This window comes from Streptomyces sp. NPDC047453, assembly GCF_040643155.1.
GTDB lineage: Bacteria > Actinomycetota > Actinomycetes > Streptomycetales > Streptomycetaceae > Streptomyces.
Genome location: NZ_JBEYTS010000016.1, coordinates 56745 through 114415 on the forward strand (window position 1 = coordinate 56745; position 57671 = coordinate 114415).

At 70.7% G+C, this 57671-nt stretch carries 48 protein-coding genes, 1 other RNA gene and 3 pseudogenes (1 of these 52 only partly in view); 43 read left to right on the forward strand and 9 right to left on the reverse strand.

What is annotated here, in order from left to right; genetic code table 11:
- Positions 1–458: pseudogene (locus tag ABZ818_RS17015) on the forward strand (hypothetical protein); the annotation flags it as partial.
- 120 nt (positions 459–578) lie between these two features.
- Here ABZ818_RS17015 and ABZ818_RS17020 read toward each other — a convergent pair.
- Positions 579–770, reverse strand: coding sequence for a hypothetical protein (locus ABZ818_RS17020; protein WP_361414981.1), 192 nt, complete (start codon positions 768–770; stop codon positions 579–581).
- A gap of 252 nt (positions 771–1022) precedes the next feature.
- On the opposite strand from ABZ818_RS17020, the gene ftsE reads away from it, so the two are divergent.
- The 5 genes from ftsE to ssrA all read left to right on the forward strand — a co-directional run bounded on the left by ftsE (position 1023) and on the right by ssrA (position 4974).
- The gene (ftsE, locus tag ABZ818_RS17025; RefSeq protein WP_361414983.1) at positions 1023–1712 is read left to right on the forward strand and encodes a cell division ATP-binding protein FtsE; all 690 of its coding nucleotides are present in this window, start codon (positions 1023–1025) and stop codon (positions 1710–1712) included.
- A 33-nt stretch (positions 1713–1745) separates the two neighbouring features.
- On the forward strand, positions 1746–2663 hold the full coding sequence (gene ftsX, locus ABZ818_RS17030) for a permease-like cell division protein FtsX (RefSeq protein ID WP_361414985.1): 918 nt from the start codon (positions 1746–1748) through the stop codon (positions 2661–2663).
- 68 nt (positions 2664–2731) lie between these two features.
- Positions 2732–3904, forward strand: coding sequence for a S41 family peptidase (locus ABZ818_RS17035; RefSeq protein ID WP_361414987.1), 1173 nt, complete (start codon positions 2732–2734; stop codon positions 3902–3904).
- Between the two features lie 69 nt (positions 3905–3973).
- Complete coding sequence (gene smpB, locus ABZ818_RS17040; protein ID WP_361414989.1) at positions 3974–4453, forward strand: SsrA-binding protein SmpB; 480 nt, start codon at positions 3974–3976, stop codon at positions 4451–4453.
- 120 nt (positions 4454–4573) lie between these two features.
- Positions 4574–4974, forward strand: a transfer-messenger RNA (tmRNA) gene (ssrA, locus tag ABZ818_RS17045).
- 84 nt (positions 4975–5058) lie between these two features.
- On the opposite strand, the gene ABZ818_RS17050 is transcribed toward ssrA, so the two are convergent.
- Positions 5059–6183 (reverse strand): histidine kinase, encoded by a 1125-nt coding sequence (locus ABZ818_RS17050; protein ID WP_361414991.1) that lies wholly within the window; start codon positions 6181–6183, stop codon positions 5059–5061.
- A gap of 327 nt (positions 6184–6510) precedes the next feature.
- Between ABZ818_RS17050 and ABZ818_RS17055 the strand changes: the two genes are divergently transcribed.
- The 4 genes from ABZ818_RS17055 to ABZ818_RS17070 all read left to right on the forward strand — a co-directional run bounded on the left by ABZ818_RS17055 (position 6511) and on the right by ABZ818_RS17070 (position 14329).
- Positions 6511–12681 carry a DNRLRE domain-containing protein gene (locus tag ABZ818_RS17055; RefSeq protein ID WP_361415145.1) on the forward strand — a complete coding sequence of 2057 codons (6171 nt, stop codon included), beginning with the start codon at positions 6511–6513 and terminating at the stop codon, positions 12679–12681.
- Between the two features lie 477 nt (positions 12682–13158).
- Positions 13159–13761: a response regulator transcription factor gene (locus tag ABZ818_RS17060; protein WP_361414993.1), complete on the forward strand. Its 603-nt coding sequence runs from the start codon at positions 13159–13161 to the stop codon at positions 13759–13761.
- 175 nt (positions 13762–13936) lie between these two features.
- Entirely contained in the window at positions 13937–14143 is a 207-nt protein-coding gene (locus ABZ818_RS17065; protein ID WP_361414995.1) for a hypothetical protein, read from the forward strand.
- Between the two features lie 9 nt (positions 14144–14152).
- Positions 14153–14329, forward strand: coding sequence for a hypothetical protein (locus tag ABZ818_RS17070; RefSeq protein WP_361414997.1), 177 nt, complete (start codon positions 14153–14155; stop codon positions 14327–14329).
- A gap of 43 nt (positions 14330–14372) precedes the next feature.
- On the opposite strand, the gene ABZ818_RS17075 is transcribed toward ABZ818_RS17070, so the two are convergent.
- Positions 14373–14804, reverse strand: coding sequence for an ATP-binding protein (locus ABZ818_RS17075; protein WP_361414999.1), 432 nt, complete (start codon positions 14802–14804; stop codon positions 14373–14375).
- A gap of 135 nt (positions 14805–14939) precedes the next feature.
- Here ABZ818_RS17075 and ABZ818_RS17080 point away from each other — a divergent pair, with 135 nt between their 5' ends.
- Positions 14940–15758 carry a helix-turn-helix transcriptional regulator gene (locus ABZ818_RS17080; RefSeq protein WP_361415001.1) on the forward strand — a complete coding sequence of 273 codons (819 nt, stop codon included), beginning with the start codon at positions 14940–14942 and terminating at the stop codon, positions 15756–15758.
- Positions 15755–15937, forward strand: coding sequence for a DUF397 domain-containing protein (locus tag ABZ818_RS17085; protein ID WP_361415003.1), 183 nt, complete (start codon positions 15755–15757; stop codon positions 15935–15937). Before ABZ818_RS17080 ends, ABZ818_RS17085 begins: the two co-directional genes overlap by 4 nt.
- On the opposite strand, the gene ABZ818_RS17090 is transcribed toward ABZ818_RS17085, so the two are convergent.
- Positions 15908–17170, reverse strand: coding sequence for an MFS transporter (locus ABZ818_RS17090; RefSeq protein ID WP_361415005.1), 1263 nt, complete (start codon positions 17168–17170; stop codon positions 15908–15910). The two genes, ABZ818_RS17085 and ABZ818_RS17090, sit on opposite strands and share 30 nt — an antisense overlap.
- 83 nt (positions 17171–17253) lie before the next feature.
- Here ABZ818_RS17090 and ABZ818_RS17095 point away from each other — a divergent pair, with 83 nt between their 5' ends.
- From ABZ818_RS17095 to ABZ818_RS17165, 15 genes and pseudogenes are all read left to right on the forward strand, one after another.
- Positions 17254–18255, forward strand: coding sequence for a LysR family transcriptional regulator (locus tag ABZ818_RS17095; protein WP_361415007.1), 1002 nt, complete (start codon positions 17254–17256; stop codon positions 18253–18255).
- Between the two features lie 449 nt (positions 18256–18704).
- A complete protein-coding gene (locus tag ABZ818_RS17100; protein WP_361415009.1) occupies positions 18705–19775 on the forward strand; it encodes a hypothetical protein in 1071 nt (356 codons plus the stop codon).
- Positions 19775–21994, forward strand: a complete 2220-nt coding sequence (locus ABZ818_RS17105; protein WP_361415011.1) for a glycosyltransferase — start codon at positions 19775–19777, stop codon at positions 21992–21994. The genes ABZ818_RS17100 and ABZ818_RS17105 overlap by 1 nt, the downstream gene beginning before the upstream one ends.
- Before the next feature lie 110 nt (positions 21995–22104).
- Positions 22105–23322 carry an acyltransferase gene (locus tag ABZ818_RS17110; protein ID WP_361415013.1) on the forward strand — a complete coding sequence of 406 codons (1218 nt, stop codon included), beginning with the start codon at positions 22105–22107 and terminating at the stop codon, positions 23320–23322.
- A 618-nt stretch (positions 23323–23940) separates the two neighbouring features.
- A complete protein-coding gene (locus tag ABZ818_RS17115; RefSeq protein WP_324838204.1) occupies positions 23941–24144 on the forward strand; it encodes an RlpA-like double-psi beta-barrel domain-containing protein in 204 nt (67 codons plus the stop codon).
- 13 nt (positions 24145–24157) lie between these two features.
- On the forward strand, positions 24158–24775 hold the full coding sequence (locus ABZ818_RS17120) for a cell wall protein (RefSeq protein ID WP_361415016.1): 618 nt from the start codon (positions 24158–24160) through the stop codon (positions 24773–24775).
- Positions 24776–24809: 34 nt separating this feature from the next.
- Entirely contained in the window at positions 24810–25712 is a 903-nt protein-coding gene (locus tag ABZ818_RS17125) for a MauE/DoxX family redox-associated membrane protein (protein WP_361415018.1), read from the forward strand.
- Between the two features lie 281 nt (positions 25713–25993).
- Positions 25994–26594 (forward strand): annotated as a pseudogene (locus ABZ818_RS17130) (hypothetical protein).
- 11 nt (positions 26595–26605) lie between these two features.
- Positions 26606–27613, forward strand: a complete 1008-nt coding sequence (locus ABZ818_RS17135) for a hypothetical protein (protein WP_361415019.1) — start codon at positions 26606–26608, stop codon at positions 27611–27613.
- A gap of 197 nt (positions 27614–27810) precedes the next feature.
- Complete coding sequence (locus ABZ818_RS17140) at positions 27811–28404, forward strand: ABATE domain-containing protein (protein WP_361415021.1); 594 nt, start codon at positions 27811–27813, stop codon at positions 28402–28404.
- A 343-nt stretch (positions 28405–28747) separates the two neighbouring features.
- A complete protein-coding gene (locus tag ABZ818_RS17145) occupies positions 28748–29269 on the forward strand; it encodes a sigma-70 family RNA polymerase sigma factor (RefSeq protein ID WP_019056398.1) in 522 nt (173 codons plus the stop codon).
- Between the two features lie 38 nt (positions 29270–29307).
- Positions 29308–30078: a zf-HC2 domain-containing protein gene (locus ABZ818_RS17150; protein WP_361415023.1), complete on the forward strand. Its 771-nt coding sequence runs from the start codon at positions 29308–29310 to the stop codon at positions 30076–30078.
- A 64-nt stretch (positions 30079–30142) separates the two neighbouring features.
- Positions 30143–32464: a UvrD-helicase domain-containing protein gene (locus ABZ818_RS17155; RefSeq protein ID WP_361415025.1), complete on the forward strand. Its 2322-nt coding sequence runs from the start codon at positions 30143–30145 to the stop codon at positions 32462–32464.
- A gap of 377 nt (positions 32465–32841) precedes the next feature.
- Entirely contained in the window at positions 32842–34257 is a 1416-nt protein-coding gene (locus tag ABZ818_RS17160) for an NAD-dependent malic enzyme (protein ID WP_361415027.1), read from the forward strand.
- Between the two features lie 297 nt (positions 34258–34554).
- Positions 34555–34836 (forward strand): HU family DNA-binding protein, encoded by a 282-nt coding sequence (locus ABZ818_RS17165; RefSeq protein ID WP_003990598.1) that lies wholly within the window; start codon positions 34555–34557, stop codon positions 34834–34836.
- 247 nt (positions 34837–35083) lie between these two features.
- Here the strand turns inward: ABZ818_RS17165 and murA are convergent, their stop codons facing one another.
- On the reverse strand, positions 35084–36430 hold the full coding sequence (murA, locus tag ABZ818_RS17170; protein WP_361415029.1) for a UDP-N-acetylglucosamine 1-carboxyvinyltransferase: 1347 nt from the start codon (positions 36428–36430) through the stop codon (positions 35084–35086).
- Between the two features lie 275 nt (positions 36431–36705).
- On the opposite strand from murA, the gene ABZ818_RS17175 reads away from it, so the two are divergent.
- The 13 genes and pseudogenes from ABZ818_RS17175 to ABZ818_RS17235 all read left to right on the forward strand — a co-directional run bounded on the left by ABZ818_RS17175 (position 36706) and on the right by ABZ818_RS17235 (position 52684).
- Positions 36706–37275, forward strand: coding sequence for a YqgE/AlgH family protein (locus ABZ818_RS17175; RefSeq protein ID WP_361415031.1), 570 nt, complete (start codon positions 36706–36708; stop codon positions 37273–37275).
- Positions 37276–37303: 28 nt separating this feature from the next.
- On the forward strand, positions 37304–37585 hold the full coding sequence (locus tag ABZ818_RS17180; RefSeq protein WP_141360526.1) for a DUF3039 domain-containing protein: 282 nt from the start codon (positions 37304–37306) through the stop codon (positions 37583–37585).
- Between the two features lie 141 nt (positions 37586–37726).
- Positions 37727–39382, forward strand: coding sequence for a beta-N-acetylhexosaminidase (locus ABZ818_RS17185; protein WP_361415033.1), 1656 nt, complete (start codon positions 37727–37729; stop codon positions 39380–39382).
- 263 nt (positions 39383–39645) lie between these two features.
- The gene (locus tag ABZ818_RS17190) at positions 39646–40539 is read left to right on the forward strand and encodes an FAD binding domain-containing protein (protein WP_361415035.1); all 894 of its coding nucleotides are present in this window, start codon (positions 39646–39648) and stop codon (positions 40537–40539) included.
- The gene (locus ABZ818_RS17195; RefSeq protein WP_361415037.1) at positions 40536–42737 is read left to right on the forward strand and encodes a 2Fe-2S iron-sulfur cluster-binding protein; all 2202 of its coding nucleotides are present in this window, start codon (positions 40536–40538) and stop codon (positions 42735–42737) included. The genes ABZ818_RS17190 and ABZ818_RS17195 overlap by 4 nt, the downstream gene beginning before the upstream one ends.
- Positions 42734–45037 carry a molybdopterin cofactor-binding domain-containing protein gene (locus ABZ818_RS17200; RefSeq protein ID WP_361415039.1) on the forward strand — a complete coding sequence of 768 codons (2304 nt, stop codon included), beginning with the start codon at positions 42734–42736 and terminating at the stop codon, positions 45035–45037. Before ABZ818_RS17195 ends, ABZ818_RS17200 begins: the two co-directional genes overlap by 4 nt.
- A gap of 351 nt (positions 45038–45388) precedes the next feature.
- A pseudogene (locus ABZ818_RS17205) lies at positions 45389–45817 on the forward strand (SUKH-4 family immunity protein); the annotation flags it as partial.
- Between the two features lie 111 nt (positions 45818–45928).
- Positions 45929–47395, forward strand: coding sequence for an MFS transporter (locus tag ABZ818_RS17210; RefSeq protein WP_361415041.1), 1467 nt, complete (start codon positions 45929–45931; stop codon positions 47393–47395).
- A gap of 40 nt (positions 47396–47435) precedes the next feature.
- Positions 47436–47636 carry a ribbon-helix-helix protein, CopG family gene (locus ABZ818_RS17215; RefSeq protein ID WP_016826066.1) on the forward strand — a complete coding sequence of 67 codons (201 nt, stop codon included), beginning with the start codon at positions 47436–47438 and terminating at the stop codon, positions 47634–47636.
- Positions 47633–48022 carry a type II toxin-antitoxin system death-on-curing family toxin gene (locus ABZ818_RS17220; protein ID WP_361415043.1) on the forward strand — a complete coding sequence of 130 codons (390 nt, stop codon included), beginning with the start codon at positions 47633–47635 and terminating at the stop codon, positions 48020–48022. The genes ABZ818_RS17215 and ABZ818_RS17220 overlap by 4 nt, the downstream gene beginning before the upstream one ends.
- 118 nt (positions 48023–48140) lie before the next feature.
- On the forward strand, positions 48141–49940 hold the full coding sequence (locus ABZ818_RS17225) for a DEAD/DEAH box helicase (protein ID WP_361415045.1): 1800 nt from the start codon (positions 48141–48143) through the stop codon (positions 49938–49940).
- 322 nt (positions 49941–50262) lie between these two features.
- Positions 50263–50904, forward strand: coding sequence for a helix-turn-helix domain-containing protein (locus ABZ818_RS17230; RefSeq protein WP_361415047.1), 642 nt, complete (start codon positions 50263–50265; stop codon positions 50902–50904).
- A 988-nt stretch (positions 50905–51892) separates the two neighbouring features.
- The gene (locus ABZ818_RS17235; protein WP_361415049.1) at positions 51893–52684 is read left to right on the forward strand and encodes a S16 family serine protease; all 792 of its coding nucleotides are present in this window, start codon (positions 51893–51895) and stop codon (positions 52682–52684) included.
- 46 nt (positions 52685–52730) lie between these two features.
- Here ABZ818_RS17235 and ABZ818_RS17240 read toward each other — a convergent pair whose 3' ends face one another.
- From ABZ818_RS17240 to ABZ818_RS17250, 3 genes are all read right to left on the reverse strand, one after another.
- Positions 52731–52913 (reverse strand): hypothetical protein, encoded by a 183-nt coding sequence (locus ABZ818_RS17240; protein WP_361415051.1) that lies wholly within the window; start codon positions 52911–52913, stop codon positions 52731–52733.
- Positions 52914–52924: 11 nt separating this feature from the next.
- The gene (locus ABZ818_RS17245) at positions 52925–53509 is read right to left on the reverse strand and encodes a helix-turn-helix domain-containing protein (RefSeq protein ID WP_361415053.1); all 585 of its coding nucleotides are present in this window, start codon (positions 53507–53509) and stop codon (positions 52925–52927) included.
- A gap of 86 nt (positions 53510–53595) precedes the next feature.
- Positions 53596–54066 (reverse strand): Lrp/AsnC family transcriptional regulator, encoded by a 471-nt coding sequence (locus tag ABZ818_RS17250; RefSeq protein WP_361415055.1) that lies wholly within the window; start codon positions 54064–54066, stop codon positions 53596–53598.
- Positions 54067–54191: 125 nt separating this feature from the next.
- Here ABZ818_RS17250 and hppD point away from each other — a divergent pair, with 125 nt between their 5' ends.
- Positions 54192–55340: a 4-hydroxyphenylpyruvate dioxygenase gene (hppD, locus tag ABZ818_RS17255; RefSeq protein ID WP_361415057.1), complete on the forward strand. Its 1149-nt coding sequence runs from the start codon at positions 54192–54194 to the stop codon at positions 55338–55340.
- A 180-nt stretch (positions 55341–55520) separates the two neighbouring features.
- The gene (locus tag ABZ818_RS17260) at positions 55521–56927 is read left to right on the forward strand and encodes an FAD-linked oxidase C-terminal domain-containing protein (protein ID WP_361415059.1); all 1407 of its coding nucleotides are present in this window, start codon (positions 55521–55523) and stop codon (positions 56925–56927) included.
- Between the two features lie 11 nt (positions 56928–56938).
- Here the strand turns inward: ABZ818_RS17260 and ABZ818_RS17265 are convergent, their stop codons facing one another.
- Complete coding sequence (locus ABZ818_RS17265; RefSeq protein ID WP_361415061.1) at positions 56939–57355, reverse strand: SsgA family sporulation/cell division regulator; 417 nt, start codon at positions 57353–57355, stop codon at positions 56939–56941.
- Positions 57356–57596: 241 nt separating this feature from the next.
- Between ABZ818_RS17265 and ABZ818_RS17270 the strand changes: the two genes are divergently transcribed.
- A protein-coding gene (locus ABZ818_RS17270; RefSeq protein WP_361415063.1) for an RDD family protein crosses the window boundary here: on the forward strand, positions 57597–57671 show its 5' end (the start). It continues 1461 nt past the right edge of the window; 75 of the gene's 1536 nt are visible here — the first part of the coding sequence; it begins with the start codon at positions 57597–57599; its stop codon lies off the right edge, out of view.

Below are 57671 nucleotides of genomic sequence, written 5' to 3' on the forward strand. Positions count from 1 at the left end.
ACGGCGGTGGCAACGAGAACCCCGGCAACCCCGGCGGTGGCAACGAGAACCCCGGCAACCCCGGCGGTGGCAACGAGAACCCCGGCAACCCCGGCGGTGGCAACGAGAACCCCGGCAACCCCGGCGGCGGTAACGAGAACCCCGGCAACCCCGGTGACGGTGACGACAGCCCGGGCAACGCCGGCGGCAACGGTGGCACCAAGGGCGGCGGCAACGGCGGCACCATCCCCAACGGCGGCGGCAACAACACCGTCCCGCAGGAGCAGGGCTCCTCGGCCCTGACCGAGACCGGCTCGGACAGCAACCCGTCCGCGCAGGGCAACGGCCAGGAGCTCGCCGAGACCGGTGCCGCGGAGACCACGTTCCTGCTGGTCGGCGCGGCCACGATGATCGCCGGCGGTATCGGCTTCCGGTTCCTGCCGCGCCTCATGGAGGGCCGCGGCGGCGCCGCTGCCTGAGCGTGGCGACCGGCGTACGCACCGTATGCGGCATCCGGTACGAGGCGTACGCGTGAGTGAATGACCAGGGGCCCGGAGCGGCAAGCTCCGGGCCCCTGCACGTCGTCCTCGGTGTGCGTCCTACACCGTCTGGTGGGCCAGCAGCGCCACCGCGGCGACCAGCACCACCAGCAGTGCGATCAGCGCCGTCGGGTTCAGCCCAGCGAAGAAGTTCTCCTGTTGCAGCCGCTCGCGGTTCGCACGGCACACGGGGCACCGGCCCTCGCTCACGGGCGCCGCGCAGTTCGCGCACACCAGCCGGTCGTACGTCATGCGCTCGCCCTCCTTGCACCGGTTCCACTCTGTCAACGCCCACGCGCGCGCGAACGTTCCCTCCCCACCATGCCAGGTTCGCCGGGACGGCGCGCGGGTCGCTCCACAAGTACGGGCCTTGTACCAACTCCGCGAGAATATGCCCCGTACAAAAACACACAACCCACACGTAACCATGACCGGCGACTGCGCGCCCGTACTCGGTTCGCGTATGGTCACGCTCATCTACCCCCGGCGACACGTGGTGCATCCGTGATCCGATTCGACAATGTCTCCAAGGTCTACCCCAAGCAGACCCGCCCCGCCCTCAGGGACGTCTCCCTGGAAGTGGAGAAGGGCGAGTTCGTGTTCCTCGTGGGGTCCTCCGGCTCCGGAAAGTCCACCTTCCTGCGGCTGATCCTCCGCGAGGAGCGGTGCAGCCACGGCCAGGTGCACGTCCTGGGCAAGGACCTCGCGCGCGTCTCCAACTGGAAGGTCCCGCAGATCCGGCGCCAGCTGGGCACGGTCTTCCAGGACTTCCGCCTCCTGCCCAACAAGACGGTCGCCGAGAACGTCGCCTTCGCTCAGGAGGTCATCGGCAAGTCCAAGGGCGAGATCCGCAAGTCCGTGCCGCAGGTGCTCGACCTCGTCGGGCTCGGCGGCAAGGAGGACCGCAGACCCGGCGAGCTGTCCGGTGGTGAGCAGCAGCGCGTCGCCATCGCGCGCGCCTTCGTCAACCGGCCCAAGCTGCTCATCTGTGACGAGCCCACCGGCAACCTCGACCCGCAGACCTCCGTCGGCATCATGAAGTTGCTCGACCGCATCAACCGGACGGGCACCACCGTGGTGATGGCGACCCACGACCAGAACATCGTGGACCAGATGCGCAAGCGCGTCATCGAGCTGGAGAAGGGCCGTCTCGTCCGAGACCAGGCGCGCGGCGTCTACGGCTACCAGCACTGACCAGTCCACGACGGAAAGGCTTGACCAGACGTCATGCGCGCCCAGTTCGTCCTGTCGGAGATCGGTGTCGGTCTTCGTCGCAATCTGACGATGACCTTCGCCGTCGTCGTGTCCGTCGCCCTGTCGCTCGCCCTGTTCGGCGGGTCGCTCCTGATGAGCGACCAGGTCAACAACATGAAGGGCTACTGGTACGACAAGATCAACGTCTCGATCTACCTCTGCAACAAGAGCAACGCCCAGGGTGACCCCAACTGCGCCAAGGGCGCGGTCACCGAGGACCAGAAGAAGACGATCCTCTCCGACCTGAACAAGATGTCGGTGGTGCAGAAGGTCACCTACGAGTCGCAGGACGAGGCGTACAAGCACTACAAGGAGCAGTTCGGCGACACCCCGCTGGCCAGCACCATCACGCCGGACCAGATGCAGGAGTCGTACCGGATCAAGCTGAAGAACCCGGAGCAGTACAAGGTCATCGCGAGCGCCTTCAACGGGCGTGACGGGGTGCAGTCCGTGCAGGACCAGAAGGGCATCCTGGACAACCTCTTCGGGCTGCTGAACGGCATGAACTGGGCTGCCCGCGCGGTGATGTCGCTGATGCTGGTCGTCGCGCTGATGCTGATCGTCAACACCGTGCGCGTCTCGGCGTTCAGTCGCAGGCGTGAGACCGGGATCATGCGCCTGGTGGGCGCCTCCGGCTTCTACATCCAGGCGCCGTTCATCATGGAGGCGGCGGTCGCCGGGCTGATCGGCGGCGGGGTCGCCTGCGGATTCCTGGTGACCGCGCGGTACTTCATCATCGACCACGGTCTCGCCCTGTCGGAGAAGCTGAATCTGATCAACTTCATCGGCTGGGACGCGGTGCTGACGAAGCTGCCGCTCATCCTCGCGACGAGTGTCCTGATGCCGGCGTTTGCCGCGTTCTTCGCGCTGCGCAAGTACCTGAAGGTGTGACGCACGCCAAAGAGGTCGTACGGTCGAGCAACCGTACGGCCTCGGGGCGTTGTCCTAGACTCACCGCCATGTCGGGCCGTGACCTGTTCCGTCAGCCCCGCCGCGGCCGCGGCGGGGCCGCCCTGACATTGGTCTTCGCGAGCGTGCTGGTGGCGGGCGCGGCGACAGGCTCGCTGCCCGGCCACGACGACGGCAAGTTCCAGGCGAGCGAGGCCGGTTCGGCCGTGCCCGTGGGCCGGCCCGAGGAAGTGACCCGGGCGGCGGCCGAGGCCATGGCCGTCGGCGAGTCCCCCATGCAGGCCGCCGCACGTGCCGTCAGCCGCAGCGGCGACCGCTGGGGCGCCGTCTACTCCCGGGGCGAGTACGAGGAGTTCCAGGAGGCCCTGGACGGCCAGTACACCGGCGTCGGACTGTCGACGCGGCGCCGGCGGGACGGCCGGGTCGAGGTGGCGAAGGTCCGCACGGGCTCGCCCGCGGCGGCCGCCGGTATCCGCCGGGGCGACCGGTTGCGCAGCGTCGACGGCGAGCCGACCGACGGGCTGCCGGTGACCGACGTGGTCGCGCTGCTGCGCGGAGACGCCGACGACGCGCCCGCCGGCACCGCCGTCACCCTCGGCCTGCAACGCGGCAAGCGTGCGTGGACCCAGACGCTGCGCCGGGCCCGCCTGTCGACGGACCCGGTCACGGTACGGCGGCCGACGGGCGGCGTGACCGTCATCAAGATCGCCGCGTTCACGAAGGGCGTGGGCGACAAGGTCCGCACCGCCGTACGCCACTCCCCGGCCGTCGGCGGGATCGTCCTCGACCTGCGCGGCAACTCCGGCGGCCTGGTCACCGAGGCCGTCACCACCGCCTCCGCCTTCCTCGACGGCGGCCTGGTCGCCACCTACGACGTCGACGGCGACCAGCGCGCCCTGCACGCCGGCTCCGGCGGGGACACCACCCGGCCCCTGGTCGTACTCGTCGACGGCGGCACGATGAGCGCGGCCGAACTGCTCACCGGCGCCCTCCAGGACCGCGGCCGCGCGGTCGTCGTGGGCTCGCGGACCTTCGGCAAGGGCTCGGTGCAGATGCCGAGCCGGCTGCCCGACGGCTCGGTCGCCGAACTCACGGTCGGGCACTACCGCACCCCCGGCGGGCACGCCGTGGACGGCCACGGCATCACCCCGGACCTGGACGCCGGGCAGGACGCGCTGCGACGCGCGCAGACGGTTCTGACGGGCCTGGGCGAGGCGTCCTAGTCCGGGCCGGGAACACCCTTTAATACGCTTCCCGCACACCCCCTCCGTAGTGCGAAAATGGGGGGCACTATGGCTAAGGAAAAAGGGCGCAAGCTGATCGCGCAGAACAAGAAGGCGCGGCACGACTACCTCATCATCGACACCTACGAGGCCGGTCTGGTGCTGATGGGGACCGAGGTGAAGTCGCTGCGTCAGGGGCGGGCGTCGCTGGTCGACGGGTTCGTGCAGCTCGACGGGCACGAGGCGTGGCTGCACAACGTGCACGTGCCCGAGTACAGCCAGGGCACCTGGACCAACCACAGCGCCCGCCGCAAGCGGAAGCTGCTGCTGCACCGGGAGGAGATCGACAAGCTGGAGTCGAAGTCCCAGGAGACGGGTCACACGATCATCCCCCTGGCGCTGTACTTCAAGGACGGCCGGGCCAAGGTCGAGATCGCGCTGGCGAAGGGCAAGAAGGAGTACGACAAGCGGCAGACGCTCCGCGAGAAGCAGGACCGCCGTGAGACGGACCGCGCGGTGGCGGCGGCGCGGCGCAGGCAGCGGGCGTAGCGGCAGGTCCGGGACACGGGGAATACGCTGGCACGGACCTGCGTTGGTCACGTACGATGACATCAGCACCGCGAAGCCGGTGCGGATCCCCTCTGCGGAGGGGCTTTGAAAAATCAACATGGGGATGATCGGTTTCGACAGCGGTTGTCGAGGCAGGGGAAGCGTGTCGAGGAAGCGGCCATGATCTCGTAAACCACAGGCCGAAAAAAATAATCGCCAACACCAAGCGCGATTCCTCCCAGCAGGCCTTCGCCCTCGCTGCCTGATCTCAGGTAGCAGAGCGAGCCTCCTACTAAAGGGAGTGTCAGCCCGGGGCTGTTCCCGACCCGGATCCTGGCATCAGCTAGGGGACTAAACCTTGATCCCGGTCACGGGGTGAAGAGGGAAACCAAACAGTGACTGAGCCCGTCGGAGACTTGTCCGCGTGATCTCCGGGGCTGAGAAAAGCGAAGCGGACTGCACACGGAGAAGCCCTGGTTCCGCACCGTTGGACGCGGGTTCGATTCCCGCCATCTCCACGATCGGGAGGCTCCCGAGCCTCCTTCACCCATGTGGGCAAGGCCCCGTCGCTTTCGAGCGGCGGGGCCTTTGTCTTGCGCGCAGCGTCACTCCAGAGGCAGGACGGCTGTCACGGAGAACTCTCGGTCCTCCGGGCCGGCGCGCAGGGTTCCGCCGAGTGCGACGACTCGGCCTCTGAGGCTGACGAGGCCGGTGCCGCGGCCGGGCGCCGGGGTGGAGGGCGGCGGCGATTCGGCGGCGACACCGTCGTTGCGGACGGTCAGCCGGACGTCGTCCGGGCCGGCGCGGAGTTCGATCTCGCAGAACGTGGCACGGCTGTGTTCCAGCAGGTTGCCCACCGACTCGTGGAGCACCGACCGCAGGCACTTCGCCACCGCGTCGTTCACCTCGAGACGCGGCGGCAGCGAGGCGTGAACCCCTAACCCGGAGATGGTCAGCAGTCGCTGCACATGGGCGAACTCGTCGGCCAGCGGGCGGGTCGCCTCTGGGCCACTGATGAGCCGCACGTCTTCCTGTGTCCGCCGGGCCAGCTCGATGACCTCGGTGAGTGCTGCCCGGGCGGATCCGGCGGGTGCGTGCGGCCGCAGGGCGCTCTCCGCCCGCACCACGATGGCCACCAGCGACGAGCCCACCAGATCGTGCAGGTCCTGGCGCATCCGCGCTTGGGCACGCTGCTCGGCGAGCCGGGCCGTCTGCCGCTTGCTGCCGTGCAACCGGGACGACAGCAGGGCGAGATGGACGACGGCGAAGACGGTGCTCGCCGTGATCCCGGTGCTGAGCAGAACCACCAGCGGGCCGCGGTTGCTTTCGATCACGCCCGTGTGGATGAGCAGCGGCCCGCTGGCGACGACCGCCAGGGTGACGGGAACGGAGTTGGCGGGAGGCAGAGTAAGCATCACGGCGCCGGCGAGGAAGCCGAGCAGAGTGAACCACCGGTGGTGGAAGACCACTAAAGGCACGTAGGTGAGCCCGGCCTGCACCAGCAGCAGACCCCACCTCCAGCGGTACGGCAGCCGGTAGGGCGGGGGCGCGTACTGGCCGAGCAGAACGGCGGGCGTCAGAACCAGCACGGTCAGGCCGGCAGCGACAGTGCGCCTGTTGAACGGCGAGGCGGCGATGTCGAGTGCCACCAGCCCGACCGAGCCCAACACCAGTACGGCCAGCGCACCGAAGGCGATCCGCGCTCCGGGTGGAGCCGTCGCGCCGCTCACTGTCCCACTCCGCATCCTTGATCCGCCCCTACCTTGATCATCTTCGGTCAATTATGAACCCGCCCCGGGTGGCACCGGGGCGGCTTGAGCCTGCCGTAGCGCTCTGACCTGCGTCTTCGTTTGCTTCACGAGATCTTCGCAACTTGTGAAGTCTTCACTTCTTCGGCTGCGGCATCCCTGCTTTGATCACGGCTGCCCCATGTCCACGACAACAAAGGGTTACTGAACGTGTCAGAGCGAATACGCCACACCGATGAGTGGGAGGGGTCGGCCGTCGCCTTGCGGAGGCGCAGACGGCTGCTGCCCCGGATCGCGGTCCTGACCGCGATGGTGCTTGCAGCGGAGACGGCGGTAGTGGTCGCCACCACCGGTCAGGCGGTGGCACTCAACCGGGAGAAGACCCAGCAGACGGCCGGTAAGAGTACACCCAAGGGCCCCGATACCGCCGCGGACATCCCCTCCGCGAAGGTCGCGGCCCGGTTGTACGGCAAGCGGGTCGAAGCGCTGTCCGAGCGTACCGAGACCTCGACGACCTGGGTGAACAAGGACGGCTCGCTCACCACGGAACTCAGCGCAGGGCCCGTTCGGTTCACGGACGAGGCGACGGGTCGGTGGCGTGAGGTCGACCTGGACCTGGTCCAGGGCGCTGACGGGTCGGTCGAGCCCAAGGCACACCCGGGCGGACTGCGCCTGTCCGGCAGGTTTGGGACCCCGGCGAAGTCACTGGAAGCCGCTCAGCAGGCCGAAGCCACCGACCTGGTGACCTTGGGCGAGGGCGATCAGCAGATCACCCTGCAGTGGAAGGGCGGGCTGCCGCAGCCGAAGCTGGACGGTACGCGGGCGGAGTACGTCAACGCCGTACCGGGCGCGGACGTGGTCGTGGAGGCCACCCGGACCGGCTTCGAGCAGTTCGTCGAGCTCAAGCAGCGCCCCGAGGCAGGTGAGTACTCCTACACGCTGCCGCTGAAGGCCAAGGGCCTGAAGGCGAAGCAACTGGCCGACGGCAGTGTGCTGTTCACCGACAAGAAGAACAAGAAGCGGGCTGTCATGCCCGCGCCAGTGATGTGGGACGCCGCCGTCGATGAGCGCTCCGGTGAGCACACCCGCAAGGCCAGGGTCGGCCTGAAGGTGGTCCAGAAGGGCGCCTCCGTCGACCTGGTGATCACCCCGGACGCCGACTTCCTCGCCGACCCGGACACCAAGTACCCGGTCACCATCGACCCGTCCACCTCCTCGCTGTCCAACGTCTTCGACACCTACGTACAACAGGGCGAGACCGTCGACTGGTCGGCCGACACCGAGCTGGACTGGGGCAACCCTGGCACGAAGAACGCCGACGGCACCCCGCGCACCGCGCAGACCTTCATCTCCTGGAACACCACACCCGTCCAGGACGCGCTGGTGCTGGACGCGAAGCTGTCGCTGTACAACTTCCACTCGGGCAACACCGACTGCAAGGCGTACCCGTGGGAGGTGTGGTCCTCCCCCGCCGCCTCGACCTCCAGCCGGTGGACCAACCGTCCGACGATGACGGCGAAGAAGGCCACCTCCACCGAGACCCGCGGCAACTCCTCGTGCACCAGCACCCAGCCCAAGGGCTGGATCAACGCCAATGTGACCACGCTGGTGCAGGAGTGGGCCTCGGCCAAGGCCACTCGCGGTCACATGGGCATCCGCGCCACGGACGAGTCGGTCGTGGCGCAGTGGAAGCGGGTCAACTCCGCCAACGCGGCCACGAACCCGCCGAAGCTGGTGGTGAACTACAACTACCGGCCGCGCACCGGCACCAAGCAGGAGGCCGGCCCGCCGTACTTCTCCTACAGCGGCGCCTACGTCGTCAACACCACCACGCCCACTCTGCGGGACACCTTCGTCGATCCCGACGGCGACAAGGTCAACGGGACCTTCCAGATCTACGACAACGCGACCAACACCCAGGTCGGCAGCCCCATCGTGTCGAAGTTCGTGGCATCGGGTCAGCCCGCCTCGGTGTCCGTCCCGGCCGGGCTGCTCGCGGACGGAAAGACGTACAAGTTCCGTACCAGCCCCTACGACGGCACGCATTACAACACCGAGTGGTCGGCGTGGAAGCTTTTCACGGTCGACACCAAGGCCCCCTCTGCCCCGACGAAGATCACCTCGACGGACTACCCCGTCGGTCAGTGGGTGAAGGGCGAGGGCCAGCCGGGCACGTTCACCGTGACCCCGCCCTCCGGCACCGATCACAACTGGCTCGAGTGGTCCCTCGACGGTGTCACCTGGACCAAGGTCACCACCGGCGGATCCAGCGCGAACAAGGCGATCTCCGTCACCCCGCCGAAGAACGGCAGCCACACGCTCCAGGCGCGGGCCGTCGACAAGGCGGACAACAAGTCCGAGGCGCTGGAATACCTCTTCCACGTGGGCTCGGGCGGTTTCGTCCAGCCGTCGGAGGGTGAGCGCACCGCCCGCCGTCTGCCGCTGGTCGCCGAGGCCGAGGCGGGCAAGTACAACGCGGTGTCCTTCTCCTGGCGGCGCTCCGAGGCGGACACCTGGGTGGAGATCCCCACCCGTCACGTGACCTCCGGCGGCAACCCGCTGACCGCCTGGCCCGTCCCGCTGACCAACGGCAAGAACGCCCCGCTGGTCTGGAACACCACCGACACGGTCAACCCGGACGGCACGATCCAGATCAAGGCCGACTTCACCGGCCCGTCCTCCGCCGCCAGCAGCACCGTTCCGCTGACCGTGGTCGTAGACCGCCACGCGGAAGGGGCGGCCACCACCGAGGTGGGCCCCGGCTCGCTCAACCTGCTGACCGGTAACTTCACGCTCTCCGAGACCGACGTGTCGATGTTCGACATGTCTGTGTCGCGCACGGCTGCCTCGCGCACTCCCAACCGTGGCGCGGCGCAGGAGGGCCAGGCCGCGATCTTCGGCAAGGAGTGGGTCGCCGGCACCGTCGCGGAGAGCACCGAGTCCGACTACAGCCACATCCGGCGCGTCTCCGACACCGCCGTCGACGTGGTGATGGAGGAGGGCGACGCCATCCACTTCACCGCGAACGCGGCGAAGAACGGCTGGATACCCGAGCCCGGCTCCGAGGACCTGACCCTCACGGGCAGCCTGACGGGGACCCTGACCCTCACCGACACCGAGGGCACGGTCACCACCTTCACCAAGCCCGATGCGGCGGCCACCACCTGGCAGGTCAGCAGCACCCTCTTTGACGGCCTGGCCAACACCACCACCAAGGTCGTCTCCGAGACCGTGACCGTCGACGGCAAGAAACTGGCCCGCCCCAAGCGGATCATCGCCCCGACCTCGGCGGCCACCACCGCGGCCTGCGAGACGTCCCCGGCGACCAAGGGCTGCAAGGTCCTGGAGTTCGTCTACGCGTCCACGACCACCGCCACCGGCACGCAGACCAACGACCAGTTCGGCGATTTCGCCGACCAGGTCAGCGAGGTCCGCGTCTGGGCCACCAGTCCCGGTGCGTCCGCCGCGACCGCCACCGCCGTGGTCAAGTACCGCTATGACTCCAACGGCAGTCTGCGCCAGCAGTGGGACCCGCGGCTCAGCCAGGCCTCGCAGACCCAGTACGCCTACTGGGGAGGCCGGGTGACCTGGATGCAGCAGCAGAGCCAGCTGCCCTACTCCTTCACCTACGGCAACGCGGGCGCGGGCACGGCTCCGGGCGACGGCATGCTGCTGAAGTCGTCCCGGCAGGCCCTGAAGCAGGGCACCGCGGACACGGTGGAGGGCAACGCGGTCACCAGTGTCGTCTACGGGGTGCCGCTCACCGGCACCAAGGCGCCGTACGGCATGGGCACCGCCGCCGTCGCCGCGTGGGGCCAGTTGGACGCCCCCACGGACGCCACCGCGGTGTTCCCCGCCGACTCGATACCGGCATCCCACGACGGCGTCGACCTCACGTCCGACGGCTACAAGCGTGCCATGGTGACGTATCTGAACGCCTCCGGCCGTACAGTCAACACCGCGAAGCCGGGCGGACACATCACCACCACCGAATACGACCGCTTCGGCAACACCGTCCGCGGACTCACCGCGGGCAACCGCGCGCTGGCGCTCGGAGCCACCGCAGAGGAGAAGGAGCAGCTCACCGACCTGGGCATCATCGGGCGCTCGGCGGCCGAGCGCGCTCACCTGCTGTCCACCACCTCGCTCTACGACGAGCGCGGACTGCGGGAGCTGGAGCAATTCGGTCCCCTCCGCCGGGTCGACCTGACTGAGGACCTCAAGGAAGGCAGCACCTTCCTGGTCGAGGCTGGAACCTCGGTCCCGGCCCGTTCATGGACCGTCAAGGAGTACGACGGGGGTCGCCCGACCGACGGCACGGCAACGGTCAAGGACCAGGTCACCGTCACCGTCACCGGCGCCCGGGTCCGCGACTACTACTCCGTCATGGGCGAGAAGCGGGTCGAGACCACCCAGTACGACTGGGTCAAGGGCCTGGCCAGGTACACCACCAAGGACGCGGGCGGTCTGAACCTCACCACCACGACGGGGTACGACTCCCAGGGCCGGGTCACCGATCAGGTGCTCCCGGGCGGGACGGGCAACGATGCCGCGACCCGTGTCACCGAGTACTGGTCGGCGACCGGCACCGGCTGGTGCAAGGGCCGTCCCGAGTGGGCGGACCAGTTGTGCTGGACCGGTCCCGCCGGTGACATCACCGGCGGCGGCTCGCAGCCGAACAAGCTGGTGAACACCACGACCGAATACGACCGCTGGGGCAACCCGGCCACCGTCACGGACGAGGTCGGCGGGGTGTACCGGACGACCACGAAGACCTATGACGCGGCCGGCCGTGAGATCAAGGCGACGGTTACCGGCGGGCTCGGGCAGGCGGTTCCCGAAACCACCACGGAGTACGACCCGGCCACCGGCGCGGTGACCAAGATGAGCTCGCCGACCGGCGGGACGATCACCAAGGCGTACGACAAGCTCGGCCGTCTGATCTCCTACACCGACGCCGACGGCGGTGTCACCAGGACCGAGTACGACCTGCTCGACCGCCCGGTCAAGGTCACCGACTCCGTCCCGTCCACCCTCACCTACACGTACGACCACGCGGCCGAACCACGTGGCCTGGCCACGAAGACCACCGACTCCGTCGCGGGCGCCTTCTCGGCCACGTACGACGCCGACGGGTCGGTGGACACCGAGAAGCTGCCCGGTGGCTACACCCTGACTGTCACCGAGGACCCCACCGGCTCCACCGCCTCACGGATCTACACCCGTGACAGCGACGGCACGACCGTCTACACCGACAGGGTCAGCGAGTCGGTCCACGGGCAGGTGACCAGCCATCAGGGCTGGTCGAGCCAGACCTACCGCTACGACCGCGCGGGCCGGCTGACCGGTGTCGACGACACGGTCGGCGAGGTCTGCACCCGACGCGCCTACACCTTCGACAAGCGCGCCAACCGCACCTCCCTCACCACGAGCACCGCCGAACTCAGCGCCGCCTGCGCCTCCACCGGAGGCGGTACCACCAACCACACCTACGACAGCGCCGACCGCCTCGTCGACGCCGGCTACACCTACGACGCGTTCGGCCGCACCACCGCGCTGCCGGGCAGCACGATCCGCTACTACGCCAACGACTTGGTCCACCAGCTGACTGCGAACGGCAAGCGCCAGACCTGGGAGCTCGACGCCGGGCTGCGCTTCCGCTCCTGGAAGGTGGAGACGGACAGCGGCGGCACCTGGACACAGACCGAATCGAAGCTCAACCACTACGACGGCGACGGCGACAACCCGCGCTGGATCGTGGAGGACACCGCCACGGGAACTCTGAGCCGCAACGTCACCGCCGCCTCCGGCAACCTCGCGGCCGTGACGTCGAAGACCGGCGACACAGTGCTCCAACTCTCGGCGATCCACGGCGATGTGGCACTCCAGCTCCCGCTGGACCAGGAGCAGGCGCCAGTGGCCCTGGACAGCGACGAGTACGGTAACCCGCGCGAGGGCCAGGCCCCGGCCCGCTACAACTGGCTGGGCGCCAAGCAGCGCTCCACCGAGACCCTCACGGGCCTCACGCTCATGGGCGTGCGTCTCTACAACCCCACCACCGGCCGCTTCCTGTCGGTGGACCCGGTGTACGGGGGCAACCTGAACGCCTACGAGTACGCTCATGCCGACCCGCTCAACCGATTCGACCTGGACGGAAAGGCCAGCTGGTGGAAGCGGGTGAAGCGTAGGGTCAAGCAACATCGCGTAGGGCTCGCCGGGTTCGCCGCAGGATTCGCTTGCACCGCCCTCATCGCAACCGTGGCTCTCGCCGCCGGTTGCGTCTTGGTTGCCGGCGCTGCAGCCGGAATGGCCGCCAAGTGGGCTGGGAACAGGCGATCGTCACGAAGTGCTCTCTTGCGAGCCGGGTATGCAGGCGGAAGCGCGGCAGGCTACGGAGCTTTCGGGGGCACAGCCGCTCGTGCCGCAGCACTTCGTTTTCACAAGTGGTGGAAGCCCACAGGAAAGAGGAGGCGCCGATAATGCCACCTAGCTAAACCTCAGCCGGGCCGGCCTGAAGTTGACCGGAGTCGGCCCGGCTGAGATCGCTTATTGTTCCGGCGATTTCCTGCTCCGGGCTGTGGCAGCTCGGAGCTCAGTCCCCGTGGGAAAAGGTTAAGGGAATGAATACATCGCAGCTGGTGCTTTTCTGGACTCAAGCAGCACTGGGGCTTGACAGTCTGCTGCTCGCACTCTTCCTTCCAGGCGTAGCGCGCAAGAGTCAGGTCCAGGGGTCCAGAGTTCTCTACCTTCTTTCCCTGACGCCTTGGGTGTCGCTACTCGCTCTTTGTGTCTATTTTCGCACCATATTCGACGCTTGGTGACAGGCTTGCCGCGTCGAGGGATGAGTGGAGGGGTGTTGGCGCGGGACGCAATATCGGGGAGGTCATGTGGTCTCCGCGATGATGCCCAGCCGCGTCCACGACCTGTCGCCGCACGCGAGCACGGCATAATTGATCGGTGATCGAAGTGTTGGTGGTCGAGGACCACGCTGTCGTGCGGTCCGGGCTGGTGGCGCTGCTTTCGGGGGAGTTGGGGGTACAGGTGGTCGGCCAGGCTGCCGATGGCGAGGGCGCGCTGGTCGAGACTGAGCGGCTGCGGCCCGATGTGGTTCTCCTTGACATCGACCTGCCTGCCTTGAATGGCATTTCCGTCGCCGCCGCGCTGACCGAACGGCTGCCCGAATGCCGCACCCTGATGCTCACGGCGCTGGACCGGCCCGGGCATCTGGGGCGTGCCATGAGCGCGGGAGCCTCCGGCTATCTCCTCAAGAGCGCGACCCCCGCCGAGACCGCGGACGCGATTCGCCGGGTCGCCGCGGGCGGGCGAGTGATCGACCCGCGGATGCGGGGCGGTCGGGTCGACCAGGCCAGCCCGCTGACCGAGCGGGAAACCGAGGTATTGCGGTTGGCGTCCTCGGGTGCGCATGCTCGCGAGATCGCCGCCGATCTCTTCCTGAGCCTGGGCACGGTCCGCAACCGGCTCTCGTCCGCTGTCGGCAAGCTCCACGCGCGCACCCTCGTCGACGCCGTCCGCATCGCCGAGCGCCACGGCTGGCTGTAGATACGTGAAGATCTCACTTCCCGGCTTCCGTGCCGCGTGATGAGGTCGAGACCGACCGGTCTGCGCGCGTTGCCCGAAGGGCGCGGCGTGGCAGACGTGCACGGGAGTCGGGAGCGACACGGTTTCGATGGCGGGGCGGCTGAGTACGGCAGGGCGAGCAAGGGCGGAGATGGTCGTGGTCCACGCCTTGGCCGTACTGGTGCACGGATCGGCCGTGGCAGGCGCGGTGCTGGGCGGGCCGTGGACGATAGTGTGGTTCCTGCCCGCCATGCTGGGTTCACTAGTGGCGATCTGGTGCGTCCGCCATGGGATCCGACTGGGGACGTCGGCGGGTGCGGCGGTCGAGGACGAGCAGCGCGAAACCGTTGCTGATCAGCAGTGAGCGAAGGCGATGAAGGTAAAACTGTCCGATCTGCTCATCCTCGCAGGCATCGTGGTCGCAGGGGCGGCTCTGGCCTCCCTGCTCGGTGACGGCTTTCTGAGCCAGGCCGTGGGGCTGCTGATCGTCGGCGGAGGCGGAGCCTACCTTGGCACCAGAATCAAGAACCGGAAGACGCCCAGAGGGTGACAGTCGCAGGCCCACACCCACAGGTAACGCATGCGTCGCTGTCCTACGGCGGTGGAGCCTGTAACTCGAACCACACCGTCTTGCCGATGCCGGTCTGGCGGTGTTCCGCGCCCCAGTCGTTCGCCAGTGTCTCCACCAGCGTCAGGCCCCGGCCCGACTCGTCCTCCGGTGATGCCTCCCGGGCCGTCGGCAGCGTGTCGTTCGCGTCCGTGACCGAGATGCGCAGGCGGCCCTCCTCGCTCAGTACGCAGCGCGCCCGGATCTCCCGGCCGGGCGCCTTCGCGTGGCGGTAGGCGTTCGTCATCAGCTCGCTGAGCAGGAGCACCGCCGTCTCCGTCACCTCGTCGGGCAGCTTCCACGACGTTGCCTGTTCGCGCAGGAGCACCCGGGCCCTGCCCACGCTCCGCGCGTCGCGGGCGAAGCGGAACTCGATGTCCTGGGGGAGCGCGGTGGGTGAGCGGTGCGGTGTCGGCATACGGGCTGGTTCCTTGCGTGTGATTCTCCGTCGTTCGGCGGGAAAATGCTGCTGGCCTGTGCCTAGCCTCGGAAGTAGCGGGTCGGGTGCGCAGCGTGGCTGTACACGGTGCGGCGGCGGGAGGCGGGAGGGCGCGTGGCTACGGGGGACTCCCAGCAGGCGCAGCAGAACTGGCGTTACTGCGGTGGGCAGATCAAGTTGTGGCGGGAGGAGGCCCAGGTCACCCGGCAGGCCCTGGCCGAAGAGGCCGGCTACGACTACGAGTACGTCAAGTCGATGGAGTGCGGGCGGCGTCGGCCAACGCTGAGGTTGTTGCAGGTCGCGGATCAACTATGCGGTGCACGAGGCAAGTTGTCGGCCGCGCACGAGTTCTTGAAACCCGAGCCGTTCCCCCAACGTACGCAGCAGTACGTGCTGGTGGAAACCGAGGCCATCACGGTCCAGTGGTACGAGCCCCTGTTGATTCCCGGCCTGCTCCAGACTCCGGAGTATGCGCGAGCGCTGATCAGCAGTAACTGCCCTCCCCTGGACGAGGAGACGGTGGACGAGCGGGTCACGGCACGGCTGAAGCGGCAGGAGAAGCTGACCAGCAAACCGCCCACGCACTTCAGCTTCGTGGTCCACGAGGCCGCGTTGCGCTCGGTCGTCGGCGGTCGGGACTTCATGCGCAACCAGTGCCAGCACCTGCTGGAGGTCGGCAAGCGGCGGCACCTGTCGATCCAGGTACTTCCGTTCTCCACCGCTCCCACGGCGGCGCTCAGTGGGCCGATGGTGCTGGTGGAGACCGCCGATCACGAGCGCTACGCCTTTGTCGACGGGCAGTCGACAGGTGCCCTTTACTCTGACGGAAACAAGCTCAGTACATTGACTCAGCGCTATGGCATGATCCGCATGCAGGCGCTTAGTGTTGAGGAGTCTGCCCAGTTCACCAGGAAGGTGGCGGAGGAGCTGTGAGCGACGAACTGTCATGGTTCAAGTCGAGTTATAGCGACTCCGAAGGCAGTGCCTGCGTCGAAGTCGCCACCTCCCCCCACACCATCCACATCCGTGACTCCAAACTCGGTGTCGACAGCCCGCGCTTCGCGGTGGACGCCGACGCCTGGTCAGAGTTCCTTGCGTACGCCGCCCACTGAGATCAGCAGCGCGACCGCCGCCGCCGTCACCGGGACCGTGTAACCCGCCGTCGCCGAGACGTGCTCGACCATCCAGCCGCCGGTCGCGCTGCCGCAGGCGATGCCGCCGAGCAGGCCGGTGACCGCGAGGGTCATGCCCTCGTTGAGGCGGCCCTCGGGGGAGCGTTGCTGGACCAGGGTCATGTTGGTCACCATGGTGGGCGCCGTGGCCGTACCGGCGACGAGCAGCGCGCCGGACAGCGCGAGCAGCGAACCGGTCAGCGCGGCGGCCAGCAGCGGCAGCGTCATGAGGGCCGTCATCGCCGCCACGCACCACGGCAGTCGCCGTCCGGCCGGGCCCGCCGGTCGCAGGGCCCCGTACACGAGCCCGGCCACGCACGAACCGGCCGCCTGGAGGCCGAGCGCCACGCCCGCCACCGACCGATGGCCCTGCTCGTCCGCGAACGCCACGGTGACGACCTCCATCGCGCCGAACACCGCGCCCATGGCGAGGCAGACGGCGAGCTGGGCCGGCATTCCGGGGGCGCGCAGGGGCGCCCGCGCGGGAGTACGGGGACTCGGCGGCGGCTCGGTCGAGCGCTGGGCGGCGAACACGAGGATGCCGGTCAGCAGGAGTACGGCGCCGACCAGCGTGCCGGCCTCCGGGAAGAACGTCCCGGTGAGGAAGGCCGCGAGGACCGGGCCGAGCATGAAGCACAGCTCGTCCGCGGCCTGTTCGAAGGAGTTGGCGGTGTGCAGGGCCTCGGGGTCGGACTTCAGCAGGTGCGCCCAGCGGGCGCGGGACATGCCGCCGGTGTTGGGGGTGGTCGCGGTGGCGGCATACGCGGCGAACAGAGTCCAGTCGGGGGCGTCGTAGCGCACGCAGAGCAGGAGGGCCACGCTGCCGAGGACCGCGCAGACGGTGGCGGGTACGGCGATCCGGGCCTGTCCGTACCGGTCCACCAGCCGGGCGATCCAGGGTGCGGTCACCGCGGTTGCCGCGAGGCCGGTGGCGGTGACGGCGCCGGCCAGCGCGTACGAGCCGCGCGTACCGGCGATCATGACGACCGCGCTCACGCCGAACATGCCCGACGGCAGCCGGGCTATCAGGTTCCCGGCGGTGAAGGCACGAGTGCCGGAGAGGGTGAACAGGCGGCGGTAGGGGGCGAGCAGGGAGGCACGGCCGTCCGAGGCGGTCGGAGCGGCGGTCGGGGCGGAGGCCGAGGTGGCGGACGGGGCAGGGGTTTTCGGCATGACGTCACCGTCGCCCCTGCGCTGACCTGCGGTCCAACACCTGATCGGGTGCGATTGACGCATCTGCGTTGTAAGTTCGGCCGGTGCCTGCCGAACCCCGACCGCCGTACCTCCCCGCCGAGGGGATCGCCCCCCGCCTGCTGTGCGCCTTCGTCGCCGTCGCCGAGGAACTGCACTTCACGCGCGCCGCCGCGCGGCTGTACGTCGCCCAGCAAGCCCTCAGCCGCGACATCCGGCGGCTGGAACGGGAGTTGGGCGCCGTGCTGTTCGTACGGACCACCCGTCAGGTCACGCTGACCGCCGAGGGCACCCGGCTGCTGCCGTACGCCCGCCGGGTGCTTCAGGCGCAGCGCGCGCTGCTCGACGCCTTCGGTAAGGGCGAGCCGGAGCGGCCGCTGCTCGTCGACGTCAACAGCCCGGGCCTGTTCGGGGAGCGGGTGCTGGACCGGGCGCGTTCCCGTGTCCCACACCTGGAACTGATGACCCGCTTCGAGAGCGGCCTGACCGGTGCCGCCGCCGAGATCCTGGCCGGCCGGCTCGACGCGTCGTTCGGACGGTTCGCCGGGCTCGATCCCGTGGTCCGGCAGGGGCTGCTGCACCAGCCCGTGCGGTACGAGCGGATGGCCGTCATCCTGCCCGAGGGGCACCGGCTCGCGCACCTGGAGCAGGTACCGCTCGACGCCCTGGCGGGGGAGACTGTGTACGCGGGCGCGGGCAATCCCCGCACGCCGGAGTGGACCGACCTCGCGCGTGACCTGTTCGAGGGGCGCGGCATCGGCATCGCACCGCCCGCTCCGCTCGCGATCGGCGTGGCCGAGTTCCGGCGGATCATGGCCAAGCACCGGAACCCGATTCTCGCCGTGGTCGACTTTCCGGCGATGCCCCAGACAGTTCTGCGGCCTCTCGTCGAACCTGTTCCGTTGTCGCCGGTGTCGCTGGTGTGGCGAAAAGGGCTGCTTCATCCAGGATTGGAGGCACTCAGGCGTTCTGCCGCCGAACTGGCGGACGAGGAAGGGTGGTTGCACAGACCGGTGGAGGGGTGGATTCCGGCCATGGACGCGCTCATGATGGGTGCACACATCTGAGACCGATCTCCATGGCATGGCCACATGCGATACATTCGGGGACCCGGGTGCACTGTGATAAGGGGGGCGCTCGGGCCGGGTGGGAGGTCCTGGCCCGACAACAGTACGTAGGCCCGGATTCGTAAGCCCACCTGGAAGTCATGCCCCTGGGGGGGAAGCACGTGCGCGTCGACAAATGGCCAGATCACGCCCAACCGAGCGGATCCGGATCGCTGTCCGGAGCGGGCCGCGAGACGGCCGGGGTCGTGGACCCGGGCGAGTCACCCATAACCGGTGACGCTCTCGACACGGAACCGGAATCAGGCCACCGCTCCGAAGCGGCATCGGAATCCGGTGACCGGGGCGCGTGGCCGGGTGCCGCCGGACGGACGGCCGCCTGGCCGACGGCCGGTCAGGGCGGTGCGCGCAGACGCCCGCAGGGAGCCGGCGGGGGCCGGGGCCCGGGTTCGGTGGAGGGCTCCTGGTTCGACAAGGGCCGCCCCACCGAAACGGCGGCCGCGGCGGAGACCCAGGTGGTGCCCGGGTCGGGGCCGAGGGCGGACACCTGGATGACGGCCGACCCGGAGGCCGCTGCCGAGACGCGGGTGTTGCCCGGATCGGCTGCTGCCGCTGAGACGCAGTTGCTGCCCGGACCCGCGGCCGCGGCGGAGACCCAGGTGCTGCCCGGAGCGTCGAGCGTCGCGGCACCCAGGGCGTCGGCGGGCGCGGGCAACGGCCCCGCCGGCACCGGCCCCCTGCGGGTGAAGGTCGAGGACCCCTGGGAGACCCACGACCCGCACGAGGTCACCGTGCAGCTCGACGCCGTGAGCCTGCGGCCGGGTGGCACCCTCGGGTCGGCCGGCCCCGCCGGCAAGGAGGCCGACCGGCCCGTCTTCGTCGACGAGTCCGGCCGCCGCAGCCGCCGCTTCCGCCGGCTCGGCATGGCCATCGGCCTCGCCTGCGCGGTCTACGCGGTCGTCATCGTCGTCACCCTCATGTCCGGCAACGCCGCCGCGCCCTGGGTCCCGGTCCCGGTCCCGGGCGCCGACGATCAGCCGGCGAGCAAGGTCAAGGAGTCCCCGCGGCCGTCGGATGCCACGAGCCCGTCCCCGGAAACCAGCGTTTCGCCCGAGGCCGCCACCGACCCCTCCGCCCCCACCGCCCCGAGCACCGATGTGAACCCGCCCGCGGGATCCACCGCCGTAACGGGAGCCCCCGTCGTGCCCGGCCGGACGCCCGCCGCGCCGAGCAACCCCGCACCCTCGGTGTCCAGCACGAAGAAGGCCACCCCGGACCGCAGCGTGCCGCCCGCCACCGGAGGCAACGGGTCGACCCCGGACCCGGGCCCGTCGTCGCCCGAGCCGGGCACGAGCGACCCCGGCCAGGGCCCGGACCCTTCCCCGCCCGGCAACTCCGGCGGCAGCGGCGTCACCACCAACAACAACGCCGGGGGAGCCCCCAAGACGAACCCCGTCGCCACCGGCCCGGCCGCCGACCGGCCCGGCGTCACACCCAACCACTCTCCGGAGAACGTCCTCTGATGGCCTCCCGCTCCGACCGTCGCCGCTCTTCCAGCGGCGACGGGCGATCCCAGCGTGCCCCGGCACACGTCAATCTGCGACGCCGCCGGCTGCCCATGCGCTGGGTACTCCCCGTCATGCTGCTGGTCGCCATGACCGCGATGCTGATGCTGCGCGGCTATGTGCACAGCGAGATCCTCGCCGACTACCGCATCAGGCCCGAGGCCGCCTACGACAAGGTGCCCGAGGAGATCCTCGAGGGCGGCCCGGTCATCGACACCCGCAGCGGCAAGGCCGCCAGCCTGAGCGTGCCCAAGCACCGGCTCGTCCTCACCTTCGACGACGGTCCCGACCCCGAGTGGACCCCCAAGGTGCTCGACGTGCTCAAGAAGCACAACGCGCACGGGGTGTTCTTCATCACCGGCACCATGGCCTCGCAGTACCCCGACCTGGTCAAGCGCATCGTGCGCGAGGGACACGAGATCGGGCTGCACACCTTCAACCACCCCGACCTGTCCTACAAGTCCCCCGGCGGCATCGACTGGCAGCTGTCCCAGAACCAGATGGCCCTGGAGGGCGCCGCCGGCATCCGCACGTCACTGTTCCGGCCGCCGTACTCGTCCTTCGCCGACGCGATGGACAACGCGTCCTGGCCGGTCACCAAGTACATCGGCTCCCGCGGCTACCTCACGGTCCTGAACAACACCGACAGTGAGGACTGGCAGAAGCCGGGTGTCGACGAGATCATCCGCAAGGCCTCCCCGAAGCACGGCGACGGCGCCATCGTCCTGATGCACGACTCGGGTGGCGACCGGAGCCAGACCGTCGAGGCGCTCGACAGGTTCCTGCCCGACCTCCAGGCCAAGGGCTACAAGTTCCAGAACCTCACCGAGGCCCTCGGCGCACCCAGCGCGCACACCCCGGTCACCGGTGCCGAGCTGTGGAAGGGCCGGGCCTGGATCTTCCTGGTCCAGGCTTCGGACAAACTCACTGGTGCGCTGGTCGTCGGCCTCGCCGTCATCGGCTCCCTCGTCCTCGCCCGCTTCGGCCTGATGCTGCTGCTCTCCGGGGCGCACGCCCGTCGGGTGCGCAAGAAGAACTTCCGCTGGGGCCCCGACGCGCCGATCACCCAGCCGGTGTCGGTCCTCGTCCCGGCGTACAACGAGGCCAAGTGCATCGAGAACACGGTGCGTTCGCTCGTGGCGAGCGACCATCCGATCGAAGTGCTCGTCATCGACGACGGTTCCAGCGACGGTACGGCTCGCATTGTCGAGAACCTGAACCTGCCGGGCGTGCGGGTCATCCGGCAGCTCAACGCGGGCAAGCCGGCCGCACTCAACCGGGGCCTGGCCAACGCCCGGTACGACATCATCGTGATGATGGACGGCGACACCGTGTTCGAGCCGTCCACGATCCGCGAGCTGGTGCAGCCCTTCGCCGACCCGAAGGTGGGCGCGGTTGCCGGTAACGCGAAGGTGGGGAACAAGGACCTGCTCATCGGGGCCTGGCAGCACATCGAGTACGTGATGGGCTTCAACCTCGACCGCCGCATGTACGACATGCTCGGCTGCATGCCGACGATCCCCGGAGCGGTGGGCGCCTTTCGGCGCAGCGCGCTGGAGCGGGTCGGTGGCATGAGCGAAGACACGCTCGCCGAGGACACCGATGTCACCATGGCGCTGCACCGCGACGGCTGGCGGGTGGTGTACGCGGAGAACGCCCGCGCCTGGACCGAGGCCCCGGAGTCCGTGCAGCAGTTGTGGTCCCAGCGCTACCGCTGGTCGTACGGCACCATGCAGGCGATCTGGAAGCACCGCCGGGCCGTCCTGGAGCGGGGCCCCTCGGGCCGTTTCGGCCGTGTCGGTCTTCCACTCGTCTCCCTGTTCATGGTGGTGGCGCCACTGCTCGCCCCCCTGATCGACGTCTTCCTGCTGTACGGATTGTTGTTCGGCCCTACGGAGAAGACCGTCGGTGCCTGGCTCGGCGTGCTCGCGGTGCAGGCGATCTGCGCCGCGTATGCCTTCCGGCTGGACCGTGAGCGGATGAGCCACCTCATCTCGCTGCCGCTCCAGCAGATCCTCTATCGGCAACTGATGTACGTCGTCCTGCTCCGGTCCTGGATGACGGCGCTCACCGGCGGTCGGCTGCGCTGGCAGAAACTGCGGCGCACGGGCGGAGTGTCCACGCCGCCGACCGGGTCGACCCAGCACCAGCCTGTAGTCGGCGGGAGGACGGTCTGATGTCGAATCCGCCGTTCCCTTCCCGGGCGACGCCTCCACAGTCGCCCTATCTTCCGCCGCATTTCCCGGCGCCGTCCATTCCGGCATCAACTACCCAGGAAGCCCCTCACGTGACCGCACCCACCCTGCCGCGGGGGGCGGACGACACCAACCCGTCGGCGCCGGCGGAGCAGCCCCGGCGCGTCCCCGTCCGCGACCGCTACTTCGACCTGCTACGCGCGGTGGCGCTCTTCCGCGTGGTCTTCTATCACCTGATGGGCTGGGCCTGGCTGCCCGTGGTCTTCCCGTCCATGGGAGTGATGTTCGCACTGGCGGGCAACCTCATGGCCCGCTCCCTCAAGCGCCCGCCCGTGCAGGTCATACGCAGCCGGATGCGCCGTCTGCTGCCGCCGTTGTGGCTGCTTGGCGCGATTGGCGTGAGCGGCATGGTTGTGCAGGGCTGGGGTCCGAACAGCGACGGGCACCCCGGCTGGTGGTGGTTCCACCTCGTGTACTGGATTGTTCCGCTGAGTGACCCGCCGTATGCCGATGGCTTGCACGGGGTCCATGGTGTCCTCGGCGACGACTGGGCGGCGGAACTCGCCGGACCACTGTGGTACATCCGTGCCTACCTTTGGTACGTCCTGCTGTCCCCGTTCCTTCTGAAGGCCCTGCGTTCGCTGCCGTTGGTGACCATTCTCTCGCCGATCGCCCTGGCGGCGGCGTTCGAGTTCAACTACCTCCACCTGCCTGGCGAGCGCTTCCCGTCCGCACTCACCGACTTCAGTACGTTCGGTGCCTGTTGGATCCTGGGCATGGCCCACCAGCAAGGCATTCTGCAACGCATCCCCCGCTACATGGTTCCGTCCGTGGCGCCGGCGATCGCATGCCTGGGCCTGTGGTACGCGCTGACGCACGGTTTCAAGGAGGGCCACGACCTGGATGACATTCCGTTCGCCCAGTCCCTGTGGTCCTTCGCGACAGTGCTGCTGCTTCTCCATGTCAGCCCGTCCTGGTCGGAGTGGCCCCGCTGGCTGCGCCCTTTCGACCGCCTCATCACACTGCTCAACTCCCGTGCGGTGACCATCTACCTCTGGCACAACATCTGCATCCTCATCGCCGCCACCATGTGGGACCAGCTGTGGCGTATCGACGTGATGGAGCTGCACTTCTCCTGGCTTCTGAGCAGTTCGTGGCCGGTCCTCGCCATCACCTGGCTGCTCATCGGCAGTTGCATCATCTGGTTCGGCTGGATGGAGGACGTGGCGGCAAAGCGCAAGCCCCAGTTGTGGCCGGACGGTTCGTCACGCAGCCGGCCCAAGACCCGGCACGGTGCGCACGCCGGATAGAGACGTCCGGGGCCGGCCTCTCGGTGAGAGACCGGCCCCGGCCTTCAGACCGGCGAGAACGTGCGACGGATCGTCACCGGCGGATCAGTCGGCTGGTGGAGCAGAGCAAGGCGATCGAGCCGCCGACGATCTTCGTGAAGATCCTTTGGGGTTGTGGTGGCGGAATCGTCGTGATCTATGGCTGAAAAGTGAGGATCGGGCATCTCTCGGCGGCGCCGGAATTAAAGAACTGAACGTTCACCGCCTTCTGGCCAACGCGCGTAGACGGGCGCATCATGGGGGTGCTTTGTGCGCACAACCCTCGCACTGAAATTGTCATGCACGCGTCATTACTCCGCTCCGACGTGTGCGTGCACGCCCATTCACGCGCGTCATTCAGCGACAAAGGGAGACGGCACGATGGCTTGCGGATCGACCAGCCTATGGGCCGGTGAAACGAGCTGGTTCTGTTGCGGATCCTCCTGGGGTCCGTGCGGCAGCGCAGGTGGCGGCGCCTGCGGCAACTGCCGGTCCAGCGCGAATCACGGCGCCTGGCCCAACGCGTCACAGGCATGCTGGAACATCACCCGGCCCGACCTGTGCGGCGAGAACATCCCCAGACGCGGCTGCGGTGCGGTGATGAACATCAGACACCAGTGCTCCGGCGCCACCGTCTGCATCACGATCACCGACTGCGGACCGCGCACCAAGGACTGGTGCGGCGAGGCCACCTGCTGCAACGGCGCCTGCCGCACCAACCGCGTTCTGGACCTGACCCCGGCCGCCTTCTCGGCGATCGGCAACCTCAGCTCCGGCAAGCTGCCGGTCTACATCTACGAGTGAGGGGGAGTTCGTCATGACGTACCGTCAGAAGGACGACGGCGGCCTGGGCCGGCGCCGCTTCCTCACCACGGCCGCGCTCAGCGGCGCCACCATCGTCGGCGCGTCCGCCCTCGGCGGCTTCGACGCCGACGCGGCCTTCGCCGCCGAGCCGTCGCTCGACCCGGCGATCCCCAAGTCGGCCTTCGTGGAGGGCCGGATCACCGGCATCACCGGCAGTGTCCTGGAGGTCGCGGGATCCTACGGCGACCACGCCCGGGTCCAGATGACCAACGTCACCAGCGTCTGGAAGGTCCGGCCCACCACCGCGGCCGAGATCGAGATCGGGGACGGGCTGTACGCGCGGGGCGTTCCGATGCCGGACGGCACCGTCGCCGCCGACGCGGTGTGGGTGAACATCGTGAACATCGACACCACGATCCGGGGCATCGCGAAGAACCGGGTGCACTTCTCCCACGGGCAGCACGAGATCGTCGGCCACGTCCGTCAGGACACGACGAACGCCTCCTACGCGGGTCGCGCGCTCACCTCGGACCTGTCCCGGCTGCGCATCGGACAGAGCGCCCAGGTGCTAGGGGCCTGGCGGCCGTCCGACAACTCGGTGGACGTCGTCCGTATCTCCGTCGGGCACTGACGGCCGGATCCGAGGAGGAGAAGGGGAGGGAAGGATGCTCTCACTGACAACGGGCCTCGTACCGCTGGTCCTTGCGGGTCTGCTGGGGTGGACCGGTGCGGTCAAGCTCTTCGACCGGGACACCGCGCGCCGGGCACCCAAGACGGCGCTGGCCCGGATGCTGCGCAGCAGCGAGCGGGCGGCGCTGGTGCTGCGCGGCACCGGCGCCGTGGAACTCCTGCTCGCCGCGGGGCTGCTGGCCGTACCGGCGAACCCGGTGCCGGGCGCGGCCACCGCCGTACTCGGGGCCGGGTTCCTCGGCTATCTCGGCTACGGCCGGTCGCTGGCACCGGAGTCGTCCTGCGGCTGTTCCGCCAACGAGAACACCCCGATCACCTGGCGGGCGTTCGCGCGCGCCGCACTGGTGCTCGTGGGCGGCGCGACGGCGGTGGTGGCACACGGGGTCTGGTGGGCCACGCTCACCGAGCGGCCCGGTGGCTCGCTCGTGTTCCTGGCCGTGGCGGTGGCCGTCCTGGTGGCGCTGTCGGTCGATCTCGACCGGTGGTGGCTGCTGCCGCTGCGCCGGCTGAGGCTGCGTGTCTTCGGGCATCCGCTCTTCGGCAGCGAGCCGGGGGACCGTGTGCCGGTCGCCGCCAGTGTCGAACTGCTGGAGAACTCCCTCGCCTGGCAGACCGCGTTCCCGGTGGTCCGGTCGGGTCTGCTGGACCACTGGGAGGAGGACGGCTGGCGGATCCTCCTGTACTCGGGGGTGTACGTCACGCGGGAGAACGCGCGGCCGGTCTCCGTGGTCTTCGCCCTGGACGCCACCGTCGGCCGCGACACCCCCGGCGATCCGGTGGTCCGCGTCAGCTTCATCGACGCGAACACCGGCGAACCACTGGCGGCGGACCTACTGAACGCGGTCCCACCCCGTAGGGCTCTGCCCACACTCGGCTGACGGCCAGGCCCCCCACGGCTCACCGTCCCTGCGCAAGCTCACGCAGGGACGGTGAGCCGTCCGCTTCGTGGTGTGGTCGCGGGTGATCCCGGTAGCGGGTCGGCTGTAGCCCAGTTGGTGAGGAAGCTGTGCGGGAGCGAGGGCTCGCGCTGGTGTGGGTGTGGGTGATCTCGGTAGCGTGTCGGCTGTTTCACCCAACCCACCTGCCCCACCAGGAGCCTGCTGTGACCCGCCGTCCAACCCGCCTGCTCACCACAGCCGTCGCCGGCACGACGGCCGCACTGCTCCTCGCCGGTTGCGGCGGGAGCGACGGCGGCGCCAAAGCCAACGACAAGATCGCGGGCGCGGACACGGACACGGGGACGCCGGCCTCCCCGACTCCGTCCGCGACGGGCGACGGTGCGACCGGAGATCCAGTTGCCGTCGGATCTGACTCTTGTCTTCGAGGACACGAAGACCGGGGACCCGGTGAAGGACGCGGTCCTGGCCGACAGCGCGGAGCGCATGCGTGCCGTGGATGCCGCGATCACGGGAACCGATCCGAAGGGTGAGGCGCTCGCCTACTACAACACGGGCAAGGCCCGCGAAGCCGCCCTGTCCTGGGTCGCCCAGTTCAAGGACGCCGACGCCACTCTCACCGGCCAGGCTCGCTACTACGACCGCAAGGTGACGCTGCGAAGCGGGACATCGGCTGCCCTCATCTTCTGCGCCGACGAGAGCAAGGGCTTCAGCAAGGACAGGAAGACCCAGAAGATCGCCAAGACGCCGGTCACCAAGAACAGTTACGTGCTGTACAACACGAGGCTGGAGAAGAATTCCGACGGCGTCTGGCAGACGTCCCAGATCATCTCGACCAGGGGGGCGGCTCAGTGCCAGCCGTAGCCAGACTCACGGTGTGCGCAACTGTCGCTGGTGTCGCTGTATGGGCCTCCGGGCCGGTCGCTTGGGCCGACTTCGTACCCGGAGGCAAAGGCACAGGGTCCGAGACCCAGGTCCAGGGCGACCAGCATGACCAAAAGATCTCCGCCACCGCCGGTGCCGTCGTCTACGACCGTTCCAAGAACGGGGCGGGGCGGTCCGCCGGGCCCGTGGCTTCTGTCACGGCCTGGACCCCGCCCGCCTGCTACTACGCGCCCAAGTACAGCCCGGACCAGCTCAAGGCGTATCTGGAGCCGATCTGGGAGGCGGAGTCGACGGGGTACGAGTGGGACGCGCAGCAGCGTGACAAGTACGTCAACGGCCATCCCTACAAGGACTTCAACAAGGACAAGGACGGCGAAGGCTACTGGTGGGATTCGTACGTCACCCCCGGCCGCGCAGGCGACCCCGGCGCGCTCGACTGTGACAAGCCCATCTTCTGGGTGGACAAGGGCGCCGCACCTCCGGCGGACACACCGCAGGCCATCACCCCCGCGGTCCTCGCCGAGCTCGCCTACAACGAGATCCGTGTCCCCGGTACCGAGGTGACGCTTGCCCCGGCGGGGGCGACCAAGGTGAATCTGCCGACCTGGGCGTGGCTGGACGGGGCGCGGTTCAGGCCGGTTTCCGTGACGGCTTCCGTGCCGGTGCTGGGGATTTCCGCGACCACCACCGCCGAGCCGGTCTCGTTGAAGATCGATCCCGGTACGGCGGACGCCGAGACCTACCCCGCGTCGGGGGTCTGCGCGATCAACGGTGACCGTATCGGTGAGGCGTACGCCAAGGGGAAGGCCGACCGGACGCCGCCCTGCGGGGTGAAGTACCTGCGGTCGTCCGGCGACGGCTCGTACCGGTTGAGGGCCACCATCACCTGGAAGATCCACTGGACGGGTACCGGCGGTACCCGCGGGGACCTGCCCGAGGGAACCTTCGGCGACACCCAGGACGTCACGGTTCAGGAGATCCAGGCCGTGAACCGCTGAGCCGGAGTCGGACGACCGAAAAATGGGGCCCGTACGGCAACGGGCCCCACCACCCGCGGTGGAGGGCGGCCCCGCGCCGCCCGGGGTCTACCGGTCCGGCCGGTGGGCGGGCACTGTGGGAGGGAACGGATTTCCGGCCTCCGACGATGCCCCGGCGAGGCCTGCCGGCCGGGGTGAGCCTAGGCGGTGACAGGCACATGGCACTGGCTGCGGCCACGGTCCCGTACGAGCTGAGGTTCGATGCCGGGCGGGTCTGCCTGGATCTCCTCTCCACCACCCATCCCGTGGAACGGCTGGACTCCCTCGCGCCGCTGCGCGCGTGGATCACCGGATCGGGGCTGGTTCCGCCCGGCTGCCCGCTGGCGCACGTCGACGCCTCCTGGCTCACGGGGTTCCGGGAACTACGTCGAGATGTAGGGGAGTTGGTGCGCGGATATCTCGCCCAGGAGACCCGGGCGTACGATCTCGCGCTCGCCCGCGTCAACGACATCGCCCGTACGGCGCCGCCGGCACCCCGTGCCGTACGAGGCGAGGACGGCACCCTCGTACGCGAGTTGGCGGGCCCACCCGCGTGCGCGGCCCTGCTCGCGGCCGTCGCCCGGGACGCCGTGGAACTGCTCACCGATCCCGTGGCACGGGCGGGCCTGCGCCAGTGCGAGGGCGACAACTGCCCGATCGTGTACCTGGACACGTCCCGGGGCCGCCGGAGGCGCTGGTGCTCCAGCGAGGTCTGCGGGAACCGCGAACGGGTGGCCCGCCACCGCCGACGTGCTGCCCTCTCACAGCCGTAGAGGGGCAGGGAGCGACAACTCCCCGATCCCATTTGCCGGTTGTGGGCATTCCACGCCGAAGTGATTTCGGTAACACTCTGTTTGGTTTCTGTCGGGGGCGGGAAGCGCTCGCCCTCCCGCTCCTGTGTCGGAAATGTAAAGATCAGGCGGGGGGAATGTGCGCCCATGTCCTCCCTCGTCACGGCACCCCCCAGAAATCCGTCGGCCGGTTTTGAACACGGTGTGCCCGAGATCCGTACCCGTCGGCGAGCGACCGACTGGGGGGAAGCCCCGGACACCGGAGGTGGGCGTGCGCAAGGATGCGGCCGTGGCCAATGAACGTGGATCGAGGGCCCGACATCGCATGTCCCAGTCCTCGGAACCTGATGAGGAGTTGATGCGTGCGCTCTATCGCGAGCACGCCGGACCTCTCCTCGCGTATGTCCTGCGGTTGGTGGCCGGAGACCGGCAGCGTGCCGAGGACGTGGTCCAGGAGACGCTCATCCGTGCCTGGAAGAACGCCGGTCAGCTCAATCGAGCCACCGGTTCGGTACGCCCCTGGCTGGTGACGGTCGCCCGGCGCATCGTCATCGACGGCCACCGCAGCCGGCAGGCCCGGCCGCAGGAGGTCGATCCGTCGCCGCTGGAGGTCATCCCCGCGGAGGACGAGATCGACAAGGCGCTGTGGCTGATGACGCTGTCGGACGCGCTCGACGACCTGACCCCGGCCCACCGGGAGGTGCTCGTCGAGACGTACTTCAAAGGGCGTACCGTCAATGAGGCGGCCGAGACACTGGGCATACCCAGCGGCACCGTCCGCTCGCGGGTGTTCTACGCCCTGCGGTCGATGAAGCTGGCACTGGAGGAGCGGGGGGTGACGGCGTGATGAGCGTGTACGGGGGATTCGGAACGGGTGGTGCGGGTATGTCTGGGGCCATGCAGGGAACCCCGGCTCCGAACGAGCACGAGACCGTCGGCGCCTACGCCCTCGGGATTCTCGACGACGCCGAGGCAACCGCTTTCGAGGCGCACCTCGCCACCTGCGAGTGGTGCGCCCAGCAACTCGACGAACTCGCCGGGATGGAGCCGATGCTGGCCGCGCTCGCGGACCTGCCGGGCTCCGGCGCACCCGCGGTCGGCGAGTCCCTTTCGGCCAAGCCCAGCCCGCGCCTGGTGGAGAAGCTCGTCGACGAGGTCGCCGAGCGCCGCGCCCAGAAGCGCCGGCGCGGCTTCTACATGGTCGCGGCGGCGGCAGCGCTGATCATCGGCGGCCCGCTGACCGCGGTCGCGGTGAGCGGCTCGGACGGCGGCGGCAACACCGCGGTGGCCGCGAGCCCCGCGAAGTCCGCCTTCGAGTCGATGCCCGACAAGGTCACGGCGACGGACCCGTCGACGAACGTCACCGCGACGGTCGCCGTCGAGAAGAAGGACTGGGGCACGAACGCCGTTCTCGAGCTGAACAACGTCACCGGCCCGCAGAAGTGCTCGCTCATCGCCGTCGGCAAGAACGGCGAGCGTGAGACGGTCACGTCCTGGTCCGTCCCGAAGTGGGGCTACGGCGTCCCGAACGCCAAGACGGAGGAGGCCAAGGACCCCCTCTACATCCGTGGCGGTGCGGCCCTGGAGCCGAACCAGATCGACCACTTCGAGGTGATGACCTTCGACGGGAAACGACTCGTCGAGGTGCCCGCCTAGCTTCCGTGAGCGGGCCCCCTTCGCGTACGGTTGACGGCTGCCCAGCACGTCAGAAGGGGGCCCGGTGGCCGCACAGGCTCAACAGGATTCCGCGGTCGGATCGGTCCACGCCGCAGCGCACGAAGCGGCGCACGACTCCGTACGGGACCGAGAGATCGGTGTGGAACAGCAGCACCTGGACCGGGTGTACCGCCGTCTCGAGGAGAAGATCCACGAGGCCGAGTTCCTCATGCGCGACGCGGCCCAGCGCGGCCAGGTGGGTACACCTGGCGCGCTGGCCGAGCGCGACGCGCAGGTCTTCCGGGCGGGCGTCCACCTCAACCGGCTGAACAACGAGTTCGAGGACTTCCTCTTCGGCCGTATCGACCTGCTGCTCGGCAAGGACGGCAGGAAGGGCCCGGACGGCGCGTACACCGCGGTCGAGCCGGCCGAGGGCGCGGTCCGCGAGGACGGCACGGCGGACATCGCCGAGACCCTGCACATCGGCCGCATCGGCGTCCTCGACGAGGACTACGCCCCGCTGGTCATCGACTGGCGGGCACCGGCCGCGGCCCCGTTCTACCGCTCCACCCCGGTCGACCCGGGCCGGGTCGTGCGCCGGCGGGTCATCCGCTCCAAGGGGCGGCGCGTGCTCGGGGTCGAGGACGACCTGATGCGTCCCGAGCTGAAGGCCCGCCTCGACGGCCGCGAACTGCCCGCGATCGGCGACGGCGCGCTGATGGCCGCGCTCGGCCAGGCCCGCGGCCACACCATGCGGGACATCGTCTCCTCCATCCAGGCCGAGCAGGACCTGGTCATCCGTGCCCCCGCCGCCTCGGTGACGTACGTCGAGGGCGGTCCGGGGACGGGGAAGACGGCGGTGGCGCTGCACCGGGCGGCCTACCTGCTCTACCAGGACCGGCGCCGCTACGCGGGCGGCATCCTGATCGTCTCCCCGACACCGCTGCTCGTGGCCTACACCGAGGGCGTGCTGCCCTCGCTCGGCGAGGAGGGCCAGGTCGCCATCCGGGCGATCGGCTCGCTCGTCGACGGCGCCGAGGCCACGCTGTACGACTCTCCGGCGGTGGCGCGGGCCAAGGGCTCGTACCGGATGCTGAAGGTGCTGCGCAAGGCGGCGCGGGGCGCGCTGGAGTCGAACGGCTCACCGGACCGGCTGCGGGTCGTCGCCTTCGGCCGCCGGCTGGAGCTGGAGGCCGAGGAGCTCGACCACGTCCGGCGCACCGCCCTCGGCGGCACGGCGCCGGTCAACCTGCTGCGCCCGCGCGCCCGCAAGCTGCTGCTTGACGCCCTGTGGGAGAAGTCGGGTGCCGCCGGCCGGCACACCGACCCGGAACTGGCCGCCGAGCTGCGCTCCTCCTTCGACGAGGATGTGACCGGTGAGGACTCCTTCGTCGCCTTCCTCGACGCCTGGTGGCCCGAGCTGACCCCGCCGGCCGTGCTCACCGCCATGGCCGACGAGCGGCGGCTGGGCCGCTGGGCGCGCCGGATCCTCAACCCCGGTGAGGTGCGCCGGGTGGCCCGCTCGCTGCGGCGGAACGGGTACTCGGTGCACGACATCGCCCTGCTCGACGAGCTCCAGGCGATCCTCGGCACCCCGGCCCGGCCGCGCCGGAAGCGCGAACTGGACCCGCTGGACCAGCTCTCCGGTCTCGAGGAGCTGATGCCGATGCGCGAGGAGTCGCAGCGGGAGCGGGCGGAGCGCCTCGCGCAGGAGCGCACCGAGTACGCGCACGTCATCGTGGACGAGGCGCAGGACCTCACGCCCATGCAGTGGCGGATGGTCGGCCGCCGTGGCCGGCACGCCACCTGGACGGTCGTCGGCGACCCCGCCCAGTCCTCCTGGTCCGACCCGGACGAGGCGGCCGAGGCCCGCGACGAGGCCCTGGGCACCCGGCCGCGCCGCCGCTTCGAGCTGACCGTGAACTACCGCAACCCGGCGGAGATCGCCGACCTGGCCTCGAAGGTCCTCGCCCTGGCCATGCCCGGCTCCACCGCGCCGACGGCCGTGCGCTCCACCGGGGTGGAGCCGCGCTTCGCCGTCGTCCGGGGCTCCGTGGAGAAGAGCGCGCGGGCGGAGGCCGAGCGACTGCTGGACCTGGTGGACGGCACCGTCGGCGTGGTCGTCGCCATGAACCGGCGCGAGGAGGCCCGGCGCTGGCTGGCCGGGCTCGGCGACCGGGTGGTGGCCCTCGGCAGCCTGGAGGCCAAGGGCCTGGAGTACGACGCGACGATCGTCGTCTCGCCCGCGGAGATCGCGGACGAGTCCCCGGCCGGCCTGCGGGTCCTGTACGTGGCGCTGACCAGGGCCACCCAGCAGCTGACGGTGGTCTCCGGGGAGCGGGACGAGCCGGACGGGGCCGGGGTGCCGGATCTGCTGCGGGACTGAACCCGAGGTAACCGCAGCGACGGGAATGGCCATGAGGCATCCGTTTGTTAGCCTGGGTACGACACCGGCCCGATCCAAGCCCCCGGGCCCAACCTTCGTCGCTACGAGCGACCACTTGCCGCGAGGCGAGCATGGCGGGTCGGTGTCATACAAATCTCCAAGAGGCCCACGTCACTCATGTGACGTGGGCCTCTTTTGTCGCCTGCGCATCTTCCGTCACTCCAACAGTTCTCGTATGGTGGAATTCAGTTTCCGAAAACTGCACCTCTCGGTGAACACTACGTCCACAACCCGGGGCGGCTAGCACGTACTCGGGGGTAGGTGCGACGATCGGACGGCAGAACTTCGCGACACGGTGAAAGCAGAGGAAGTCGGCCATGGCAACGGCGCCCAGCGTCTCCTACTCGATGACCATCCGTCTGGAGGTGCCGGCGGGCGGAACCGCCGTATCGCAGCTCACCACGGCCGTGGAGTCCTCCGGAGGCTCGGTGACCGGCCTCGACGTCACCGCGTCGGGCCACGAGAGGCTCCGTATCGACGTCACCATCGCGGCCACCTCGACGTCCCACGCCGAGGAGATCGTTGAGAAGCTGCGCGGCATCGAGGGCGTCACGCTGGGCAAGGTCTCGGACCGTACGTTCCTCATGCACCTCGGCGGCAAGATCGAGATGGCGTCCAAGCACCCCATCCGCAACCGTGACGACCTGTCCATGGTCTACACCCCCGGTGTGGCCCGCGTGTGCATGGCTATCGCGGAGAACCCCGAGGACGCCCGGCGCCTGACCATCAAGCGCAACTCGGTTGCGGTCGTGACCGACGGCTCGGCCGTGCTGGGCCTGGGCAACATCGGCCCGAAGGCCGCACTGCCGGTCATGGAGGGCAAGGCGGCCCTCTTCAAGCGCTTCGCCGGTATCGACGCCTGGCCGATCTGCCTGGACACCCAGGACAGCGACGCGATCGTCGAGATCGTCAAGGCGATCGCCCCCGGCTTCGCCGGCATCAACCTGGAGGACATCTCCGCGCCCCGCTGCTTCGAGATCGAGGCCCGGCTGCGCGAGGCCCTCGACATCCCCGTCTTCCACGACGACCAGCACGGCACCGCGATCGTCGTGCTCTCCGCGCTGACCAACGCGCTGCGCGTGGTCGGCAAGTCGATCGACAGCGTGCGCGTGGTGATGTCCGGCGCCGGCGCGGCCGGCACGGCGATCCTGCGGCTGCTGCTCGCGGCGGGCGTGAAGAACGCCGTCGTCGCCGACATCCACGGTGTGGTGCACGCCGGTCGTGAGGACCTCGTCGGGGCCGCCCCGGACTCCCCGCTGCGCTGGATCGCGGACAACACCAACCCGGAGGGCCTGACCGGCACGCTGAAGGAGGCCGTGCACGGCGCGGACGTCTTCATCGGCGTCTCGGCGCCCAACGTGCTCGACGGCGACGACGTGGCCGCCATGGCGGAGGGCGCGATCGTGTTCGCGCTCGCGAACCCCGACCCCGAGGTGGACCCGGCAATTGCCCGTCAGACGGCGGCAGTTGTGGCCACCGGCCGTTCCGACTTCCCCAACCAGATCAACAACGTGCTGGTCTTCCCGGGTGTCTTCCGCGGCCTGCTGGACGCGCAGTCCCGGACCGTCAACACGGAGATGATGCTGGCCGCCGCGCACGCCCTCGCCGACGTGGTCACGGCGGACGAGCTGAACCCGAACTACATCATTCCGAGCGTCTTCAACGAGAAGGTCGCCGGCGCGGTGGCCGGGGCGGTCCGGGAGGCGGCCGCGAAGACGGAGGCAACGGCGTGACGATTGCCACGGCGTCGCGAAACCGGCGCGTCGCGAAGCACCCCACCGCCGGTGGAGCCTTATCGTGACGGCCAGGCTCGGGCATCTCTTCGTGTGACTCCCAAGGGTGTTCTCACGACTCCTATGGGTGCCGGATTGGCATTCGCGCCGCAGGTGGGGGCAGGATGCCTCTCTGGGCGCGAGGGTTCGGCGACGGACCCGGGTCCGGGGACTCACCGAGGAACCTGGCAGCATCGGCTTCGCTGTGCCCAACATGCGGCCTCGCCGCAACGGCAAGAAGAACACGGGAGTAACAACATGAACCGCAGTGAGCTGGTGGCCGCGCTGGCCGACCGTGCCGAGGTGACCCGCAAGGACGCCGACGCCGTGCTGGCCGCGTTCGCCGACGTCGTCGGCGACATCGTCTCCAAGGGGGACGAGAAGGTCACCATCCCTGGTTTCCTGACCTTCGAGCGCACCCACCGTGCCGCTCGCACCGCTCGCAACCCGCAGACCGGCGAGCCGATCCAGATCCCGGCCGGCTACAGCGTGAAGGTCTCCGCGGGCAGCAAGCTCAAGGAAGCGGCCAAGGGCAAGTGACCTCGCGGTCTCGTACGCCGCGGGACGGCGTACGAGACGGTGCAGGCCGGCCCTCAGGCCACCACGACGCCCATGGGGCGGTCCCCCTCACCGGGGGCCGCCCCAACGTCGTACACACCCTTCCCCGGCGGCCACCGGGGCAGCGCGGATCAGCCGAGGGCCTGGCCGGGAGGCTGTGCCTGCCCGGGGGATGACCCCCGGACCCCAGCCGGGGCGGCGTCGGCCGGCCCCGGCCGGGGATCGTGGATCAGCCGAGGGCCTGGCCGGGGAGTTCCACCTTGGCGCCCAGTTCCATGAGCTTCTCCATGAAGTTCTCGTAGCCGCGGTTGATCAGGTCGATGCCGTGGACACGGGAGGTGCCCTGGGCGGCCAGGGCCGCGATCAGGTAGGAGAAGCCGCCGCGCAGGTCGGGGATGACCAGGTCGGCGCCCTGGAGCCGGGTCGGGCCGGACACCACCGCGGAGTGCAGGAAGTTGCGCTGACCGAAGCGGCAGTCGGAGCCGCCCAGGCACTCGCGGTAGAGCTGGATGTGGGCGCCCATCTGGTTGAGCGCGGAGGTGAAGCCCAGACGCGACTCGTACACCGTCTCGTGGATGATCGACAGGCCCGTGGCCTGGGTCAGGGCGACCACCAGCGGCTGCTGCCAGTCGGTCTGGAAACCGGGGTGCACGTCCGTCTCCAGCGCGATGGACTTCAGCTGACCGCCCGGGTGCCAGAAGCGGATGCCCTCGTCGTCGATCTCGAAGGCACCGCCCACCTTCCGGTAGGTGTTCAGGAAGGTCATCATCGACCGCTGCTGGGCGCCGCGGACGTAGATGTTGCCCTCGGTCGCCAGCGCCGCCGACGCCCAGGACGCGGCCTCCAGCCGGTCCGAAAGGGCCCGGTGGGTGTAGCCGCCGAGCTTCTCCACACCCGTGATCCGGATCGTGCGGTCGGTGTCGATCGCGATGATCGCGCCCATCTTCTGCAGGACGCAGATCAGGTCCTCGATCTCCGGCTCCACGGCCGCGTTGGACAGCTCGGTGACACCCTCGGCCAGCACGGCCGTCAGCAGCACCTGCTCGGTCGCGCCGACGGACGGGTACGGCAGCTGGATCTTCGTACCCCGCAGCCCCTTGGGCGCCTCCAGGTACTGCCCGTCCGCCCGCTTCTCGATGACCGCGCCGAACTGCCGCAGCACGTCGAAGTGGAAGTCGATGGGCCGACCGCCGATGTCGCAGCCGCCCAGGCCGGGGATGAACGCGTGCCCCAGGCGGTGCAGCAGCGGCCCGCAGAACAGGATCGGGATGCGCGAGGAGCCCGCGTGGGCATCGATGTCGGCGACGTTCGCGCTCTCCACCCGGGTCGGGTCGAGCACCAGCTCACCCGGTTCGTCACCCGGACGGACCGTCACCCCGTGCAGTTGCAGCAGACCGCGCACGACACGGACGTCACGGATGTCCGGAACGTTGCGGAGGCGACTTGGTTCACCTCCCAGCAGGGCGGCGACCATGGCCTTCGGTACGAGGTTCTTCGCACCGCGGACACGGATCTCGCCCTCCAGCGGGGTTCCGCCGTGGACAAGCAGTACGTCATCAGTGCCGTTGACGGTCATGTATCTCGCGTTCCGATGAGGTGGGCAGGGTCCGGCCGATCACTTCGGAGGGGGCCGGACAGACAGGGTAATCGCCGTGCGCCCCCCTTCAGAAAGCCCGTCGACGGCCCGGGTTGGCTCAGGGCCCTGCGCCAACACGCCCCGTTGGGCACCGGGCACGTGCGGTCACCGCGGCCGCCGTGCGCCGGTGACGCTTCCGTGTCCCCTGAGCTGCGCTCACCCCCGTAGCCGGATTGGCTCCCCATGCGCAGGGAAGATGCGGGATCATGTCTGGCATGACCGAGGTGTCCTCGCTCACAGGGCGGCTGCTCGTGGCCACGCCCGCCCTGGCGGACCCGAACTTCGACCGTGCGGTGGTGCTCCTTCTCGACCACGACGAGGAGGGCTCCCTCGGTGTCGTCCTCAACCGTCCCACCCCCGTGGACGTGGGCGACATCCTGGAGGGCTGGGCGGATCTCACCGGGGAGCCCGGCGTCGTCTTCCAGGGCGGCCCGGTGTCGCTGGACTCCGCACTCGGCGTCGCCGTCATCCCCGGCGGCTCCGGCGAGGGCGCCCCGCTGGGCTGGCGCCGGGTGCACGGCGCGATCGGTCTCGTCGACCTGGAGGCACCTCCCGAGCTGCTGGCCTCCGCCCTCGGCTCGCTGCGGATCTTCGCCGGATACGCCGGCTGGGGTCCCGGCCAGCTCGAGGACGAGCTGGCGGAAGGGGCCTGGTACGTCGTCGAGTCGGAACCCGGCGACGTGTCCTGCCCGTCCCCCGAGAGGCTGTGGCGCGAGGTGCTGCGCCGCCAGCGCAACGAACTGGCGATGGTCGCCACATATCCGGACGACCCGTCGCTCAACTGATGCCCGGGCCCTTCAGTACCCTTGCCGTATGAGCACTCTCGAGCCCGAGCGCGGCACTGGTACGGGTACCCTCGTCGAGCCGACGCCGCAGGTGTCCCACGGCGACGGCGACCACGAGCGCTTCGCCCACTACGTCCAGAAGGACAAGATCATGGCGAGCGCCCTCGACGGTACGCCCGTCGTGGCGCTGTGCGGCAAGGTGTGGGTGCCGGGCCGCGACCCGAAGAAGTACCCCGTCTGCCCGCTGTGCAAGGAGATCTACGAATCCATGAGCGGCGGCGGCGAAGGCGGCGACGACAAGAAGAAGTAACCGGCTCCCCGCTCGGCAGAGACTCGCAGGGCCCCCGAGGCGCGCTCCGGCGTGCCTCGGGGGCCTGTGTCGTCGGACGGCCTGTGCACGATGTGCAACGCTCGTTGCACTGTGTCGCGGCCGGCGCTACCCATGGGTGGCATGACCGACGTGATTCCGGCCCCGCGCGCCGCGGCCGGCTCCCCGGACCGCGCCGTCCCGCTCGACCGGGGCACCACCCTCTGGGCCGCCGAGGGCACCGGCGGCACCGAACGCTGGCTGCGCGGCACGCTCGGCGCGGCCCTCGGCCTGCCCCTCCCGCCCGGCGCCGAGGACGACCCGGACTCCGTACGGCTGCGCCTGGACGACTCCCTGGAGCCCGAGGCGTACCGGCTCGCCGCCGTCGCCGGCCGGGGCGTCGAGATCCGCGGCGGCTCCCCGGCCGGGGTGTTCTGGGGTGCGCAGACCCTGCGCCAGCTGCTCGGCCCCGACGCCTTCCGGCGCGCCCCCCTACGGCCGGACGCCGCCCACGCGGTCCCGGCGGGGGTGATCGAGGACGCCCCCCGCTTCCGCTGGCGCGGCCTGATGCTCGACGTGGCCCGCCACTTCATGCCGAAGGACGGCGTCCTGCGCTACCTCGACCTGATGGCCGCGCACAAACTCAACGTGCTGCACTTCCACCTGACGGACGACCAGGGCTGGCGGATCGAGATCAAGCGGTACCCGAGGCTGACGGAGGTCGGCTCCTGGCGGGCGCGGACGAGATTCGGCCACCGGGCGTCCCCGCTGTGGGAGGACAAACCGCACGGCGGCCACTACACCCAGGACGACATCCGGGAGATCGTCGCCTACGCGGCCGAGCGGCACATCGCCGTCGTCCCCGAGATCGACGTGCCCGGGCACTCGCAGGCCGCCATCGCCGCGTACCCGGAACTCGGCAACACCGACGTCGTCGACACCGCCGCCCTCACCGTCTGGGACGACTGGGGCGTCAACCCGAACGTCCTCGCCCCCACCGACGCCACCCTGCGCTTCTACGAGGGCGTCTTCGAGGAACTGCTCGAACTGTTCCCCGCGGACGCCGTGACATCCACCGGATTCGCTGGGTTCTCGAGGTTTGTCCACATCGGCGGTGACGAGTGCCCCAAGGGCCAGTGGCGGGCCTCGCCGACCGCGCAGGCGCGGATCGCGGAACTCGGACTGGCCGGCGAGGACGAGCTCCAGGCCTGGTTCGTCGGCCACTTCGACGCCTGGCTCACCGCGCGCGGGCGCAGGCTCATCGGCTGGGACGAGATCCTGGAGGGCGGCCTGGCGGCGGGGGCCGCGGTGTCGTCCTGGCGCGGGTACGCGGGCGGGATCGCCGCCGCGCGGGCCGGCCACGACGTCGTCATGTGCCCCGAGCAGGAGGTGTACCTGGACCACCGCCAGGCCCCGGGCGAGGACGAGCCCGTGCCGATCGGCTTCGTGCGCACCCTGGAGGACGTCTACCGGTTCGAGCCGGTCCCTCCGGAGCTGGACGCGGCCCAGGCCCGCCATGTGCTGGGCGCGCAGGCCAACGTGTGGACCGAGGTGATGGAGGATCAGGCACGCGTGGACTACCAGGCGTTCCCCAGACTGGCCGCGTTCGCCGAGGTGGCCTGGAGTGCCCTGCCCGCCCCGGCGGAACGGGACTTCGCGGATTTCGAGCGGCGCATGACCGCCCACTACGGGCGTCTGGACGCCCTGGGCGTCCGCTACCGGCCGCCCACCGGGCCGCACCCGTGGCAGCGGCGCCCCGGCATCCTCGGGCGGCCCCTCGACGGTCCGCCGCCGAGGTAGCGGAACGGCCGGCTCCGCCCGCCGTCTCGAACAGGTGCCGGAAAAAGACCGCAAGAGTCAGCGAAGGGTGGGAATTCGCTCGCACCGGTGATGGTGTGCCAAATCGGACCATGTCCCCGATGAGGTGGGCGAATGCCACCTAGCGGACCCCTGTCTTCGGGCCCTGCGAAGATGTGCCAGAGTTGCCACGTCCGCCTTGTCGGCACGTACCGTACGGCAGCACAGGTGGGACCAGTGGGGGCAGCGGGAAGGGGCAGCCGGTTTTGACCACGCACGCACCTCAGGCGGCGCAGGCCGTCACGCTGCCCACGACACTGAACGAGGCGGTGGCGGCACTCACCGCCATGCCGGCCGCGGTGCCCGTGGCGGGCGGCACCGACCTCATGGCCGCCGTCAACTCGGGGCAGCTCAGGCCCACCGCGCTGGTCGGCCTCGGCCGGATCAGCGAGATCCGCGGCTGGCAGTACCAGGACGGCCACGCGCTGCTCGGCGCCGGCCTCACCCACGCGCGCATGGGGCGCCCCGACTTCGCCGCGCTGATCCCGGCGCTGGCCGCCGCGGCGCGCGCCGCGGGCCCGCCGCACATCCGCAACGCGGGCACCCTGGGCGGCAACATCGCCTCCGCCGCCCCCACCGGGGACGCGCTGCCGGTGCTGGCCGCCCTGGAGGCGATCCTGATCATCGCGGGCCCGGGCGGATCCCGCCGGGAGATCCCGGTGTCGCACCTGCTGGCCGGCGTGGAGATGCTCCGCGCGGGCGAGCTCATCGGCTACGTGCGCGTGCCGCTGCTGCACGCGCCGCAGGTCTTCCTCAAGGCGACCGGCCGCACCGGACCGGGCCGCGCGGTCGCGTCCGTGGCGCTGGTCCTCGACCCGGCCCGGCGCGGGGTGCGGTGCGCGGTGGGCGCCATAGCGCCGATGCCGCTGCGACCGCTGGACGCCGAGCAATGGGTGGCCCGGCTCATCGACTGGGACAACGGCCGTGTGATCGTCCCGGAGGCGCGGAACGCCTTCGGCGAGTACGTGGCCGCGGCCTGCATCCCCGATCCGGTCCCGGCCGAGGACGGCTCCGTGCAGCAGCTTCCGCCCGCCGTACTGCACCTGCGGCGCACCGTCGCCGCGCTGGCCCGACGAGCACTGGGGAGGGCGCTGTCGTGACCGACGACCAGCACGCGGAGGGCACGCCGGGCAGCGGCGGCCGATGGGACCCGCTGCCGCAGGGTGAGTACGACGACGGCGCCACCGCGTTCGTGAAACTGCCCGAGGGTGGCATCGACGCCCTCCTGGCCGCCCACAGCCCGCTCGCGGCGCCCGGCCACGGCTACGTGCCGCCGCCGATAGCGGTCACGCCCGCCCCGCCGGCGGCGAACGATCCGACGGGAAGTTGGGCCGTGCCGGGCGCGCCCGCCCAGGGCGCCCAGTGGCCCGACCCGAACGCCGTGCCGCAGGACGCGGGCGCGGACGACCGGTTCACGTACCGTCCGGAGGCCACCCAGCAGTGGAACTTCGACGAGACACAGGCGGGCCAGGCGGGCCCGGCCGCTCAGGCCCCTCCCGCGCCCGGACAGGACGTGACCGGGCAGTGGTCGATCCCGGTCGCCGGGGGTGACATCCCGGACGAATCAGGCGAGTTCACCACGTCGTCGCTGGTCCAGCAGTGGGGCGGTACCCCTCCGACCACCCTCCCCGGCGGCGCGGCCGCCCCGTGGGCCACGGAGGGGGTCGGCCAGGCCTGGAGCCGCCCCCGCACCGAAGCCGAAGCGCCCGGACAGCCCGGCGAGCCCCCGGCGGGCGGCCCGCACGGGAGCGCACCGGCCGCGAACGCCTACGAGAACGGACCGACCGGCACCGCGTTCCCGGCCGGAGGACCGGGCGGTGGCGGACAGGGTGCCGGGGCGGCTGAGGCCGCGTACGGCGCCCGTGGAGATGTGCGGTTGCCGGGGGCTCCCGCTGTGGGTGGCGTGGCCGGTGGTGGTTCCCCGGCCGGAGGACCGGGCGCGGGCGGGCAGGGTGCCGGGGCGGCTGAGGCCGCGTACGGGACGGTGGCGGACGGCTCGCGCGCGGACGTGCGGTTGCCGGGGGCTCCCGCTGCGGGTGGCGTGGCCGGTGGTGGTTCCCCGGCCGGAGGGCCCGGCGCGGCCGTGCATGGTGCCGGGGCGGTCCAGGATGCTTACAGGGCCGGGACTTCGGCGGACGGCGCGCGTGAAGGCGAGCCGGCGGCTCCGGGCGTGGGCGGTGCGGACGGCCGTCCGGCGGGAGTTCGGCACGCGGGCGGGGAGCCGGCGGCGCAGCCCGCCCGGCCGTTCCCGCCGACCGTGACCGGACCCGGCGCGGACACCGCCGCCGCTCAGGGACCCGGGACTGCGCACGGACAGGGCACCACCGGTTCCCCGGCGGAGCGGCAAGCCCAACTCCGCGCGGAACACGGCGTCCAGGCCTCGCCGCCCCGGTCCGAGTCCCCGGCCGAGTCCGGCGCGGACTCCCCGCGGCCGGCCTCCGGCGCGGTCGAGGCCGGCGAGGACGCCCGAGGGGTCATGGAGGCCGCCGAGGGGCCCGCCGAACCGCCCGCGCGGCCCGGCTCGCCCCGGGAGACCCAGCCGCACTCCCAGGCCGCCGGAGAGCCTGTCACGGGCTCCGGCCCCGCGTCCCCGGACGGCGCGGCCGCCGGCCCGGGCGCCGGACAGCCGGACGCCGCCACCGCGGAGGACCCGTCTCCCGCGCCCCCGCAGGACGAGCACCCGCTCGCCTCGTACGTGCTGCGCGTCAACGGCGCCGACCGGCCCGTCACCGACGCCTGGATCGGCGAGTCGCTGCTGTACGTGCTGCGCGAGCGGCTCGGGCTCGCGGGCGCCAAGGACGGCTGCTCGCAGGGCGAGTGCGGCGCCTGCAACGTACAGGTCGACGGACGCCTGGTCGCCTCCTGCCTGGTGCCCGCGGTCACCGCGGCCGGCAGCGAGGTGCGCACGGTCGAGGGACTGGCCGTGGACGGGCAGCCCTCGGACGTGCAGCGGGCGCTCGCCCGGTGCGGCGCGGTGCAGTGCGGCTTCTGCGTGCCCGGCATGGCGATGACCGTGCACGACCTGCTGGAGGGCAATCCGGACCCGACCGAGCTGGAGACCCGCCAGGCACTGTGCGGCAACCTGTGCCGCTGCACGGGCTACCGGGGCGTCGTCCAGGCCGTCAAGGAGGTCGTCACGGAACGCGAGGCGCACACCGCGGCGGACGAGGCCGAGCAGGAGGCCGACGAGCCGCGCATCCCCCACCAGGCGGGTCCGGGCGCCGGCGGGGTCCACCCCTCCGCGTTCGACACCCCGGCATCGCACGACCCCTACGGCCAGGACGGAGGCCAGGCGTGAGCAACGAAGCCGCCACCGCCGCCGCGGAGACCGCCCCCGCGCCCGAACCCCTGCCGCACGGACTCGGCTCCTCGCTGCCGGCCGCCGACGCCCGCGCCAAGACGGAGGGCACCTTCCCGTACGCGGCCGACCTGTGGGCCGAGGGCCTGCTGTGGGCGGCCGTACTGCGCTCGCCGCACCCGCACGCGCGCATCGTGTCCATCGACACGGCACACGCGCGCGAGATGCCCGGCGTACGGGCCGTCGTCACCCACGAGGACGTCCCGGGCCGCCCGGTGCACGGCCGCGGCACGCCCGACCGGCCGGTGTTCGCCTCCGAGGTCGTACGCCACCACGGCGAGCCCATCGCGGCCGTCGCCGCCGACCACCCGGACACCGCGCGGATGGCCGCCGCCGCCGTCATCGTCGAGTACGAGGTGCTCGACCCGGTGACCGACCCCGAACAGGCCTTCGAGGCCGAGCCGTTGCACCCCGACGGCAACCTGATCCGGCACATCCCGCTGCGCCACGGCGACCCGGAGGCGGCCGGTGAGGTCGTCGTCGAGGGCCTGTACCGCATCGGCCGCCAGGATCCGGCCCCCATCGGCGCCGAGGCCGGTCTCGCGGTGCCCCGCCCCGACGGCGGCGTGGAGCTGTACCTGGCCTCCACCGACCCGCACGCCGACCGCGACGCGCTCGCCGCCTGCTACGGGCTGGAACCCGAGCGCGTGAAGATCGTCGTCACCGGGGTGCCGGGTGCCACGGCCGACCGCGAGGACCAGGGCTTCCAGCTCCCGCTCGGCCTGCTGGCACTGAGGACCGGCTGCCCGGTGAAGCTCACGGCGACCCGCGAGGAGTCGTTCCTGGGCCACACCCACCGCCACCCGACGCTCCTGCGCTACCGCCACCACGCCGACGCCGAGGGCACGTTGGTCAAGGTCGAGGCGCAGATCCTGCTGGACGCGGGCGCCTACGCCGACACCTCCTCCGACGCCCTCGCCGCCGCCGTGTCCTTCGCCTGCGGCCCCTACGTCGTCCCGAACGCCTTCATCGAGGGCTGGGCCGTGCGCACCAACAACCCGCCCTCCGGCCATGTCCGCGGCGAGGGCGCGATGCAGGTGTGCGCCGCCTACGAGGCGCAGATGGACAAGCTGGCCAAGAAGCTCGGCCTGGACCCGGCCGAGGTGCGCCTGCGCAACGTCATGGCGACCGGCGACGTACTGCCGACCGGCCAGACGGTGACGTGCCCGGCCCCGGTCGCCGAACTGCTCCAGGCTGTACGGGACCACCCGCTGCCGCCGTTGCCCAAGGACGTCCCCGAGGACGAGTGGCTGCTGCCCGGCGGCCTCGAGGGAGCGGGCGAACCGGGCGCGGTGCGCCGGGGCGTGGGCTACGGCCTGGGCATGGTGCACATGCTCGGCGCGGAGGGCGCCGACGAGGTCTCCACGGCGACGGTGCGGGTCCAGGACGGCGTGGCGACGGTGCTGTGCGCGGCGGTGGAGTCCGGCCAGGGCTTCACGACGCTCGCCCGGCAGATCGTCCAGGACACGCTCGGCATCGACGAGGTGCACGTGGCCCCGGTCGACACCGACCAGCCGCCGGCCGGCGCCGGCTGCCGCGGCCGCCACACCTGGGTGTCGGGCGGCGCGGTGGAACGCGCGGCGAAGATGGTCCGCACCCAGCTCCTCCAGCCGCTCGCCCACAAGTTCGGCATGTCCACCGAGCTGCTCCAGATCACCGACGGCAAGATCACGTCGTACGACGGCGTGCTGTCGACCACGGTCACGGAGGCGCTGGACGGCAAGGAGCTGTGGGCGACCGCCCAGTGCCGCCCGCACCCCACCGAGCCGCTGAACGAGTCGGGCCAGGGCGACGCCTTCGTGGGCCTGGCCTTCTGCGCCATCCGCGCGGTGGTGGACGTGGACATCGAACTGGGCTCGGTACGGGTCGTGGAGATGGCCCTCGCCCAGGACGTGGGCCGGGTGCTCAACCCGGCCCAGCTGGCCGCCCGGATCGAGGGGGGCGTCACCCAGGGCGTGGGCATCGCCCTCACCGAGAACCTGCGCACCCCGCGCGGGCTGGTCCGCCACCCCGACCTCACCGGTTACGCCCTGCCCACCGCCCTGGACGCGCCCGACGTCCGGATCGTGAAACTGGTCGAGGAGCGGGACGTCGTCGCCCCCTTCGGAGCGAAGGCGGTCAGCGCGGTACCGGTGGTGACCTCCCCGGCGGCCGTCGCCTCCGCGGTGCGCGCCGCCACGGGCCGTCCGGTCAACCGCCTGCCGATCCGCCCGCAGGCCGCGGTCGTGACCACGCAGTGAGCGGTGTTCGCCCGCGGTTACCCGGGCCGGAAGGGAACGCCGGGCGCCCGCCCGGCGTCTTCCGTTTTGGGGCGTTGTCAGTGCGGGGGCGTAGTCTTCGGGCAGTGGAGACGAGGGCCGTCGCCCGAGGCGCGGCGCCGGCCCCGCCCAGCCCGGGACGCCGTCCGTTCCGGAACCTGAACCGAACCGCACGGGGGAGCGATGAGCACGACCGACACCGTTGTCAGAGTGATCACCCTGCCCGAGGCGGGCCGCGATCTGCGCCGCGGGTACGGCGAGTTCGCGTTCCGCCCGGCGGCGGCTCACACCCGTCCGGCGGCCCGTGTCCGCCCGGCGGTGCCGACCGTGAGGCCCGGCACGGCCTCCGGGCTGACCCTCGACCTGCGCGCCCGCCTGCTGCACCGTGAGTTCGGCCACGGCCGGATCGCGCGCTACGAGGAAGTCGACTTCCCCGCCACGCTCACCCACGAGCCCACCCGCCGCTTCCTGCGTGACACGGGCCTGCCCGAGGACGGCGTACTCCTCCAGTCCGACACCGACGTACGCCTGCCGACGCTCGCCGAGTTCTGCGCCGACGAGTGCCCCGACGACTTCTGGCCGGACGAACTCCCCGCCCGCGCCCACCAGTTGATACGTCTTGGACGCTTCGCCGGCGGCAGCAGCCTGCTGGTCGACGGCACCACCGGCGCGGTCCTCACCTGGACCGGCCCCGAAGCCGCCCCGGCCCCCCTCACCAAGGACGTCTCCACCCTCGCCTTCACCCTCTGGCTCCTGCGCCGCCGGGCCGCCCGCCGCTGAACCGCTCGGTCGCACGGCCTACGACCAAGGTCCCGGCCGCGAGCCGACTCCCGACAGGGGCCAAAGTGGGCTGCGCACCTTACGCTGGCGACCATGAGCGCCCTGGAACCACGCGACACCGAGGTCGCGGACATCTCTGACAGATCCGGTCCCCACGACCTGGCGACCGACACCGTGCTGAGCCGCGACCACCGGGCGCTGAGCATCGGGATCGTCTCCGTCGTCCTGCTGATCGCCTTCGAGGCGACCGCCGTCGGTACGGCGATGCCCGTCGCGGCGCGGGAACTGGACGGGGTGTCGCTGTACGCGTTCGCGTTCTCCGGGTTCTTCACCACCAGCCTGTTCGGGATGGTCCTCTCCGGGCAGTGGTCGGACCGCCGGGGACCCCTGGCGCCGCTGACCGCGGGGATCGGCTCGTTCGTGGCCGGGCTGCTGCTGGCGGGAACGGCGAGCACGATGTGGGTGTTCATCGCGGGGCGGGCCGTGCAGGGACTCGGCGGCGGCCTGGTGATCGTCGCCCTGTACGTCGTCGTCGGACGGGCCTACCCCGAGCGGCTGCGGCCGTCGATCATGGCGGCGTTCGCCGCGGCCTGGGTGGTCCCGTCGATCGTCGGCCCGCTCGCCTCGGGCGCGGTGACGGAACACCTGGGCTGGCGCTGGGTGTTCGTCGGCATCCCGGTGCTCGTGGTGTTCCCGCTGGCCATCGCCCTGCCGCAGATACGGCGGCGGGCGGGCGGCCCGGTGGGGGAGAGTGCCGGGGAGGGCGCTGAGCGGTCCTCCTTCGACCTGCGCCGCATCCGGCTCGCCCTCGGCATCTCCCTGGGCGCCGGGCTGCTGCAGTACGCGGCCCAGGACCTGCGCTGGCTGTCGCTGCTGCCCGGAGTGGCGGGGGCCGCGCTGCTGGTCCCGGCCGTGCGGGGGCTGCTGCCGCGCGGCACGTACCGGGCGGCGCGCGGACTGCCGTCCGTGGTGCTGCTGCGCGGGGTCGCGGCGGGCTCCTTCATCGCCGCCGAGTCCTTCGTGCCGCTGATGCTCGTCACCCAGCGGGGGCTGTCCCCGACGCTCGCCGGGTTCTCCCTCGCGGCGGGCGGGGTCACCTGGGCGCTGGGCTCGTGGGTGCAGTCGCGGCCGCGGATGGCGCAGCACCGCGAGCGGCTGATGACCCTCGGGATGGTGCTGGTGGCCGCGGCCATCGCCGCCGCGCCCAGTGTGCTGATCGAGGCCGTCCCGGTCTGGACGGTCGCCGTGGCCTGGGCCTTCGGCTGCTTCGGCATGGGCCTGGTCATCGCCTCCACCAGCGTGCTGCTGCTGCGGCTGTCCGCCCCTGAGGAGGCCGGCACCAACTCCGCGGCCCTGCAGATCTCCGACGCCCTCTCCAACGTCGTCCTGCTCGCCGCGGGCGGCGCCGCCTTCGCCGCGCTCGGCGGCGGCACGGTGGCCCACACGACCGCGACGACCGCCGCCTCCCACCCGGCGGCGTTCGCGGTGGTGTTCCTGCCGATGGCGGCGGTGGCGCTGGCGGGGGTGTGGGTGACGCGGCGGCTGCGGGTTCCCTCTTGAGTGGTACCACTTTGACCCCATCTCGTGGTACTGTTCTGGTATGGCTATGAACCTGCGTCTCCGTGACGACCAGACGGAAGCTCTGAAGCTGCGTGCCGAGGAGGAGGGCGTCAGCATGCACGCGATACTGCTGAGGGCCGTGGACGACTACCTGGCCAGGACGGCGCACGAGGCGCTGGTCCGCAAGGCGGCCAAGGAGCAGACCGCCAAGTGGGCAGAGCTCCTGGAGCGGCTGAAGTGACGTGCATCTATCTGTCGGCCGAGGACGTCCTGGCCATCGCCGAACTTGCCGTGGACGATCAGAAAGTCATCGTGCGTGACGCGGGCCTGCTGGAGTCGGCGGTGCACCGGCCGTCAGCTTCGATGTTCGGGCAGGAGGCGTACGCCGACCTGTACGACAAGGCGGCGGCACTCCTGCAGTCGCTGGCCATCAACCACCCCTTCGTGGATGGGAACAAGCGCACGGCCTGGACGTCCTGCGTCGTCTTCCTGGCGCTGAACAACGTGCAGCTGCGCCCGGACATCAACGCCGCCGAGCGCCTGGTCATCGACGTGGCGACGGGCGCTCTCGAAGAAGTCAAGCTGATCGGTGAGGCGCTGCGGGAGCTCGCGGAGCGAGAGATGTGACCTCAGTCCCATCCCCGGGTGACGCCGTGCCGTCGGCGCGTTGACACCGGCGGGCCGCCGGTAGGGTGGCCCGGTCGTCATACGTAGCCGAGCCCCCCAGCACAGCGAACCGGAGACCGTGACTACCACCGCCGCCAGCTCGTCCCACTCGCATCACCTCTCGCCCGCCTTCCCCGGTCGTGCCCCCTGGGGTACCGCCGGGAAGCTGCGCGCCTGGCAGCAGGCCGCGATGGAGAAGTACGTCCAGACCCAGCCCCGCGACTTCCTGGCGGTGGCCACCCCCGGCGCCGGAAAGACGACCTTCGCGCTGACCCTGGCCTCCTGGCTGCTGCACCACCACGTCGTCCAGCAGGTGACCGTGGTCGCGCCCACCGAGCACCTGAAGAAGCAGTGGGCGGAGGCCGCCGCACGGATAGGGATCAAGCTCGACCCGGAGTACAGCGCGGGCCCGCTCGGCAAGTCGTACCACGGCGTCGCCGTGACGTACGCCGGTGTCGGCGTGCGCCCCATGCTGCACCGCAACCGCGTCGAGCAGCGCAAGACCCTCGTCATCCTCGACGAGATCCACCACGCCGGCGACTCCAAGTCGTGGGGCGAGGCGTGCCTGGAGGCCTTCGAGCCCGCGACCCGCCGGCTCGCCCTCACCGGTACGCCGTTCCGCTCCGACACCAACCCCATCCCGTTCGTCACGTACGAGGAGGACGGGGCCGGCATCCGGCGTTCGGCCGCCGACTACACCTACGGCTACGGCTCCGCCCTCTCCGACGGCGTCGTCCGGCCCGTCATCTTCCTCTCCTACAGCGGCAACATGCGCTGGCGCACGAAGGCGGGCGACGAGGTCGCGGCCAAGCTGGGCGAGCCGATGACCAAGGATGCCGTCAGCCAGGCCTGGCGCACCGCGCTCGACCCGCGCGGCGAGTGGATGCCGGCTGTGCTGCGCGCCGCCGACCAGCGGCTGACCGAGGTCCGCAAGGCCATCCCGGACGCCGGCGCCCTGGTCATCGCCTCCGACCAGGATTCCGCCCGCGCCTACGCCAAGCTGATCCGCGAGATCACGGGCAGCAGCGCGACACTCGTCCTCTCCGACGACGCCGGCGCCTCGAACCGGATCGACGACTTCAGCGGCGGCGACGACCGCTGGATGGTCGCCGTCCGCATGGTGTCCGAGGGCGTCGACGTGCCCCGGCTCGCGGTCGGGGTGTACGCCACCACCATCTCCACCCCGCTCTTCTTCGCCCAGGCCGTGGGCCGTTTCGTACGGTCCCGCAGGCGCGGCGAGACCGCCTCCGTGTTCCTGCCGACCGTCCCGGACCTGCTGACCTTCGCCAACGAGATGGAGGTCGAGCGCGACCACGCCCTCGACAAGCCGAAGAAGGACGGCGAGGAGGACCCGTACGCCGAGTCCGAGAAGGAGATGGACGAGGCGAACCGGGAGCAGGACGAGGACACCGGCGAGCAGGACATGCTGCCCTTCGAGGCGCTGGAGTCCGACGCCGTCTTCGACCGGGTCCTCTACGACGGCGCCGAGTTCGGCATGCAGGCCCACCCGGGCAGCGAGGAGGAGCAGGACTACCTCGGCATCCCGGGCCTGCTCGAACCCGAACAGGTGCAGATGCTGCTGCAGAAGCGCCAGGCCCGGCAGATCGCGCACAGCCGCAAGCGGCCCGACACCGAGGCCGACCTCCTCGAACTGCCCGCCGACCGGCGGCCGGTGGTGTCCCACAAGGAGCTGATGGAGCTGCGCCGGCAGCTCAACACGATGGTCGGTGCGTACGTCCACCAGAGCGGCAAGCCGCACGGGGTCGTCCACACCGAGCTGCGCCGGGTGTGCGGCGGCCCGCCCAGCGCCGAGGCGACGGCGGGTCAGTTGAGCCAGCGCATCGCCAAGGTGCAGGAGTGGGCGACGCGGATGAAGTGACACGGGGGTGCCACCACGCGTTCCTGATGCGTGGTCCGACGGCACCGCCGGAGTACGTATCGGGATGAACACCGCACTCCGTACCGGACGGTGACCGGATTCTGGACGGAGGCTTCCGCTCAGCGAACCGGCTTCGCTAATGTCCCGCTACGCCGACGCACCGTGGCAGGGCCGCCGCGGAGCGCAGCCGTGAAGCGACTTCAGTCCGGGGCGGCCCGGACCGCCGGCCGATCGGCGGCCTCTGCGGCACGTCACCGACGGGACCCGGTGACGTGCCCGACGCGAAGAGGGCCGCCGACCTCACCACTAAGGAGTGGGCGTCGTGACCGCGGAGACCTCCCAGACGCTCGACCGGGGACTGAGAGTCCTCAAACTGCTGGCCGAAACGGACCACGGGCTGACCGTCACCGAGCTGTCGCACAAACTGGGCGTCAACCGGACCGTGGTGTACCGGTTGCTCGCCACCCTGGAACAGCACACGCTCGTCCGCCGTGATCTGGGCGGCCGCGCCCGGGTCGGGCTGGGAGTGCTGCGGCTGGGCCGCCAGGTGCATCCGCTGGTACGGGAGGCGGCGCTGCCCGCGCTGCGGTCGCTGGCCGAGGACATCGGGGCTACCGCGCATCTGACGCTGGTGGACGGTTCGGAGGCACTGGCCGTCGCCGTGGTCGAACCGACGTGGACCGACTACCACGTGGCCTACCGGGCCGGTTTCCGGCACGCCCTGGAACGGGGCGCCGCGGGCAAGGCGATACTCGCGGCCCGCCGGCAGCCGGCCGTTGACCCCGGCTGCACCCTGACCCATGGCGAACTGGAGGCCGGGGCCTGCGGGGCGGCGGCCCCCCTGCTCGGCGTGACGGGCCTCGAGGGCAGCGTCGGGGTCGTCATGCTGGCGGACTCCGTACCGGAACGCGTGGGTCCACGCGTCGTACACGCGGCCCGCGAGGTGGCGGAAGCCCTCCGCTAGCCGCTACCGCGGGACCTGCCTGGCACCGCGCCGGCGGCCTACGCCGTGCGGTGGTGGCGGTGGCATCGGCCCGCCTCGTGCAGCGGTGGCGGCTCACCTCGTGCCGTCCCGGGAGGTCGCCCCGTGCTGTCCCGGCCGCCCACCTCGGGCCGTGCCGGCGGGCGCACCGGGTGCATTGGCGGCGGCCCGTCTCGTGCCGCGCGGTGACGGTCCACCCTGTGCTGTCCCGGCGGCTCGCCCTGTCCTGTTCCGCGGACCACCTCGTGCTGTGCCGGCGGCACACTTCGTGTCGTGCTGGCGGCCCGCCTCGTGCCGCGGTGGCGGCTCACCTCGTGCCGTCCCGGGAGGTCGCCCCGTGCTGTCCCGGCCGCCCACCTCGGGCCGTGCCGGCGGGCGCACCGGGTGCATTGGCGGCGGCCCGTCTCGTGCCGCGCGGTGACGGTCCACCCTGTGCTGTCCCGGCGGCTCGCCCTGTCCTGTTCCGCGGCTCACCTCGTGCCGTCCCGGGAGGTCGCCCCGTGCTGTCCCGGCCGCCCACCTCGGGCCGTGCCGGCGGGCGCACCGGGTGCATTGGCGGCGGCCCGTCTCGTGCCGCGCGGTGACGGTCCACCCTGTGCTGTCCCGGCGACTCGCCCCGTGCTGTCCCGGCCGCCCACCTCGGGCTGTCCCGGCGGGCGCACCGCGTGCCGTGCCGGCGGCCCACGTCGTGGTGTGCCGACGGGTGCACTTCGTGTTGTGGCAGCGGCTTATCTCGTGTCGTGCCGACGGGCGTACCGCGTGCATTGGCGGCGGCCTACGTCGTGCTGTGGCGGCGGGCGCACTTCATGCCGTGGGGGCGGCTGCTTCTTGCTGTGCCTGTGGCAGCGGGTGCACCTCGTGCCGTGCCGTCGAGCCCACCCCCGTCCCGGCCGTCGGCGGTGCGACCGTCGCCTGGGGGCGGGAACGGCTGTCGGGTGGCCGGATGTCGTTCGGGGGATAGATTGATCCCGTGCTCTCTCGCCTCACACGTTCCCAGGCCCTCGCCGTCTGCGCGGTGCCCGTCGCGGCTCTGATCGCCACGGCGGTGTTCGCGCCGCTGCCGTTCTCGGTGGCCCAGCCCGGGATGACGGCGAACGTGCTCGGGGAGAACAAGGGCACCCAGGTCATCACCATCTCCGGCGCGCCCATCCGCAGCACGAGCGGCCAGCTCCGTATGACGACCATCGAGGCCACCGGCCCGGACGCGAACGTCTCGTTGGGGGACGTGATCGACGGCTGGTTCGCCACCGACCGAGCGGTCATGCCGCGCGACGCGGTCTATCCGAGCGGCAACAGCGTCAAGGAGATCGAGCAGCACAACGCGGAGCAGATGCGGCAGTCCCAGGACGCGGCCACGCAGGCCGCCCTGAAGTACCTCGGCATCAGCGACAAGAAGGTCAAGGTCACGCTGAAGCTCGCCGACGTCGGCGGCCCCAGCGCGGGCCTGCTGTTCTCCCTCGGCATCGTCGACAAGCTCCACGGCAACGGAAACGGCGGCGACCTGACGGGCGGCCGCACCATCGCCGGTACGGGCACCATCAACGCCGACGGCGCGGTCGGCGCGGTCGGCGGCGTGGCCCTCAAGACCCAGGCCGCCCGCCGGGACGGTGCCACCGTCTTCCTGGTTCCCGAGGCCGAGTGCGCCGACGCCAAGTCCGAACTGCCCAAGGGTCTGCGCCTGGTCCCGGTGACCACCCTCAAGAGCGCGGTCAACGCCCTGCTGGTCCTGGACAAGGGCCTGGACACGGTCCCGAGCTGCTAGTGCTGCGACCGGGGTCACGGCACTGGGCCCGGCCCTCCACCCCCTCCTACAGCGCGGGAGCCGTCCTCGGCGCGGCCAGACGCAGGCCGAGCTCCACGAGGGTCCAGCCCAGCCGGGTGCGCAGGGCGCCGGGCCCGTCGGTCCGGGCGGCCAGCCGGTACGCGTCGGCCTCGGCCCGGAACTCGGTGGCGCGGGTGCGGTGCAGTACGAGATGGGTCTCGGCGTGCATGGGGCGGCCTCTCAGTCCGTGTGGGTGGGGAAGACGTGCGTGTGGACGCGCACCTGCTCGGTGTCCGCGGTGCCGTCCTCGGGGGCCAGGGCCCGGTAGCTTTCCACGAGTTCGTGCATCTTCTCGACGAGGTCGAGGGCGAGCGCCGGCGTGAGACGCAGGGTCCAGTCGCTCATGTCCGAGGCGCGGCGCCAGGCCTCGGACCAGTCGTTCCTGGTGGCGAGCCAGGTCGCCAGTTCCTGGGTGCGCTGGTTCGCGATCTCGTGCAGGAACAGGTCCGCGGCACCGCGCACCTCGGGATCGGGGTCCTTCAGCAGCGTCTCGTCGAAGCTCACTCCTCCGTGGGCCGCCCGCCACCAGCGCTCCCGCCCCTTGCCGTGCTCGGGCGCGTCCTCGACGAACCCGTGCGCGGCGAGCTGGCGCAGGTGGTAACTGGTGGCTCCGCTGGACTCGCCGAGTTTCGCGGCCAGTTGGGAGGCGGTGGCCGGCCCGCCGTGCCGCAGCGCGGTCAGCAGGCGCATGCGCAGCGGATGGGCGAGGCCCCGCAGTGAGCGGGCGTCGAGAGGGCGGACCGGCCATTCCCTGGGCTCGTTCATGCGTACAAAGATAGCGTTGCAAAGAGGCCTTTGCAACAGCTTCTTTGTAGCTCACCCCCAGGCCGGTCGCCCAGCCGCCGCCCCGGTCACACCTCCTCCGCCGCCTGCTCCACCAGCGGGATGATCCGCAGCGGCACCGGGTTCTCCATGACGATCGCCGTCGACGCCCGGTCGATGCCCTCGAACCCCACCACGCGGTCGATCACGCGCTGGAGATCGGCGTTGGAGCGGGCGACCAGGCGGCACAGCATGTCGCCGGTGCCGGTCGTGGTGTGCAGCTCCAGCACCTCGGGCACGGTCGCCAGATGGGCCCGTACGTCCGGGCCCTGCCCCTGCCGGATCTGGAGCGTCGCGAACGCCGTGACCGGATAGCCGAGCGCCGCCGGGTCCACCTCCGGGCCGAAGCCGCGGATCACCCCGCGCGCCTGAAGGCGGTCCAGGCGCGCCTGGACCGTCCCCCGCGCCACCCCCAGCCGCCGTGACATCTCCAGCACGCCGATGCGCGGCTCGCGCGCCAGCAGCACGATGATGCGGCCGTCCAGATGATCGATCGCCACGCGTCCCGCCTCCCCAATGGTCATCCTGTACAGAAAGTCCGATCGCTTACCGCCTTCACCGAGCACATTGCCCAGTGAATGTGCGAACTATTGCGCACCTTGCGAGTCCGGGTGACGCTTCCGCTATGACGCAGACCACACACCTCACTCCCGACGCGACCGCCCGGCAGGCCGACCCCTTCCCGGTCAAGGGAATGGACGCGGTCGTCTTCGCCGTGGGCAACGCCAAGCAGGCGGCGCACTACTACTCCACCGCCTTCGGCATGAAGCTGGTCGCCTACTCCGGACCGGAGAACGGCAGCCGCGAGACCGCGAGCTACGTCCTGGAGAGCGGCTCCGCCCGGTTCGTGCTCACCTCGGTGGTCAAGCCCGCCACCGACTGGGGCACCTTCCTCGCCCGGCACGTGGCCGAGCACGGCGACGGCGTCATCGACCTCGCCATCGAGGTCCCGGACGCGCGCGCCGCGTACACGTACGCCATCGAGCACGGTGCCCGCTCGGTGACCGAGCCGTACGAGCTGAAGGACGAGCACGGCACCGTCGTCCTCGCCGCGATCGCCACCTACGGCCAGACCCGCCACACCCTGGTCGAGCGGACCGGCTACGAGGGTCCGTACCTGCCCGGCTACGTGGCCGCGAAGCCCATCGTCGAGCCGCCCGCCCAACGCGTGTTCCAGGCCGTCGACCACTGCGTCGGCAACGTCGAACTCGGCCGCATGAACGAGTGGGTGGAGTTCTACAACAAGGTCATGGGCTTCACGAACATGAAGGAGTTCGTGGGCGACGACATCGCCACCGAGTACAGCGCGCTGATGTCGAAGGTCGTGGCCGACGGCACGCTCAAGGTCAAGTTCCCGATCAACGAGCCCGCCGTCGCCAAGAAGAAGTCCCAGATCGACGAGTACCTGGAGTTCTACGGCGGCGCCGGCGTCCAGCACATCGCGCTCAACACCAACGACATCGTGCAGACCGTACGCACGATGCGCGCGGCCGGTGTCGAGTTCCTGGACACGCCCGACTCCTACTACGACACCCTCGGCGAGTGGGTCGGCGACACCCGCGTGCCCGTGGAGACCCTGCGCGAGCTGAAGATCCTCGCCGACCGCGACGAGGACGGCTACCTGCTGCAGATCTTCACCAAGCCGGTCCAGGACCGCCCGACCGTCTTCTTCGAGCTCATCGAACGGCACGGCTCGATGGGCTTCGGGAAGGGCAACTTCAAGGCCCTGTTCGAGGCGATCGAGCGCGAGCAGGAGCGCCGCGGGAACCTCTGAACCCGCCTGCCGCCCACGGGCCCCGCGCCCACGGGCACCCCGCCCGCCGCGACACCCGCGCGGCGGGCGGGCCGCCGCCGCGCCGCTCACCGGACCGGGGCGTCAGGGCGGCGACCGTCACCCGGCAGGTTGAGGGGCGGGTCCGGCGGGGTTCACACCGTTGGCCCCGGGTGCGAGGCTGTGATCGTGAGCCGCATTGAAGCCGCACCCGACGAAGCCCAGGGCAACCTCACCGATCGGCTCCTCGCGGGCCTGCCGGCCGAGGCTGTCCTCATCGATCCCGACGTCACGGCCTCCTACGCCAACGACATGGCCAGCTTCTGCCCGTCCGGCGCCCCGGCCGTCGTCGTCCTGCCGCGCACGGTGGAACAGGTCCAGCACGTCATGCGCACCGCCACCGAACTACGTGTCCCGGTCGTGCCGCAGGGCGCCCGCACCGGCCTGTCCGGCGCGGCCAACGCATCCGACGGCTGCATCGTGCTGTCCCTGACCAAGATGGACCGCATCCTGGAGATCAGCCCGGTCGACCGGGTCGCGGTCGTCGAGCCGGGCGTCGTCAACGCCGCGCTCTCCCGCGCGGTCAACGAGCACGGCCTGTACTACCCGCCGGATCCCTCCAGTTGGGAGATGTGCACCATCGGCGGCAACATCGGCACCGCCTCCGGCGGTCTGTGCTGCGTGAAGTACGGGGTCACCGCCGAGTACGTGCTCGGCCTGGACGTCGTGCTGGCCGACGGGCGGCTGATGTCCACCGGCCGCCGCACCGCCAAGGGCGTTGCCGGATACGACCTGACGCGCCTGTTCGTCGGCTCCGAGGGCTCGCTCGGCATCGTCGTGCGGGCCGTTCTGGCGCTCAGGCCGCAGCCGCCGCAACAACTGGTGCTGGCCGCCGAGTTCGACTCCGCGGCCACCGCCTGCGACGCCGTGTGCCGGATCATGGCGGGCGGACATGTGCCCTCCCTGCTCGAACTCATGGACCGTACGACGGTGAAGGCCGTCAACGACCTCGCCCGCATGGGCCTGCCGGAGACCACCGAGGCGCTGCTGCTGGCCGCGTTCGACACGCCGGACCCGGCCGCCGACCTCGCCGCGGTCGGCGCGCTGTGCGAGGCGGCCGGCGCCACCCAGGTGGTCCCCGCCGACGACGCCGCCGAGTCCGAGATGCTGTTGCAGGCGCGGCGGCTGTCGCTCACCGCGCTGGAGGCGGTCAAGGGCACGACGATGATCGACGACGTGTGCGTGCCCCGCTCCCGGCTCGGCGAGATGCTCGACGGCATCGAACGCATCGCCGAGAAGTACCAGCTCACCATCGGGGTCTGCGCGCACGCGGGCGACGGCAACACTCATCCGACCGTCTGCTTCGACGCGCAGGACCCCGACGAGTCGCGGCGCGCCCGCGAGTCCTTCGACGAGATCATGGCCCTCGGCCTCGAACTCGGCGGCACCATCACCGGCGAGCACGGCGTGGGCGTGCTGAAGAAGGAGTGGCTGGCGCGTGAGATCGGCCCGGTGGGGGTCGAGATGCAGCGGGCGATCAAACAGGCCTTCGACCCGCTGGGCATCCTCAACCCCGGCAAGCTGTTCTGACGCCCCCGCGCTCACTGGGCGAGCAGCCCGGCCAACTCGTCGTCGATGCCGAGCTGCTCGCCCTCGCTGCCCGGCGGCACCAGGCGCAGCGTGCGCTCCAGCCACGCCGACACCTGCGCGGCGGACACCTCCAGAAGGGCCTCGCCGGCGGGCGCGCTCAGCGCCAGCAGGACCACGCTGCGGCCGAACGCCTTCGACGGCCACACCCGCACGTCCCCTTCCCCGCACGGCCGGAACACCCCCTCCACGAGCAGTTCCCGGGCGAACGTCCAGTGCACGGGGTGCTCGGAGTCGACGTGGAAGACGACGTGCACGGCGTACGGGTCGTCGGTGCGGTAGGCGAGCCGTGCCGGGACGGGGATGCCGCACTCGGGCGAGAGGATCAGTCTCAGCTCCAGTTCGCGCTCCACCACCACAATGTGCCGCATGGTTCTCTCCCCTCTCCCACGGGCCCCTCGGTGGGCCCGTGGGAAGGGAGAGGGCGGTGGACGCCGGGCATTACGCGGGTTGTCCGAACTTTTTCGATCCGGATCTCGCGCGATCGTGAAGTATGTGTACGAGGTTGCCCGGAAAGGAGTGGGTCCGGCCGGACCGGCGGTGTCGGCTGCCCCGGTCTGATAGATGTGGAGGCCCTCAAGACGACCTCCGAGCAGATACGGGACGACGGACATGAGCGCCCCAACCCCGGCACCCGGTGACGACAGGCCCCGCGAAGGCTACTACCCGGACCCGTCCATCCCTGGC

What these genes read in the sequence shown, in the direction of transcription:
- ABZ818_RS17245 (WP_361415053.1), bottom strand. Translation starts at nt 53,509, where the DNA reads ATGAACGAGCCCAGGGAATGGCCGGTCCGCCCTCTCGACGCCCGCTCA.
- ABZ818_RS17145 (WP_019056398.1), top strand. Translation starts at nt 28,748, where the DNA reads ATGTCCCAGTCCTCGGAACCTGATGAGGAGTTGATGCGTGCGCTCTAT.
- ABZ818_RS17020 (WP_361414981.1), bottom strand. Translation starts at nt 770, where the DNA reads ATGACGTACGACCGGCTGGTGTGCGCGAACTGCGCGGCGCCCGTGAGC.
- ABZ818_RS17075 (WP_361414999.1), bottom strand. Translation starts at nt 14,804, where the DNA reads ATGCCGACACCGCACCGCTCACCCACCGCGCTCCCCCAGGACATCGAG.
- ftsX (WP_361414985.1), top strand. Translation starts at nt 1,746, where the DNA reads ATGCGCGCCCAGTTCGTCCTGTCGGAGATCGGTGTCGGTCTTCGTCGC.
- hppD (WP_361415057.1), top strand. Translation starts at nt 54,192, where the DNA reads ATGACGCAGACCACACACCTCACTCCCGACGCGACCGCCCGGCAGGCC.
- ABZ818_RS17175 (WP_361415031.1), top strand. Translation starts at nt 36,706, where the DNA reads ATGACCGAGGTGTCCTCGCTCACAGGGCGGCTGCTCGTGGCCACGCCC.
- ABZ818_RS17140 (WP_361415021.1), top strand. Translation starts at nt 27,811, where the DNA reads ATGGCACTGGCTGCGGCCACGGTCCCGTACGAGCTGAGGTTCGATGCC.
- ABZ818_RS17105 (WP_361415011.1), top strand. Translation starts at nt 19,775, where the DNA reads ATGGCCTCCCGCTCCGACCGTCGCCGCTCTTCCAGCGGCGACGGGCGA.
- ABZ818_RS17055 (WP_361415145.1), top strand. Translation starts at nt 6,511, where the DNA reads ATGGTGCTTGCAGCGGAGACGGCGGTAGTGGTCGCCACCACCGGTCAG.
- murA (WP_361415029.1), bottom strand. Translation starts at nt 36,430, where the DNA reads ATGACCGTCAACGGCACTGATGACGTACTGCTTGTCCACGGCGGAACC.
- ABZ818_RS17035 (WP_361414987.1), top strand. Translation starts at nt 2,732, where the DNA reads ATGTCGGGCCGTGACCTGTTCCGTCAGCCCCGCCGCGGCCGCGGCGGG.
- ABZ818_RS17070 (WP_361414997.1), top strand. Translation starts at nt 14,153, where the DNA reads ATGAAGGTAAAACTGTCCGATCTGCTCATCCTCGCAGGCATCGTGGTC.
- ABZ818_RS17240 (WP_361415051.1), bottom strand. Translation starts at nt 52,913, where the DNA reads ATGCACGCCGAGACCCATCTCGTACTGCACCGCACCCGCGCCACCGAG.
- ABZ818_RS17160 (WP_361415027.1), top strand. Translation starts at nt 32,842, where the DNA reads ATGGCAACGGCGCCCAGCGTCTCCTACTCGATGACCATCCGTCTGGAG.
- ABZ818_RS17115 (WP_324838204.1), top strand. Translation starts at nt 23,941, where the DNA reads ATGAACATCAGACACCAGTGCTCCGGCGCCACCGTCTGCATCACGATC.
- smpB (WP_361414989.1), top strand. Translation starts at nt 3,974, where the DNA reads ATGGCTAAGGAAAAAGGGCGCAAGCTGATCGCGCAGAACAAGAAGGCG.
- ABZ818_RS17185 (WP_361415033.1), top strand. Translation starts at nt 37,727, where the DNA reads ATGACCGACGTGATTCCGGCCCCGCGCGCCGCGGCCGGCTCCCCGGAC.
- ABZ818_RS17165 (WP_003990598.1), top strand. Translation starts at nt 34,555, where the DNA reads ATGAACCGCAGTGAGCTGGTGGCCGCGCTGGCCGACCGTGCCGAGGTG.
- ABZ818_RS17265 (WP_361415061.1), bottom strand. Translation starts at nt 57,355, where the DNA reads ATGCGGCACATTGTGGTGGTGGAGCGCGAACTGGAGCTGAGACTGATC.
- ABZ818_RS17150 (WP_361415023.1), top strand. Translation starts at nt 29,308, where the DNA reads ATGTCTGGGGCCATGCAGGGAACCCCGGCTCCGAACGAGCACGAGACC.
- ABZ818_RS17180 (WP_141360526.1), top strand. Translation starts at nt 37,304, where the DNA reads ATGAGCACTCTCGAGCCCGAGCGCGGCACTGGTACGGGTACCCTCGTC.
- ABZ818_RS17120 (WP_361415016.1), top strand. Translation starts at nt 24,158, where the DNA reads ATGACGTACCGTCAGAAGGACGACGGCGGCCTGGGCCGGCGCCGCTTC.
- ABZ818_RS17125 (WP_361415018.1), top strand. Translation starts at nt 24,810, where the DNA reads ATGCTCTCACTGACAACGGGCCTCGTACCGCTGGTCCTTGCGGGTCTG.
- ABZ818_RS17210 (WP_361415041.1), top strand. Translation starts at nt 45,929, where the DNA reads ATGAGCGCCCTGGAACCACGCGACACCGAGGTCGCGGACATCTCTGAC.
- ABZ818_RS17090 (WP_361415005.1), bottom strand. Translation starts at nt 17,170, where the DNA reads ATGCCGAAAACCCCTGCCCCGTCCGCCACCTCGGCCTCCGCCCCGACC.
- ABZ818_RS17215 (WP_016826066.1), top strand. Translation starts at nt 47,436, where the DNA reads ATGGCTATGAACCTGCGTCTCCGTGACGACCAGACGGAAGCTCTGAAG.